60 protein-coding genes and 3 tRNA genes (1 of these 63 running past the window's edge) are annotated in these 55,199 nt (G+C 58.4%); 32 read left to right on the forward strand and 31 right to left on the reverse strand.

The features are described 5' to 3' along the window. Positions 1-222 precede the first annotated feature (222 nt). Positions 223-1,107: a hypothetical protein gene (locus ACR0B5_RS19260; protein WP_480542683.1), complete on the forward strand. Its 885-nt coding sequence runs from the start codon at positions 223-225 to the stop codon at positions 1,105-1,107. 124 nt (positions 1,108-1,231) lie between these two features. Here ACR0B5_RS19260 and ACR0B5_RS19265 read toward each other — a convergent pair whose 3' ends face one another. Both ACR0B5_RS19265 and ACR0B5_RS19270 read right to left on the reverse strand, forming a co-directional pair. Next, complete coding sequence (locus ACR0B5_RS19265; RefSeq protein WP_480542684.1) at positions 1,232-1,630, reverse strand: thermonuclease family protein; 399 nt, start codon at positions 1,628-1,630, stop codon at positions 1,232-1,234. Positions 1,631-1,636: 6 nt separating this feature from the next. Next, positions 1,637-1,822 (reverse strand): JAB domain-containing protein, encoded by a 186-nt coding sequence (locus tag ACR0B5_RS19270; protein WP_480542882.1) that lies wholly within the window; start codon positions 1,820-1,822, stop codon positions 1,637-1,639. A gap of 213 nt (positions 1,823-2,035) precedes the next feature. On the opposite strand from ACR0B5_RS19270, the gene ACR0B5_RS19275 reads away from it, so the two are divergent. Together ACR0B5_RS19275 and ACR0B5_RS19280 are read left to right on the forward strand one after the other, a co-directional pair. Further along, on the forward strand, positions 2,036-2,302 hold the full coding sequence (locus ACR0B5_RS19275) for an SH3 domain-containing protein (protein WP_480542884.1): 267 nt from the start codon (positions 2,036-2,038) through the stop codon (positions 2,300-2,302). A 439-nt stretch (positions 2,303-2,741) separates the two neighbouring features. Then, positions 2,742-3,500, forward strand: a complete 759-nt coding sequence (locus ACR0B5_RS19280; RefSeq protein WP_480542686.1) for a hypothetical protein — start codon at positions 2,742-2,744, stop codon at positions 3,498-3,500. A gap of 42 nt (positions 3,501-3,542) precedes the next feature. Here ACR0B5_RS19280 and ACR0B5_RS19285 read toward each other — a convergent pair whose 3' ends face one another. Both ACR0B5_RS19285 and ACR0B5_RS19290 read right to left on the reverse strand, forming a co-directional pair. Beyond that, positions 3,543-3,758, reverse strand: a complete 216-nt coding sequence (locus tag ACR0B5_RS19285) for an ankyrin repeat domain-containing protein (RefSeq protein WP_480542688.1) — start codon at positions 3,756-3,758, stop codon at positions 3,543-3,545. 400 nt (positions 3,759-4,158) lie between these two features. Beyond that, a tRNA-Thr gene (locus ACR0B5_RS19290) sits at positions 4,159-4,233 on the reverse strand. A gap of 83 nt (positions 4,234-4,316) precedes the next feature. On the opposite strand from ACR0B5_RS19290, the gene ACR0B5_RS19295 reads away from it, so the two are divergent. The 9 genes from ACR0B5_RS19295 (at position 4,317) to ACR0B5_RS19335 (ending at position 10,115) form a co-directional block, all read left to right on the forward strand. Continuing rightward, positions 4,317-4,472 (forward strand): hypothetical protein, encoded by a 156-nt coding sequence (locus ACR0B5_RS19295; RefSeq protein ID WP_480542690.1) that lies wholly within the window; start codon positions 4,317-4,319, stop codon positions 4,470-4,472. A 6-nt stretch (positions 4,473-4,478) separates the two neighbouring features. Next, on the forward strand, positions 4,479-5,747 hold the full coding sequence (murA, locus tag ACR0B5_RS19300; RefSeq protein WP_480542692.1) for a UDP-N-acetylglucosamine 1-carboxyvinyltransferase: 1,269 nt from the start codon (positions 4,479-4,481) through the stop codon (positions 5,745-5,747). After that, positions 5,744-6,220: a DUF2948 family protein gene (locus tag ACR0B5_RS19305; protein WP_170470878.1), complete on the forward strand. Its 477-nt coding sequence runs from the start codon at positions 5,744-5,746 to the stop codon at positions 6,218-6,220. Before murA ends, ACR0B5_RS19305 begins: the two co-directional genes overlap by 4 nt. A gap of 61 nt (positions 6,221-6,281) precedes the next feature. After that, entirely contained in the window at positions 6,282-6,737 is a 456-nt protein-coding gene (locus ACR0B5_RS19310) for a GNAT family N-acetyltransferase (protein WP_480542694.1), read from the forward strand. 53 nt (positions 6,738-6,790) lie between these two features. After that, complete coding sequence (gene hisD / locus ACR0B5_RS19315; protein ID WP_170643487.1) at positions 6,791-8,092, forward strand: histidinol dehydrogenase; 1,302 nt, start codon at positions 6,791-6,793, stop codon at positions 8,090-8,092. 99 nt (positions 8,093-8,191) lie between these two features. Beyond that, a complete protein-coding gene (locus tag ACR0B5_RS19320) occupies positions 8,192-8,671 on the forward strand; it encodes a UPF0262 family protein (RefSeq protein WP_170379879.1) in 480 nt (159 codons plus the stop codon). Between the two features lie 3 nt (positions 8,672-8,674). After that, entirely contained in the window at positions 8,675-9,127 is a 453-nt protein-coding gene (locus ACR0B5_RS19325) for an arsenate-mycothiol transferase ArsC (RefSeq protein WP_170379877.1), read from the forward strand. A gap of 3 nt (positions 9,128-9,130) precedes the next feature. Continuing rightward, positions 9,131-9,529, forward strand: coding sequence for a ketosteroid isomerase-related protein (locus ACR0B5_RS19330; RefSeq protein ID WP_170667666.1), 399 nt, complete (start codon positions 9,131-9,133; stop codon positions 9,527-9,529). Then, on the forward strand, positions 9,522-10,115 hold the full coding sequence (locus ACR0B5_RS19335) for a GNAT family N-acetyltransferase (protein WP_480542696.1): 594 nt from the start codon (positions 9,522-9,524) through the stop codon (positions 10,113-10,115). Before ACR0B5_RS19330 ends, ACR0B5_RS19335 begins: the two co-directional genes overlap by 8 nt. A gap of 25 nt (positions 10,116-10,140) precedes the next feature. On the opposite strand, the gene ACR0B5_RS19340 is transcribed toward ACR0B5_RS19335, so the two are convergent. Then, on the reverse strand, positions 10,141-10,923 hold the full coding sequence (locus tag ACR0B5_RS19340) for a hypothetical protein (RefSeq protein WP_480542698.1): 783 nt from the start codon (positions 10,921-10,923) through the stop codon (positions 10,141-10,143). A 199-nt stretch (positions 10,924-11,122) separates the two neighbouring features. Here ACR0B5_RS19340 and ACR0B5_RS19345 point away from each other — a divergent pair, with 199 nt between their 5' ends. The 7 genes from ACR0B5_RS19345 (at position 11,123) to ACR0B5_RS19375 (ending at position 14,711) form a co-directional block, all read left to right on the forward strand. Then, positions 11,123-11,998 carry a carbon-nitrogen hydrolase family protein gene (locus tag ACR0B5_RS19345; protein ID WP_480542700.1) on the forward strand — a complete coding sequence of 292 codons (876 nt, stop codon included), beginning with the start codon at positions 11,123-11,125 and terminating at the stop codon, positions 11,996-11,998. Positions 11,999-12,088: 90 nt separating this feature from the next. Next, positions 12,089-12,307, forward strand: a complete 219-nt coding sequence (infA, locus tag ACR0B5_RS19350) for a translation initiation factor IF-1 (RefSeq protein ID WP_005978431.1) — start codon at positions 12,089-12,091, stop codon at positions 12,305-12,307. 11 nt (positions 12,308-12,318) lie between these two features. Next, the gene (locus tag ACR0B5_RS19355) at positions 12,319-12,897 is read left to right on the forward strand and encodes a Maf family protein (RefSeq protein ID WP_480542701.1); all 579 of its coding nucleotides are present in this window, start codon (positions 12,319-12,321) and stop codon (positions 12,895-12,897) included. After that, positions 12,894-13,916 carry a ribonuclease E/G gene (locus ACR0B5_RS19360; protein ID WP_480542703.1) on the forward strand — a complete coding sequence of 341 codons (1,023 nt, stop codon included), beginning with the start codon at positions 12,894-12,896 and terminating at the stop codon, positions 13,914-13,916. Before ACR0B5_RS19355 ends, ACR0B5_RS19360 begins: the two co-directional genes overlap by 4 nt. Then, positions 13,913-14,095: a DNA gyrase inhibitor YacG gene (locus ACR0B5_RS19365; protein ID WP_170550489.1), complete on the forward strand. Its 183-nt coding sequence runs from the start codon at positions 13,913-13,915 to the stop codon at positions 14,093-14,095. The genes ACR0B5_RS19360 and ACR0B5_RS19365 overlap by 4 nt, the downstream gene beginning before the upstream one ends. 79 nt (positions 14,096-14,174) lie before the next feature. Next, positions 14,175-14,249, forward strand: a tRNA-Phe gene (locus ACR0B5_RS19370). A gap of 63 nt (positions 14,250-14,312) precedes the next feature. Further along, a complete protein-coding gene (locus ACR0B5_RS19375; protein ID WP_480542705.1) occupies positions 14,313-14,711 on the forward strand; it encodes a DUF6538 domain-containing protein in 399 nt (132 codons plus the stop codon). Here ACR0B5_RS19375 and nadC read toward each other — a convergent pair. From nadC to ACR0B5_RS19400, 5 genes are all read right to left on the reverse strand, one after another. Further along, positions 14,702-15,571, reverse strand: a complete 870-nt coding sequence (gene nadC / locus ACR0B5_RS19380; RefSeq protein ID WP_480542707.1) for a carboxylating nicotinate-nucleotide diphosphorylase — start codon at positions 15,569-15,571, stop codon at positions 14,702-14,704. The two genes, ACR0B5_RS19375 and nadC, sit on opposite strands and share 10 nt — an antisense overlap. Positions 15,572-15,574: 3 nt before the next feature. Continuing rightward, positions 15,575-17,113, reverse strand: a complete 1,539-nt coding sequence (locus tag ACR0B5_RS19385; RefSeq protein ID WP_480542709.1) for an L-aspartate oxidase — start codon at positions 17,111-17,113, stop codon at positions 15,575-15,577. Then, the gene (gene nadA / locus ACR0B5_RS19390) at positions 17,110-18,081 is read right to left on the reverse strand and encodes a quinolinate synthase NadA (protein WP_480542711.1); all 972 of its coding nucleotides are present in this window, start codon (positions 18,079-18,081) and stop codon (positions 17,110-17,112) included. Before nadA ends, ACR0B5_RS19385 begins: the two co-directional genes overlap by 4 nt. Before the next feature lie 77 nt (positions 18,082-18,158). Continuing rightward, a complete protein-coding gene (locus ACR0B5_RS19395; RefSeq protein WP_480542713.1) occupies positions 18,159-19,073 on the reverse strand; it encodes an NUDIX hydrolase in 915 nt (304 codons plus the stop codon). A 123-nt stretch (positions 19,074-19,196) separates the two neighbouring features. Next, a tRNA-Arg gene (locus tag ACR0B5_RS19400) sits at positions 19,197-19,273 on the reverse strand. Between the two features lie 137 nt (positions 19,274-19,410). Here ACR0B5_RS19400 and ACR0B5_RS19405 point away from each other — a divergent pair. After that, on the forward strand, positions 19,411-20,436 hold the full coding sequence (locus ACR0B5_RS19405) for a LacI family DNA-binding transcriptional regulator (protein ID WP_170380279.1): 1,026 nt from the start codon (positions 19,411-19,413) through the stop codon (positions 20,434-20,436). 4 nt (positions 20,437-20,440) lie between these two features. Further along, positions 20,441-21,655, forward strand: coding sequence for a winged helix-turn-helix domain-containing protein (locus tag ACR0B5_RS19410; protein ID WP_480542715.1), 1,215 nt, complete (start codon positions 20,441-20,443; stop codon positions 21,653-21,655). A 3-nt stretch (positions 21,656-21,658) separates the two neighbouring features. On the opposite strand, the gene ACR0B5_RS19415 is transcribed toward ACR0B5_RS19410, so the two are convergent. From ACR0B5_RS19415 to ACR0B5_RS19425, 3 genes are all read right to left on the reverse strand, one after another. Continuing rightward, the gene (locus ACR0B5_RS19415; RefSeq protein WP_480542717.1) at positions 21,659-22,354 is read right to left on the reverse strand and encodes a fumarylacetoacetate hydrolase family protein; all 696 of its coding nucleotides are present in this window, start codon (positions 22,352-22,354) and stop codon (positions 21,659-21,661) included. 532 nt (positions 22,355-22,886) lie between these two features. Beyond that, positions 22,887-23,321 (reverse strand): homoprotocatechuate degradation operon regulator HpaR, encoded by a 435-nt coding sequence (gene hpaR, locus ACR0B5_RS19420; protein ID WP_480542719.1) that lies wholly within the window; start codon positions 23,319-23,321, stop codon positions 22,887-22,889. A 99-nt stretch (positions 23,322-23,420) separates the two neighbouring features. Further along, the gene (locus ACR0B5_RS19425) at positions 23,421-24,563 is read right to left on the reverse strand and encodes a DUF3095 domain-containing protein (protein ID WP_480542721.1); all 1,143 of its coding nucleotides are present in this window, start codon (positions 24,561-24,563) and stop codon (positions 23,421-23,423) included. 141 nt (positions 24,564-24,704) lie between these two features. On the opposite strand from ACR0B5_RS19425, the gene ACR0B5_RS19430 reads away from it, so the two are divergent. The 4 genes from ACR0B5_RS19430 (at position 24,705) to ACR0B5_RS19445 (ending at position 30,050) form a co-directional block, all read left to right on the forward strand. Further along, complete coding sequence (locus ACR0B5_RS19430) at positions 24,705-25,877, forward strand: MFS transporter (RefSeq protein ID WP_480542886.1); 1,173 nt, start codon at positions 24,705-24,707, stop codon at positions 25,875-25,877. Between the two features lie 21 nt (positions 25,878-25,898). Continuing rightward, positions 25,899-26,930: a glycosyltransferase family 4 protein gene (locus ACR0B5_RS19435; protein ID WP_480542723.1), complete on the forward strand. Its 1,032-nt coding sequence runs from the start codon at positions 25,899-25,901 to the stop codon at positions 26,928-26,930. A gap of 103 nt (positions 26,931-27,033) precedes the next feature. Continuing rightward, entirely contained in the window at positions 27,034-28,056 is a 1,023-nt protein-coding gene (locus tag ACR0B5_RS19440) for an aspartate-semialdehyde dehydrogenase (RefSeq protein WP_170380274.1), read from the forward strand. A gap of 161 nt (positions 28,057-28,217) precedes the next feature. Further along, positions 28,218-30,050, forward strand: coding sequence for an amidohydrolase (locus ACR0B5_RS19445; RefSeq protein WP_480542726.1), 1,833 nt, complete (start codon positions 28,218-28,220; stop codon positions 30,048-30,050). Positions 30,051-30,071: 21 nt separating this feature from the next. Here the strand turns inward: ACR0B5_RS19445 and ACR0B5_RS19450 are convergent, their stop codons facing one another. The 3 genes from ACR0B5_RS19450 to ACR0B5_RS19460 form a co-directional block, all read right to left on the reverse strand. Continuing rightward, positions 30,072-30,365 carry an SRPBCC family protein gene (locus ACR0B5_RS19450; RefSeq protein WP_480542728.1) on the reverse strand — a complete coding sequence of 98 codons (294 nt, stop codon included), beginning with the start codon at positions 30,363-30,365 and terminating at the stop codon, positions 30,072-30,074. Next, positions 30,349-30,609, reverse strand: coding sequence for a hypothetical protein (locus tag ACR0B5_RS19455; RefSeq protein WP_480542730.1), 261 nt, complete (start codon positions 30,607-30,609; stop codon positions 30,349-30,351). The genes ACR0B5_RS19450 and ACR0B5_RS19455 overlap by 17 nt, the downstream gene beginning before the upstream one ends. An 84-nt stretch (positions 30,610-30,693) precedes the next feature. Then, positions 30,694-31,344, reverse strand: a complete 651-nt coding sequence (locus ACR0B5_RS19460; RefSeq protein WP_170380271.1) for a carbonic anhydrase — start codon at positions 31,342-31,344, stop codon at positions 30,694-30,696. A 144-nt stretch (positions 31,345-31,488) separates the two neighbouring features. Here ACR0B5_RS19460 and ACR0B5_RS19465 point away from each other — a divergent pair, with 144 nt between their 5' ends. The 3 genes from ACR0B5_RS19465 (at position 31,489) to ACR0B5_RS19475 (ending at position 34,059) form a co-directional block, all read left to right on the forward strand. Next, positions 31,489-31,878 (forward strand): hypothetical protein, encoded by a 390-nt coding sequence (locus tag ACR0B5_RS19465; protein ID WP_480542888.1) that lies wholly within the window; start codon positions 31,489-31,491, stop codon positions 31,876-31,878. A gap of 64 nt (positions 31,879-31,942) precedes the next feature. After that, positions 31,943-33,325: a leucyl aminopeptidase family protein gene (locus ACR0B5_RS19470; RefSeq protein ID WP_480542732.1), complete on the forward strand. Its 1,383-nt coding sequence runs from the start codon at positions 31,943-31,945 to the stop codon at positions 33,323-33,325. Beyond that, positions 33,322-34,059, forward strand: coding sequence for a C40 family peptidase (locus ACR0B5_RS19475; protein ID WP_480542734.1), 738 nt, complete (start codon positions 33,322-33,324; stop codon positions 34,057-34,059). Before ACR0B5_RS19470 ends, ACR0B5_RS19475 begins: the two co-directional genes overlap by 4 nt. Here the strand turns inward: ACR0B5_RS19475 and ACR0B5_RS19480 are convergent. The 10 genes from ACR0B5_RS19480 to ACR0B5_RS19525 all read right to left on the reverse strand — a co-directional run bounded on the left by ACR0B5_RS19480 (position 34,056) and on the right by ACR0B5_RS19525 (position 44,959). Next, positions 34,056-34,406, reverse strand: a complete 351-nt coding sequence (locus ACR0B5_RS19480; RefSeq protein ID WP_170380289.1) for a DUF2794 domain-containing protein — start codon at positions 34,404-34,406, stop codon at positions 34,056-34,058. The genes ACR0B5_RS19475 and ACR0B5_RS19480 overlap by 4 nt on opposite strands. 73 nt (positions 34,407-34,479) lie before the next feature. Beyond that, on the reverse strand, positions 34,480-36,144 hold the full coding sequence (locus ACR0B5_RS19485) for an ABC transporter permease (RefSeq protein ID WP_480542736.1): 1,665 nt from the start codon (positions 36,142-36,144) through the stop codon (positions 34,480-34,482). 115 nt (positions 36,145-36,259) lie between these two features. After that, positions 36,260-37,477: a phenylacetate--CoA ligase family protein gene (locus ACR0B5_RS19490; protein ID WP_480542890.1), complete on the reverse strand. Its 1,218-nt coding sequence runs from the start codon at positions 37,475-37,477 to the stop codon at positions 36,260-36,262. Positions 37,478-37,496: 19 nt separating this feature from the next. Continuing rightward, a complete protein-coding gene (locus ACR0B5_RS19495; protein ID WP_170380267.1) occupies positions 37,497-38,330 on the reverse strand; it encodes an ABC transporter ATP-binding protein in 834 nt (277 codons plus the stop codon). Positions 38,331-38,402: 72 nt separating this feature from the next. Next, the gene (locus ACR0B5_RS19500; protein ID WP_480542738.1) at positions 38,403-39,686 is read right to left on the reverse strand and encodes an ABC transporter substrate-binding protein; all 1,284 of its coding nucleotides are present in this window, start codon (positions 39,684-39,686) and stop codon (positions 38,403-38,405) included. Between the two features lie 75 nt (positions 39,687-39,761). Continuing rightward, a complete protein-coding gene (locus ACR0B5_RS19505; protein ID WP_170380265.1) occupies positions 39,762-40,838 on the reverse strand; it encodes a branched-chain amino acid ABC transporter permease in 1,077 nt (358 codons plus the stop codon). Positions 40,839-40,841: 3 nt separating this feature from the next. Beyond that, a complete protein-coding gene (locus ACR0B5_RS19510; RefSeq protein ID WP_170380264.1) occupies positions 40,842-41,099 on the reverse strand; it encodes a hypothetical protein in 258 nt (85 codons plus the stop codon). A 2-nt stretch (positions 41,100-41,101) separates the two neighbouring features. Beyond that, complete coding sequence (locus ACR0B5_RS19515; protein WP_170462900.1) at positions 41,102-42,088, reverse strand: branched-chain amino acid ABC transporter permease; 987 nt, start codon at positions 42,086-42,088, stop codon at positions 41,102-41,104. Between the two features lie 29 nt (positions 42,089-42,117). Continuing rightward, positions 42,118-42,936, reverse strand: coding sequence for an ABC transporter ATP-binding protein (locus ACR0B5_RS19520; protein WP_170380262.1), 819 nt, complete (start codon positions 42,934-42,936; stop codon positions 42,118-42,120). 79 nt (positions 42,937-43,015) lie between these two features. After that, entirely contained in the window at positions 43,016-44,959 is a 1,944-nt protein-coding gene (locus ACR0B5_RS19525; RefSeq protein ID WP_170643494.1) for an AMP-binding protein, read from the reverse strand. 388 nt (positions 44,960-45,347) lie between these two features. On the opposite strand from ACR0B5_RS19525, the gene ACR0B5_RS19530 reads away from it, so the two are divergent. Next, positions 45,348-45,758 carry a nuclear transport factor 2 family protein gene (locus ACR0B5_RS19530; RefSeq protein WP_170550672.1) on the forward strand — a complete coding sequence of 137 codons (411 nt, stop codon included), beginning with the start codon at positions 45,348-45,350 and terminating at the stop codon, positions 45,756-45,758. A gap of 91 nt (positions 45,759-45,849) precedes the next feature. On the opposite strand, the gene mutT is transcribed toward ACR0B5_RS19530, so the two are convergent. Genes mutT through ACR0B5_RS19545 form a run of 3 tightly spaced genes read right to left on the reverse strand, consistent with a single transcriptional unit; the run spans position 45,850 to position 48,326 of the window. Further along, positions 45,850-46,248, reverse strand: coding sequence for an 8-oxo-dGTP diphosphatase MutT (mutT, locus tag ACR0B5_RS19535; RefSeq protein WP_480542741.1), 399 nt, complete (start codon positions 46,246-46,248; stop codon positions 45,850-45,852). Beyond that, complete coding sequence (argJ, locus tag ACR0B5_RS19540; RefSeq protein WP_480542743.1) at positions 46,245-47,471, reverse strand: bifunctional glutamate N-acetyltransferase/amino-acid acetyltransferase ArgJ; 1,227 nt, start codon at positions 47,469-47,471, stop codon at positions 46,245-46,247. Before argJ ends, mutT begins: the two co-directional genes overlap by 4 nt. A 6-nt stretch (positions 47,472-47,477) precedes the next feature. Beyond that, positions 47,478-48,326 (reverse strand): peptidylprolyl isomerase, encoded by an 849-nt coding sequence (locus tag ACR0B5_RS19545; protein WP_170640958.1) that lies wholly within the window; start codon positions 48,324-48,326, stop codon positions 47,478-47,480. A 176-nt stretch (positions 48,327-48,502) separates the two neighbouring features. Between ACR0B5_RS19545 and secA the strand changes: the two genes are divergently transcribed. The 3 genes from secA to ACR0B5_RS19560 all read left to right on the forward strand — a co-directional run bounded on the left by secA (position 48,503) and on the right by ACR0B5_RS19560 (position 53,810). Further along, the gene (gene secA / locus ACR0B5_RS19550) at positions 48,503-51,220 is read left to right on the forward strand and encodes a preprotein translocase subunit SecA (protein WP_480542746.1); all 2,718 of its coding nucleotides are present in this window, start codon (positions 48,503-48,505) and stop codon (positions 51,218-51,220) included. 100 nt (positions 51,221-51,320) lie between these two features. Continuing rightward, positions 51,321-52,229 carry a hypothetical protein gene (locus ACR0B5_RS19555; RefSeq protein ID WP_480542748.1) on the forward strand — a complete coding sequence of 303 codons (909 nt, stop codon included), beginning with the start codon at positions 51,321-51,323 and terminating at the stop codon, positions 52,227-52,229. A 24-nt stretch (positions 52,230-52,253) separates the two neighbouring features. Further along, a complete protein-coding gene (locus ACR0B5_RS19560) occupies positions 52,254-53,810 on the forward strand; it encodes a phosphate ABC transporter substrate-binding/OmpA family protein (RefSeq protein WP_480542749.1) in 1,557 nt (518 codons plus the stop codon). A gap of 191 nt (positions 53,811-54,001) precedes the next feature. On the opposite strand, the gene radC is transcribed toward ACR0B5_RS19560, so the two are convergent. Together radC and ACR0B5_RS19570 are read right to left on the reverse strand one after the other, a co-directional pair. Continuing rightward, complete coding sequence (radC, locus tag ACR0B5_RS19565; RefSeq protein ID WP_170462892.1) at positions 54,002-54,757, reverse strand: RadC family protein; 756 nt, start codon at positions 54,755-54,757, stop codon at positions 54,002-54,004. Positions 54,758-54,793: 36 nt separating this feature from the next. Continuing rightward, positions 54,794-55,199, reverse strand: partial view of an ABC transporter permease gene (locus ACR0B5_RS19570; protein WP_480542751.1) — the 3' portion only. 329 nt of this gene lie beyond the right edge of the window; the window shows 406 of its 735 coding nt (coding positions 330-735); the start codon falls outside the window, past its right edge; its stop codon occupies positions 54,794-54,796.

A 55,199-nucleotide genomic window follows, 5' to 3' on the forward strand; every position in this document is an offset into this window, starting at 1 on the left:
AACGTAGCCGGACCACGTGAATCCGAGGCACCTAGCGTATATTCAAAGGCGTTTGCTTTCCTGAGCGATGCTTTTTCGACCACCTAGGTCAGTTTCTCACACGCCCGAAGTATTCAAAAAAAACCTCAAGATTCTCACTTGTGATGCGTTCATAGCCTTCCGCGTTTGTGCACACAGCCATTTTTTTTTGTACACTCTTAGGCAAAACCTTTCGGGATTGATATGACCTTACATCAAAGCAACGGGATCAAGACACTCGTGCTGGCAAGCTTTGCATGTATGTCGCTTGGGATTGGTGCTGCGGCCTCTGAGCGGCTGCCGGCGCTACGCGTCGTGCAATCAGGTCATAGCCTCACCGATGGCGTCATCGGTCCACTTGAGATCATGGTACGTGTAACCAGTATGCGCGGCGGTAAGCTGGACAAGGCTACAATTCCAGGCAGTCCGATGGATTGGCGATGGGAAAATGCGAGCAACCCGGATATCCGTCAGCCTGAGGTGATGGCCCGTTACGACGTTCTAGCAATCACTGAACGCGTCGCACTGACAAACACAATGGACCATCATGACAGCAAACACTGGGCATTGCATTGGGCGAGCCACGCGTGGGAGCATGGCGCGAATGGCGATGGCGCTCGGTCTGTGCTCTATGCAAGCTGGGTCGATATTGAAAGCGGTCCGGGTTTTGAAAATCGCCACAACGACCCTGAAGGTCATTTGACATTTCGCGAACGACTGCCGTTGGAGATGGTGCGGTGGCAAAGCATCCTTGATCACGTCAATGCAAACCGGCCCGATGGGATGCCTGAGATGGACATGATCCCCGGCCCCCTGATTATGGCTCGCGCTTATGACGATATTGCCTCAGGCACAGCCCCGGGGCTCAATGGTATTCACGACCTTTTTTCAGATAGCATTCACCCCAACATGATGGGTAACTATCTCATCGCACTGGCACACTTCGCGGTGATCTACGACGGAGATCCGCGTGGCCTGCCGCCAACGATGCTGACGCAGGGCGGGCCGAACAAGGTGCAGGCGGCATGGATGCAAGAAATTGTCTGGGACGTGCTTAACGAATACGCAGAAACATCAGGTGGCCCCTAGTACGCCCTGTGTAGGTCGGCTTACGCCGTTCACGCGCACCTGGTCCGGTTTCGACCATTCGCCCCTGCTGGGTCCAAATCAGCGAATGGCAGCAATGTCCCGCGTAGCCGACACTCGCTCCAGTTCATCGCCAACAATAACTGGCCCGCTTGAGCCGTGATTTCGCTGCTGCCGTCTCTAGGTGCCTGTATCGGCCACCAGAATACCGCCGACAGTCTAGCGCGTGGCCTGCGGCGATGACAGCCGCTCCTATGTCCTGCCCGTCTGCGTAATAAACCCCCACCCAGCGGTCATGGGTGCGTTCACCGTTCAACTGGCAGGAAATGGACTTGCCACGCAGATAGTTGACCATCCAGCGCTTTGCGTCCTGTCCTGACTGCGAGTCTAGCTCGGGCGCATCCACGCCATTCAGCCTAACAGGAGTGCCGTCTACAACGATTGTGTCAGCATCTCGGACGTGTAGGGAATCTGCATGGGCTTGGGCAGCCAGAAACAGCGCAGTGGTATACATCAAGTATTTCATGTGTCGCTAGAGAGACCCGTTGCTTTTGAAAGAGTATTCCTCCCTTTTCCCAACAATAACATGGTCATGTATCAAAACGCCCAATGTGTCACAGGCGTCCTGTATGCGCTCAGTCACTTCGATATCTGCCTTGCTAGGCGTAGGGTCGCCGAATAGCAGGAGTTCTAGACATGCCAGAACCGGAGCCGGGATAAGAAGCCTTGAATCGGCTGGTGTGTTCTGTCTAAGGTTCGGGGTTTAACTTGACTGAAATCAGATGAAGCGATGTAGTTTCGCAAGTTCATTTTGCAGTTGGGAAAACCTATGCGATACGTATTTCTATGCTTGTCACTGGCACTTTTTGTACCTTTGTTAGCAAACTCAGCCCTAGCCCAAACACAAGGCTTTACGACCACTTCTGTTCACATGCGAGCCGGTCCAAGCACGAACTATCCAGTCGTCGCCACGTTGCCGCAAGACGTGACAATCGAAATATACGGTTGCCAGACAGGCTATAGCTGGTGCGATACCGGGTGGAATGGCGCTCGCGGCTGGATATCGTCAAACTACATTCTCACTGATAGTGATGGCTCGAAAAAAGTCATGAACCCGGTGCTTGCTGCAGCACTAGGTATAGCGATTGTAGAATTCAGTCAGGCGTATTGGGAAAACCACTACCAAGCCTACCCTTAGTACGCTTACTGGAACCGCTATTATCACCCATACCATCCGGCTCCAGGTCCGTATTGCTATCACGCTCCTCAAGACCCTGAGTGTCAATTCGCCCCATACTACTCCCCTCCGTCTCATCAGGCTGCTCCACATCACCACCACGACGGCGGTCAAGGGTACCACCACCATCACGGCAACAGTCATGGGCACCATCATCATTGACGGTCTAGAGTAGAACGCAAAAAAAAGGGCGCGCCCAACTACAAGCGCGCCCCACCAAACGAATTACCAAAAATCAGCGTTCTCAAATACACCAACGCTTACTCGTTAACTGCACCAAATTTGGCCTATTCCACGGGGATGGTCAGTGATGCGGGTCACACAGGCCCCAACATTTGTGTGCTAAATTGTGCATGACCCCCAAAGTTTCACTATAGAGATTCCAAATCTGGAGGTTGTTATGCCCAGCGCGATTGAAGCGATTGAAATATTAGAAAAAAGCCACGACTACTACGGCAAAGCCAAATCGCTTTACGACAATGTCAACACGGTGACAAAAGCGGCAGGGATAAGTCCAGACGACATCGAACAATTCAAGAAGCTAGTGGGTATTTCGAGCAAGGAAGCCGAAAAGCTTAAAAAGTCGCTTGATAAGCGGGTCAAGGCGACCGAGGCCGCTGCTGCCGCCACATACGCAGAAATACCCACCAAGAAAGACAAGCTTTGGGAAAATTGGGCCAAAATGGTGAGTAAGCACGGTATCGATAGCAAAGAAGCGCTCAGCGCGCGCACCAAATACGTCAGCGAGCTCAAGGCGTACGGTAAAAAGCTTCAGGATCGGTGGTTCCTCTGCAAGATCCACAGTCGGGAATCAAAGAAACAGGAAAAGGTGTATCAAGGTCTGGTTAAGGCACACAAGGCGTCAGTAAGCATTTATGAGTTCATACTCAAAACACGCGTGAAGTACCCAGAAACTGCATCACATGAAGCGACAGCATTTGTCTTTTTGAAAGAGTACGGTTCTGTTGGACCTAAAGCGATGAGAATTCACGAGGCCCATACGAAAATCGTTAAGAAAGCAGACGCTGAAATTAAGAGAGTCATTAAAGAAAAATCTATCAACGATGGATGGCTGAAGGGTCTTACAAAGGACGCCAAAAAAGATAAAGCAAACCGAAACCTAACTCGTGCATTCAAGGCTCTCGGAGTAAGTGTTTAGAATCGAAGATCACGAACTTAGAATCTACGAGCCAATCTGAAGTTAAGTCCGCTTTTGGAAGAGCGCATCTGATCGTTGCGTGAACCTTCTTTTGATTTCTGCGCCCAACTCATTGGCCATATCAAGCGGAGATTGCCCAAACTCGGAAACGAGTGCGGCGTCAGACCCAGCCTCAAGTAAAGCCTCAATCGCTGCGAGGTTCTTCTTCCTGACAGCTATGTGCAGCGGTGTCTCTGACATATCACCAATGGCATTCACGTCGGCACCTGCTCCAATAGGTCGACGAACAGCGTAGTCATTTCCGCGCCATATTCGCGAATGCTCTCCAACTTGCATTTGACGTCAAAGGGAATTGCTCTAGGCCATTTGTTCATGAACAAGTGTTCTATTATTGTTCTCACTCAAGTCAACGCAAGAATAGTGAAGAATTGCCTCACATCGTTCGGCAGAATTCAGCAAACCTTGTGAAAATAGTGCTCTCATTGTTAGATGGGTGGCTTCAAAGCAGCAGACAATCGCGCAGTATCCGGAATGTAGTCTGGCCGAAGTCCCAGCTTTTTTGTCGCCTAGCGAAGGAGATGCAGGGGGATTAAAAGGGGGACTAAATTATGCTCTTACAGCTCATGACATTGAAAAGAAACGAAAATTAATCTGAAAATGGTGCTGCTGGAGAGAATTGAACTCTCGACCTCTCCCTTACCAAGGGAGTGCTCTACCTCTGAGCTACAGCAGCATCGTGGGCGGGTGATTAGACTCAAACGAAACGCGGCGCAAGGGTGTCTGGACGGTTTTTTTCGCCTCCTGTAGAGAAAGACCATGGCAGACAAAGAGACACCTAAAAAACACGGCAAATCCGATGATGCACGGGAAGAGCGACTGAAAGCGGCGCTCAAGGCCAACATGGCGCGGCGCAAGGCGCAGGCCAAGGCGCGGGCGGCCTCGGATGACAAAGCCGACAAGAACGAGGGATAAGAGCAGATGGATTCGATACTGGTGACGGGCAACGGGCCGCTGAACGGTCAGATACCGATTGCGGGGGCCAAGAATGCGTGCCTGACGCTGATGCCCGCGACGCTTCTCAGCGAAGAACCGCTGACGCTGACCAACGCGCCACGCCTCAGCGACATCAAGACCATGACAGCGCTGCTGCAATCGCTGGGGGCCGAGGTGTCCGCGCTGCAGGACGGTCAGGTGATCGCGATGTCCAGCCATGATCTGACCAGCCAAACGGCGGACTATGACATCGTGCGCAAGATGCGGGCCTCGAATCTGGTGCTGGGGCCGTTGCTGGCGCGATTCGGGCAGGCGGTCGTGTCGCTGCCGGGCGGCTGTGCCATTGGCGCGCGGCCGATGGACTTGCATGTCGAAGGGCTGGAGGCTTTGGGGGCTGAGATCGAACTGAAAGACGGGTATCTGCACGCCAAGGCCCCGGGCGGGCTGAAAGGCGCGGTGCATGAGATGCGCTTTGCCTCGGTCGGGGCGACCGAGAACATTGTCATGGCTGCAACCCTGGCCAAAGGAACCACTGTTCTGAAGAACGCAGCGCGCGAGCCCGAGATTGTCGATCTGGTGGAGTGTTTGCGCAAGATGGGCGCTCAGATCTCAGGCGAAGGGACATCGACGATCGAGATTCAGGGCGTCAACCGCCTGCACGGTGCCACCCATCAGGTGGTGACAGACCGGATCGAATTGGGCACCTACATGCTGGCCCCTGCGATCTGCGGTGGCGAGGTAGAACTGTTGGGCGGGCGCATGTCGCTGGTCAGTTCCTTCGTGGAAAAACTCGAAGCCGCAGGCGTCAGCGTTTCGGAAACCGAAAAGGGCCTGAAAGTTGCGCGCAAGAATGGCCGCGTGCGGGCCGTGGACGTGGTCACCGAGCCTTTCCCGGGCTTTCCGACCGACCTGCAGGCGCAGATGATGGCGCTGATGTGTACGGCCGAAGGGACCTCGGTTCTGGAGGAGCGTATTTTCGAAAATCGCTTCATGCACGCGCCCGAACTGATACGCATGGGCGCGAATATCGAAGTGCATGGCGGAACGGCGACTGTTACCGGTGTTGAAAACCTCAAAGGAGCGCCAGTGATGGCGACGGACTTGCGGGCTTCGGTCTCGTTGATACTGGCGGGTCTGGCGGCAGAAGGCGAAACAACTGTCAGCCGGGTCTATCATCTGGACCGCGGATATGAGCATGTGGTGCGCAAGCTGGAAGGCGTGGGTGCCAAAATCGAACGGATCAAGGGCGAATGACAGACGCAAGTTTTGAAGACGGCCGCGAGGCGCCACTGAATCTGGGCGCCGAAGACGGTGATGACCTGCAGGTGATCTCATCGCTTGCACAGGATGCGGTGTTCCCGGTGACCGAGATGAAATGGCAGCCCTCGCAGCGCCGTTTCGGGCTGTTGCTGAACCGCTTCCGGTGGGAGGACAAGGATGCCGCCACTCGCCGCGACCGACCTTTTGAACGTGTGCAGTCGGTTCTGGTGTTCGACTCGGTGCTGTCTGTTGCCAGTCAGGGGATCGACCGCCGCGACACGGATATGGTGATGTCCTTGCTCTCGGTCGATTTCGAGGCGGGCGAGGACGGCGCGGGACAGATCCTGTTGACCCTTGCGGGTGACGGCGCGATCCGCCTGACGGTCGAGGCAATTGAAGCCACCCTGAAAGACGTGACGCGCCCCTATCAGGCTCCCTCGGGCCAGGCACCGCATCATCCAGAATAAACGCGGCATATCGCAGGCCTTCTCCGGACCCGCCTCGGGTCTGGAGCTGCGCCGTGCGACCGTGTTCGATGTGTTCCAGATCAGCCAGGTGTTAATCCGCTCGATCACCCATCTCTGCGCGGCGGATCACCACAAAGACCCCGAACTTGTGGCGTTGTGGACCGCCAACAAAGACCCGCAGTCCGTTCGCGGGTGGATACAAAGCGGCTCGGATATCTGGGTGGCTGAGCTAGCCGGGCAGATCGTGGCCGTCGGCGGGCTGCGCCACGGTTCGATGATCTCACTGCTCTATGTCGATCCCGGCCATGTGCGGCGTGGTATCGGGCGGGCCCTTTTGGCCCGGCTGGAGCAGGAGCTAGCGGATCAGGGCTGTGCGCAGGCCTATCTGGATGCAACCCACACAGCACGGGCTTTCTACCTCAGATATGGCTGGGTTTGGGCGGGCGATGTGGAAGAGTGGCACGGGATGACCCAATTCCCCCTGCGCAAACCGCTGCACCTGGCCGAGAAGGGTTGAGACCAACCCTTACGGGCGATATGTCCCCGTGAAACGCTCCGGAGTGCCAGATCATGCCCGTTTTCCACGACACCACCTCGCCCGATTTTGAGGCTGCCTTTCAAACGCTGCTATCGGCCAAGCGCGAAGACAGCCCGGATGTGGATGCCGTGGTGGCCGGGATCATCGACGATGTCCGCAGCCGTGGCGATGCGGCGGTGATCGAGCTGACCGCAAAATTCGACCGGCTGGAACTGACGCCCGAGACACTGGCCTTTTCGGCTGACGAAATTGCCGAAGCCGTCGAACAGGTGACCCCCGAAGACGGCGCCGCGCTGGAACTGGCGGCAGAGCGCATCCGCGCCTATCACGAAAAGCAGATGCCCGAAGACCACCAGTGGACCGATGAGACCGGGGCGACGCTCGGCTGGCGCTGGTCGGCCGTCTCGGCGGCGGGTCTCTACGTGCCTGGCGGTTTGGCCTCCTACCCCTCATCCGTTTTGATGAACGCGATTCCGGCCAAGGTGGCAGGGGTTGAGCGGTTGGCCATCGTCGTGCCTACGCCCGACGGGCAGGCAAACCCGCTGGTCCTGCTGGCCGCGCAACTGTCCGGTGTGGATGAGATCTACCGTATCGGCGGCGCGCAAGCCGTCGCCGCGCTGGCCTATGGCACCGAAACCATCGCTCCGGTCGACAAGATCACCGGCCCGGGCAATGCCTTTGTCGCTGCCGCAAAACGCCGGGTGTTCGGCAAGGTCGGGATCGACATGATCGCGGGTCCTTCGGAGATTCTCGTGATCGCCGACAAGGACAATGAGCCCGACTGGATCGCGCTGGACCTGCTTAGCCAGGCCGAACATGATGAAAGCGCGCAGTCGATCCTGATCACGGATGATGCCGGATTTGGTCAAGCCGTGGCGCTGGCCGTCGAAAAACGACTTGATACCCTACAGCGCCGCGCCATCGCCGGCGCCAGCTGGCGGGACTTTGGCGCGATCATCACCGTGCGCGATCTGGATGAGGCCGCCGCGCTGTCGAACCGCATCGCACCGGAACACTTGGAACTATGCGTGGCCGACCCGGTCGCGCTGAGCGCCAAGACCATCCACGCAGGCGCGATTTTCCTTGGGCAGTACACTCCGGAGGCCATCGGAGACTATGTCGGCGGCCCCAACCATGTGCTTCCCACCGCACGCTCGGCGCGGTTTTCATCCGGCCTCAGCGTGATGGATTTCCTCAAACGCACCACCCTCAGCCAGATGACCCCCGAAGCGCTGCGCGCGATCGGCCCCGCGGCTGAGACACTGGCGCAATCGGAAAGCCTCGAGGCGCATGGTTTATCCGTCACCGCACGTCTGAACCGGCTGAACGGCTGATGGGACGCAACGATCGCCAGCTTGTGGCGTTTCTGTGCGTTGCCCATTGAAATCCATTGTTATAGGTCTGAGCAGACGTGAAGGATTGTGACCGTTAAAATGACCCGTATCTCGCATATCGAACTGGATGACCGGAACCTGCCCCCGCCGACCCCTGAGATCGAGCAGGAGCGCAAGGTCGCCATCTATGATCTGCTTGAGGAGAACAGCTTTGACCTGCCTCAGCGGGATGATCGCGCCATTCCCGACGGCCCCTATCACCTGCAGCTTTCGATCCGCGACAAGCGACTGGTCTTTGATATCAGCACCGAAGACAGCCAGAAAGCGGCCGAATTCCACCTGTCCCTCGGGCCGTTCCGGCAGGTGGTGAAAGACTATTTCCAGATCTGCCAAAGCTATTTCGACGCCGTCAAATCTCTGCCGCCCAGCCAGATCGAAACCATCGACATGGCCCGGCGCGGCATTCACAACGAAGGCAGCCGGGTTTTGCAGGAACGGCTGGAAGGCAAGGCCGACGTAGACACCGACACCGCCCGACGCCTGTTCACGCTGATCTGCGTGCTACATTTCGGAGGCTAACGGGTGACGCCTCTGCCGCAGTCCATTCTGTTCTGTTGCGACCATAACTCGGTTCGGTCTCCGATGGCCGAAGGCATCATGAAAAAGTTCTACGGCACCGGCACCTATGTGCAATCCGCTGGCGTCCGCAACGATCTGGATATTGACGGCTTCTGCATCGCGGTCTGTCAGGAAATGGGCGTTGAGCTGTCCCGCCACCGCACCCGATCCTTTGACGAGATGCAGGAATGGGGCGACGACCTCAGCTCGTTCGATCTGATCGTCGCTTTGTCCCCGGCCAGTCAGCGGCGGGCGCTAGAGCTCACGCGGATTTTCCACCTCGATGTCGATTATTGGCCAATAATGGACCCTACCGGGATGGGCGAGACACGGGAATCAAAGCTACATCACTACCGACAGACCCGCGATCAGATCATCAAGCATCTGAAAGACCGCTGGGGCGAACCAACGGAGTGACCCATGAACCAGACCGTCGAAACCTATTTCAACGCCTTCAACGCCGGTGATGTCGATGGCATGCTGGCCTGTCTGTCCAATGACGTGGCCCATCATGTGAACGAAGGCCAAATTCGAGTCGGCAAAGAGAAATTCGCAGCTTTCTGTGCCCATATGAACCGCTGCTACAAAGAGAACCTGACCGATATCGTGGTGTTCGATGCCCAAGGTGGCACCCGCGCCGCGGCCGAGTTCATCGTCAACGGCACCTATCTGGAAACCGACGAGGGCCTGCCCGAAGCGCATGGCCAGACCTACCGCCTGCCCGCAGGCTCGTTCTTTGACCTGCATGACGGCAAGATCACCCGCGTCACCACCTTCTACAACCTTGCGGACTGGACCAAACAGGTCTCGAATGGCTGAGGTCACATCCGTCCGGCCCCTGACCGGAGCGGCGCTTGAGGCCGCTCTGGATGACGTCGCGCGCCTGCGGATCGAGGTATTTCGCGCCTGGCCTTACCTCTATGATGGCGATCTGGAATACGAGCGCAGCTATCTGCAATCCTATCGCGAAAGCGACAAGGCCATCGTTGTCGGCGCCTTCGACAAGGACCGCCTTATCGGAGCCTCGACGGGCGCGCCTTTGACCGACCACGCTGACGATTTTGCCGCCGCGTTTCAAGACATGGGTCTGGACCTGTCACAGATCTTCTACTGTGCCGAATCGGTCCTTCTGTCCGACTACCGAGGCCAAGGCGTCGGGCACAAATTCTTCGACCAGCGCGAAGCCCACGCCCGCGCACAGGGTTTCACCAAATGTGCCTTCTGCAGCGTCCAACGCCCGGCCGATCACCCCATGCGGCCCGAAACCTATCGCCCACTTGATGCGTTCTGGAGATCCCGCGGCTACGAATCATTGCCCGGAGCCTTCGCTCAATTCTCGTGGAAAGATGTCGGGGACGCGGGCGAGACGCTCAAGCCACTGCAGTTTTGGATCAGGGATTTGTGAGGTGGTTTTGTACGAGTGCCCACAGTTAGATATTAGGAATCGTGACGCTTGAACGATAATGGCTTATGCGATCGCTGTTAGTATCAAGTTCAACGAAGCCCAATGCCCCATCGGCCCGCTTTTCTAAACGCAGCACTTGTACGCATCTTGCACCGATGTTTGATACTCTCTTGAACGAGTCCTCTGGGCAATTCTCGACACTTAGTTCTTTGCGCAGCTTCCCAAAGTAGTCGTGGCAAGACTTGAAGAAGAACAAGAAGCGTTCGCATCGAGACACGGAATAAATATCCAATTGCGCTTGAATTGAGTCAGACGTTGCGGGTTCCAGGCCTTCATCGGGGGTTTCATTGTATAGGTATTGCGTGCTTTGAAAAGTTGCGGCTTCACCGGGACTCAGTCGATAGCCTGAAAGCCCAGCCGAAATTCCATATTCGAAACTCTTGTTGCTGTCGCTTTGCACAATGAAGTCAGAACTTGAAAAGGTTGCAGTCGGGTTAAGTACCGTTTCAAAGGTCAGAAACTCGGACGTAGAAACACTATGTCCAAAAAAACTAATGATCGCAGCGGCGATTGAAATTTCACGCTCGCTCTCGTTTTTAATAGAATAGGAATAGTTTACGTACCTTAAATTCCCTATTTTTGTTTTCTGTGATCCCGTCGAATCCAATTTGATTTCAACATTCAAATGATCTGTTTTGTTTTCTTGTGTTAGATTGAAGTTAAAAAGAAACCAAGCAGCGCCAATCAATATGGAAATCGTGGTAAGCAGATCTTTCACGTCACCTATTTCTTTCCCAAGAACTTTCATGCGTGCACCAATTTTTGTGTTGAACTATTGACGAAGTATGAGAGTGAAGAACCAATTGATGGGCAACATACGATTTTTGTTTTTCCCGGTACAAGCTGTCTGACCTGCAATTTTGAATGTTATCAGACATTAAGTTGACCTGTACACTGATGATTTAGCCCTTCTAAGATCAAGCCAAAATTACAGATGAGATGCGGAAATGAAAATCGCCACCGCCGCCTACGACCTCGATTGGCTCGAAAGTTGGGCGCAGTATGAGGACAAGCTGACCGCCTGGGTGGCGCAGGCCGCTGGGAACGGAGCCGAGTTGCTGGTCTTTCCCGAATACGGCGCAATGGAACTGTCGACACTGGACGGGGCCGACGTGGCAGGCGATCTGGAGCGGTCGATTCAGGCGGTCTCGGACCGGATGGAAGATGTGCAGAACCTGCACCAGCGCTTGGCGAAGGAATACAAGACGTACATCCTAGGGGCTTCGGCCCCAGTCGCAACAGGTGCAGGGCGTCCGGTGAACCGGGCTGAACTCTATGCGCCGGACGGTCGTCAGGATCATCAGGACAAGCAGATCATGACCCGGTTCGAGCGAGAGCAATGGGATATCGCCCCCGGCGGCCCTCTCAAACTGTTCGACACGGCATTGGGCAAGATCGGCGTTTTGATCTGCTATGACAGCGAATTCCCCCTGCTGGGCCGCGCGCTCAGTGAAGCGGATCTGATCCTTGTCCCCTCCTGCACCGAGGCACTGGCCGGATATTGGCGCGTGCGCATCGGGGCGATGTCGCGTGCCTTGGAAAATCAATGTGTTACGATCATGGCATCTCTGGTGGGGAACAATGACTGGTCCGAGGCCGTGGATATGAACACCGGGACGGGCGGCATTTTTGGCCCACCTGACAAGGGCTTTCCGCAGACAGGCGTTCTGGCCGAAGGGGTGTTGAACCAAACAGGCTGGACCTATGCCGATATCGACCTGAGCGCCATCGCCGATGTCCGCGCCGACGGACATGTCCTGAATCGCACCCACTGGGATGAGCAATCCCCCCGAGTCGAATCTGTCACATTCTCCGCGCTTTAGTGATTCCGCCCTTGAAATAAGGGAAAAATAGGCTCATTTAAGCGCACATCCTCGCAGATTCTGCGAGTGCAACTTAAATGTGGAGACAACATGGCCAAGGAAGATACGCTCGAATTTCCCGGTGTCGTGAAGGAACTCCTGCCTAATGCGACGTTTCGGGTCGAGCTGGAAAACGGCCATGAGATCATCGCACATACGGCAGGCAAGATGCGCAAGAACCGCATCCGTGTTCTGGCCGGCGACAAAGTTCAGGTCGAGATGACCCCTTACGATCTGACCAAGGGTCGGATCAACTACCGCTTCAAGTAACGCCCTACCTCATGGCGTTTATCCTCGGATCGGGCAGCCCAAGGCGGCTGGACCTGCTGGCGCAGCTTGGCGTGCAGCCCGATGCCGTGCGCCCTCCTGACATTGACGAAACGCCCTTGAAGGGTGAGCTTCCGGTTCCCTATTGCAGCCGTATTGCGCGCGAAAAAGCGCATGCAGTTCAGGCGGATACTTCAGATATTGTCTTGTGCGCAGATACCACGGTGGCGCTGGGGCGTCGCATTCTGGGCAAACCCGAAAACGCAGGCGAAGCGGCCGAGTTCCTGCATGCTCTGTCCGGGCGTCGACATCGGGTCGTGACATCGGTCGCGGTGCGCCGCGGAGATCAGGTGTTGCAGCGCGACGTGGTCTCACAGGTCAAGATGAAACGCTTGTCGGATGTCGAGGTGAACGCCTATCTTGCGACAGATGACTGGCAGGGCAAGGCGGGCGGTTATGCCATCCAAGGCCCAGCCGGGGCGTTCATTCCCTGGATTTCCGGATCGTTCACCGGCATCGTGGGCCTGCCCCTTTCCGAGAGCGCCGCACTTTTGCAGGCAATCGGCTACCCATTGTACAGAGAGGCGCCATGAAAGGCCGCACAATCGTTCTGGACCATTTTGAAGGCCGCGAAGCAGCCGCGCTGATGGTCGACGGCAAGCTCGACGATTTTCTGATCGCCGGAGACGCGCCGCCGCCCGGAACGATCTACCGGGCCCGCGCAGATCGCCCGGTCAAAGGCCAAGGCGGCATGTTCCTCACCACCCCGGACGGGCCCGCCTTTCTGCGTCAGGTCAAGGGCCTCGCACCTGGAGCGCTTCTGCTGGTGCAGGTGACAGGTTTTGCCGAACCGGGCAAAGCCGTTCCGGTCACCGACCGCGTTCTGTTCAAAAGCCGCTATGCGATTGTCACGCCAGAGGCTCCGGGCCTGAATATCTCGCGCAGCATCAAGGATGAGGATGAGCGCGACCGCCTGCTGGAAATCGCCCACGAGGTCATGGGCGTCAGCGCCTACGGTCTGATTCTGCGGTCTTGCTGCGTTGGTGCGGATGCGGATGACATCGCCGAAGACATCGGCGCCATGCTGACGCAGGCCGAACAGGTCCTGAACGATCCGGGCACCGAGCCTGAAACCCTGGCCGAGGGTGACGGCCCTCATCTCCTGGCCTGGCGGGATTGGACCGACCCGGCGGATGTTGTGACCGAGGCCGGTGGTTTCGAACATCACGGCGTTCTGGACGCGCTGGACATTGCCCGCGGCATTGCCGAGCCTTTGCCGGGCGGAGGGCATCTATACATCGAACCTACCCGCGCGCTTATTGCAGTGGATGTGAATACCGGCGCCGACACGTCGCTAGCAGCCGGCACAAAGGCCAATTTCGCCTGCGCAAAGACCCTTCCACGCGCTCTGAGGGTGCGCGGTCTGGGCGGGCAAATCACTATCGACATGGCCCCGATGCCCAAGAAAGACCGTCGCGGTCTGGAGCAAGCCCTACGCGCCGCATTCAAGGCGGACGGGATCGAAACGACGCTCGCAGGCTGGACACCGCTGGGCCATTTCGAGTTGCAACGCAAACGAGGGCGTATCCCTCTAAGTGAGGTGCTCGGATGACTTGCCCGATCTGTCAGGAAAAGACGGTTTCCAAATACCGCCCGTTCTGTTCCAAACGCTGTGCGGATCTGGATCTGGCGAAGTGGCTGAACGGATCCTACGCCGTGCCCTCGCAGCGCGAAGAGGATATCGAGGACACGATTTCCGAACCCGAAGACATCCCCCGCCGTCCACACTGAAAAAATGTCAAAAAGCCTCTGGACACTGCTTGGTGCAAGTCATAGAAGGCCTCCACCCAATGGCAATTGCCATTCCCGTGCCCGGGTAGCTCAGGGGTAGAGCAGTGGATTGAAAATCCTCGTGTCGGTGGTTCGATTCCGCCCCCGGGCACCATTCCCAATAGATAAGCTACTGGTTCCCTTCGGCTTTAACTGGAGTTGACCAAGGACGTAGTACATGCTGGAGAACAAAACCGTTCCCTTCTCATTTGTGAAAGCAGGGGGCTTGTACTTCACACGGCGGGTCCCGAAGGACCTCGATCACCACTATACCACCAGAAAAATATCGTTCTCGCTGCGGACAAGATCAGCGGCGTCCGCAAAGTCCCGAGCGCAAAGAACTTCTCAGCAATTGGATGATCACTGGTATCGCCTACGTATCCAAGACGTAGACCTACCGGGTAAGCATCTTCTGAGGATGACCGCCCTCTCTGGACGAGAAGAGACCAGGTCCAATCGGATCCATGAAACCCTCGACTCTATGACTTGTTGTATTCCAAATATCGGGGAAGCTTACCCTCTGGGCCGGCGAAGGCCGCAGTGTCCAGTAATCTGCGGCCAGTGTTTTCAGGGGTGACTTGCGACGAAATCCAGACCGATATCAAGGCAGGGTGCGCTGTGGGTGATCCAGCCCATGGAAATCAGATCAACCCCGGTTTCAGCGACAGCGCGCACGCTGTCAGGTGTGATCCCGCCCGAGGCTTCGGCGATAGCTCTCCCATCAATCATACCCACTGCCTCGCGCAATGTGGTCGGGGTCATGTTGTCGAGCAGCACGGCATCGGCACCGATCTCCAAAACCTGCTCCAACTGCGCGAGTGTATCGACCTCGATCTCTATCTTGACCATATGGCCGACCGTTTGTTTCGCGCTTGTCAGGGCTGGGCCGACGCCTCCGGCGATGGCGACATGGTTGTCTTTGATGAGCACCGCATCGCTTAGGGAATAGCGGTGGTTCATGCCTCCACCCGCGCGCACGGCGTATTTTTCCAGCGCGCGCAGACCCGGGGTTGTCTTGCGGGTGCAGGCGATTGAGGCGCGCGTGCCTTCGACACGGCGCACAAGATCAGCGGTCGCGCTGGCAATGCCCGAGAGGTGACCAATGAAATTGAGCGCGGTTCGTTCAGCGATCAACAGGCTGCGGGACGGCCCTTGGAAAGTTGCGATCGGCGTACCGCTCGCAACCGAGTCTCCGTCGTTCACATGGCGGGTCACCGTGATGGCCGGATCAACCAAGGCGAAGGCAAGTTCCGCACAGTCCAGACCGGCGATGCAACCGGGTTGGCGGGCGCGCGCCACAACCTCGGATCGGTGATCTGATGGAATGACGGCGGCAGAGGTGACATCGCCCGCCAGACCGAGATCTTCATCCAAAGCGCGGCGGATCATCGGCTCAAACATCGTGCGCGGCAACGGGGAAAGGGGCATGGCGGTCATGGATCAGGCTGTCCTCAGCTTGGGTTCTTGGTCGACCGAACCCGCATGCGACAGGATTTCGGTCAGGCTCATCAGGTTTGATCGCGGATCAGTCTTTGGTTCAGGGAAGTCGCTACGATAGTGCCCGCCGCAGGAGCCCCGGCGCTTTTCGGCGAAAACCGCGATTGCTAGCGCCGCGAGGGCCGGGTCCGAGGCAGGCCCGCATGACCGAACATGAGACAACAGGTTCGAGATCGCGTGCCGTAGTCCGGCTCCGTGCCGGATCACACCCAGATGCTGCGACATCATCGGCCGGACAGCGCAAGGATCGGGCTCAGGCAACGCAGCGAGGTTGGGGACAAAGGCCCGGGCACGCATCGTGCTGGCGGCAACATTGCCGGCGGCGCGGCGCGCCATCACAACAGCCTCGAGCAGAGAATTGCTGGCAAGGCGATTGGCCCCGTGCAAACCGGTCGCCGCACATTCACCGATCGCCCAAAACCCGGGCAACGTACTCTGGCCGGTCTGGTTAACGGCAACGCCACCCATGTGATAGTGCGCAGCCGGACGAATTGGAATCGGGTCACGTGCGGGGTCGATGCCATGCGCTGCGCATAGGGCCTTAATGCCGGGAAAACGTTCAGCAAAGCTCGCGCCCAGCGCAGCGCGGGCGTCAAGAAACGTGCGCCCGCCGCCTGTGATGACCTGATGCACGGCGCGGGCCACCACGTCCCGCGGGGCCAGTTCGGCATCCGCGTTATGCGCCATGAACCGCTTGCCTTTCTGGTCGATCAGAGTTGCCCCCTCGCCCCGCACCGCCTCGCTGATCAGGGCCAAGGGTGCTTGGGAGGTGGCCAGCGCGGTCGGGTGAAATTGCACGAATTCCATATCGCGCAGAGCTGCGCCTGCACGTGCGGCCATCACCAGCCCTTGCCCGAAATTGCCGGATGGGTTGGTGCTGGCGTCGAACAGACCCCCGCAGCCACCTGTCGCCATGATGACCTGAGCGGTTCGCAATACGGCCGCTTGACCCATCGCTTGCAGATGAACTCCGGCAACGCACCCGTCGGCGGTCACAATACGCCGGGCTTCGACGCCCGTGAGGCAGGTGATTGAGGGGCAATTCTGCACGGCGCGGGTCAGAGCGGACATGATATCGGCCCCGGTTCGGTCGCCGCCGATATGCAGAATACGGCGATGGGAATGCGCGGCCTCGCGCGCCAGGGCAAATGTGCCATCTTGCGCCCTGTCAAAGCGAACGCCGTATCGCTCCAGCACCGCGATCGCGTCGGCGGCCTCTGACAGGATGCCAGAGGCGACAGTTGCATCACACAGCCCATCTCCGGCCCGCAGCGTATCAACCAGATGCCGGGCAGGATCGTCATCAGCACCCAGCGCCGCGGCAATCCCGCCTTGCGCCCAGGCACTTGAGCATTCCTGCCCCAGCCCGGCCCGGGTGATCAGCACCACAGGCTGCGGCGCCAGTTCCAGTGCGGCCACCAGCCCTGCGATACCGCCACCGATGATGGCGATCCGGTCATGGAGCCCCTCAAGCCGGATCATTTCACGGCCAGCATCCGCTCGACCGAACGGCGCGCGTCGTCGGCGATGGCGGGATCGACGGTGACTTCGTGGCGACCCAATTCCAGCGCTTTGCGAATATTGCCCAAACTGATGCGCTTCATATGCGGGCACAAATTGCACGGGCGCACGAATTCCACGTCTGGGTGATTCAACGCCACATTGTCGCTCATGGAGCATTCGGTCAGCAGACAAACCCTTGCAGGTTTCTTTTCGCCGACGAAGTCCGACATCACAGCGGTAGAGCCTGAGAAATCCGCCTCGGCCACGACCTCGGGCGGACATTCCGGGTGGGCCAGCACCGTGACACCCGGCCATGCCTCGCGCATCGCCCGAATGTCGTCCGGGGTGAACAGCTCATGCACCTCGCAATGCCCGTGCCATGCGATCAGTTCGACATCGGTTTCTTTGGCGACGTTCTTGGCAAGGTACTCATCCGGTATCATCAACACACGCGGCACCCCGAGGGACTCCACCACTTTAACCGCGTTGCCCGAGGTGCAGCAGATATCTGAGGCAGCCTTCACCGCCGCCGACGTGTTAACATAGGTGATCACCGGCACACCCGGATGGGCTTCGCGCAACAGTGTGATATCTTCGGGCGTGATGGAATCTGCCAGCGAACATCCCGCCCCCGTATCCGGAATCAGCACGGTTTTTTCAGGGTTCAGCAGCTTGGCGGTTTCAGCCATGAAATGCACGCCAGCCAGCACGATAACATCGGCGTCGACCTCAACGGCTTCGCGCGCCAGGGCAAGGCTGTCGCCTACGATATCGGCCACGCCGTGAAAGATCTCGGGCGTTTGGTAATTGTGCGCAAGGATGACGGCATTCTTCTGCCGCTTCAGGTCGAGGATGGCTTCCAGATCCTCTTCGTACTGCATCCATTCAGCTGGCGGAATGATTTGCTTAACCCGATCGTACAACTCTGGCAGGCGGAAATCTTTCATTGGCTCCTCCATTTATACTCGATTCGAGTACATTCGAGCCGTGATTATTCTCGATTCGAGATTATGTCAAGCGCAACTCAGGATTTGGACAGAGGCAGCCTTGCGCCCGACAGCATGCGGGCCTCAAGAATGGCGGGTCGGTACCGGAACAATCGCGCTGGGCGGCCGCCGGTGCCGCTCGAGATTTCGCCTGTTTCTTCAACAAGTTCCTGCTGGTCGATCTGGCGGCGGAAATTGGGTTTGTGCAAGTGCAGACCCGACAGCGCCTCGACCGTGCGCTGCAATTGAAGCAGAGTAAAGCTTTCGGGCATCAGCTCGAACACGACCGGAGAATATTTGATCTTTGCCCGCAACCGCGAAATGCCAGTGGCAAGGATGCGGCGGTTGTCGCCCGCCATGGGCAGGCCAAACTCGGGAACATCGACGAGACCGGCCTCATACATCAACTCATAGCGCTGCAGAACCAGTTCCTCGTTCCACGTCTTTCCGTTCAGACCGAACAGATAGTCGACACGCTGTGCCTTGAGCGGATCTGCCCCTGCCCATTCCGTCAGGCGAGCGGCGATACGTGGCACCTCCTCGGGGATGCTGTCGCGATGGTCTTCCCACGGGAAGTACCGGTACCAACTGCGCCAGGACGGGCGCCCTGCCCCGGCTGCATCTTGTTCGCGCACCAGCCCTAGATAGCTAATCGAAATCCGCTGCGAGGTTTCTACATCCCCGGACCGAGGGTCGCGATCCCTGTCTGCAAAGGTATAGAGTTGCTCAAGATACCCCACAGGATGGCCGGTCTGCGCCTCGATCCAGGCACGCAGGCTGCTCTGCAGGCTGCGATGAGAAGATTCGAACGGCCCCGATGGCAGTGCCTCACCGCCCCGCAAGGTCATGACACGCGGCTGGTTGTCGGTCACGGCGACAAGGATTGCGATCAGTTCGGCAGGGGCTAGTCCGCTGGGCAAGATGGTACCTGTGTTGTGCGCAATGCCAGTCATTGACATCGTGTTTGATTTCTAACCCAGATTTCAAACCTTTGCTTGAGGAAAATGCCATCGCGCTAACACCGACCTTAAGATCAGGTTTTCACCGTTGAATGAAGGCATTTCCGGAATCTGCAGTGGCGACCCCGGCAGGATTCGAACCTGCAACCTGCCCCTTAGGAGGGGGCTGCTCTATCCAGTTGAGCCACGGGGCCGTGCAAAGCCCTCTCTACCTTTGTTTTTTCGGCTTGTCATGGGGTTTACTGTGGGTTTGCTGTAGGCGTGCTGAACAGTTGTAAACTGCAGGGTGTTTACGCTAGCATCGGATAAAACAACAACGCAGGTGCCCTCAGTGAACACAGAAACAAAACGCCCGCTTACCCTTCGCGATGTCTCTGAGGCCTCTGGGGTATCCGAGATGACGGTCAGCCGGGTCCTGCGCAACCGGGGCGATGTGTCGGATGCGACGCGCACCCGCGTTTTGGCCGCCGCGAAAGAACTGGGCTATGTGCCCAACAAGATCGCGGGCGCGCTGGCCTCAAGCCGGGTCAACCTGGTGGCGGTGATTATTCCCTCCCTGTCCAACATGGTCTTTCCCGAGGTTCTGACCGGCATCAATCAGGTGTTGGAGGACACCGATCTGCAGCCTGTGGTTGGGGTGACCGACTACCTGCCTGAGAAAGAGGAAAAAGTCCTGTATGAGATGCTCTCGTGGCGGCCCTCGGGGGTGATTATTGCCGGGCTGGAGCATACCGACGCGGCACGGGCGATGCTGGATTCGGCCGGAATTCCGGTGGTCGAGATCATGGATACCGATGGCAAACCGGTTGATGCGATGGTCGGGATCTCGCATCGTCGCGCCGGGCGCGAAATGGCGCAGGCGATCCTGAAAGCGGGCTATGAACATATCGGCTTCATGGGCACCAAGATGCCGTTGGACCACCGGGCGCGGAAACGGTTCGAAGGCTTCACCGAGGTTATGGGCAAGCACGGGATCGAGATCGAGGATCGGGAGTTCTATTCCGGCGGCTCGGCTCTGGCCAAGGGGCGTGAGATGACGCAAGCTATGCTGGAACGCTCGCCCGATTTGGATTTCCTGTATTATTCCAACGATATGATCGGCGCGGGTGGTCTGTTGTATCTGCTAGAGCAAGGCATCGACATTCCCGGCCAGATCGGCTTGGCAGGTTTCAACAACGTCGAACTTCTGCAGGGCCTGCCCCGCAAACTGGCGACGATGGATGCCTGCCGACTTGAGATCGGACAGCAAGCGGCCAAGATCATCGCCACGCAGCTTGACGATCCGAATGCCGAGATCGAGACCCGCGTGACTCTGACCCCCAAGGTCAACTTTGGGGATACGCTGAAACGGCGCTGATATTGTGGCGCTGAAACAGCTGGACAACCGCACGGCGCGGGCGATCTTCATGGATCGCCACGCGCTGGCCGAACCTCCTTCGGGCGGCTCCAAGGGCACCGATCTGCTGGATTTGATCCAGAGGCTGGGCTTCGTTCAACTCGACAGCATCAATACGGTAGCGCGCGCGCATGACATGATCCTGTTCTCGCGCAGGCCCAGCTATCGCAGCGGGAACCTCAAGCGTTTGTATGAGCGGGACCGGGCGCTGTTTGAACACTGGACCCACGATGCCGCCGTCATTCCGATGGAGTATTACGCGCATTGGCATCTGCGGTTTCAGCGCGATGCGGATCTGCTGAAATCGCGGTGGAAGAACTGGCGTCGGGATGGGTTCGAGCAGCAGTTCGAAACGGTTCTGAGCCATATCCGCGATCATGGACCTGTGTCTTCGTCCGACGTGGGGAAGGATGAAAAGAAGGGCTCGGGCGGGTGGTGGGACTGGCACCCGTCCAAGACCGCGCTTGAGTATCTGTGGCGCTCGGGCGCGCTGACCGTTGTCGGGCGGGAGGGGTTTCAGAAACGCTATGATCTGACCGAACGGGTTATCGAAACGCATCTCTGCCCCGGTCAGCGACCCTATGACGCCGAGGCGACGGTTGATTGGCTTTGCAATGCGGCGCTGGACCGGCTTGGCTTTGCCACTTCGGGTGAGCTGGCCGCGTTTTGGGATACCGTTAGCGCGGCTGAGGCTAAGGCCTGGTGCGCCCAAGGGTTGCAATCAGGCGCACTAGAGGAGGTCGAGGTCGCTTGCGTCGACGGACGCCTTCGCAAACTGTTTACCCGCCCCGATCTGACCGATGGCTTGAGCGATCTGCCCGCACCAACAGGCCGCATCCGAGTTCTCAGCCCATTCGATCCGATGCTGCGTGACCGGAACCGGGCCGAGCGGCTGTTCGGTTTTCACTACCGGATCGAAGTCTTCGTGCCCGAGGCCAAGCGGACCTACGGTTACTATGTTTTCCCGCTTCTGGAAGGCGACAAGCTGATTGGCCGGATCGACATGAAAGCCCATCGCGACGAAGGCGTTCTGCGCGTCAAAGCCCTCTGGCCGGAGCGCGCGATACGCTGGTCGGATGCGCGCAAGCGACGACTGGATTCCGAATTGGACAGACTGCGCCGGTTTGCCGGTCTTGATACGGTCGAATTTGCCAATGACTGGCTGAAAGAGCCTAAATAGACTCTATTCTGCGTCCGTCAGGGTCAGGTGAATGGGCTCCAACCCATCTATCCCACCTTCAATTTCATCCCCTGCTGTAACCGGCCCTACCCCGGCGGGGGTGCCTGTCAGGATCACATCGCCGGGACGCAAGTGATAGAAACCGGACAGGTGGCAGATGATCTCATCAATTTTCCAGATCAACTCATGCAAAGTCGCGTCTTGCCTAACCTCGGCGTTGACGTTCAGGTGAATGCGCTTGTTGTCCTCTGGGGACCACTCGGCGGCTCGGGTCAAAGGCGCAAAGACAGCGCCGTTCTCCACATCCTTGCCCAGATCCCAAGGGCGCTGTTTGTTGCGCTCGCGGATCTGGAGGTCGCGGCGGGTCATATCCAGTGCGCAACCATAGCCGTAGACTGCCTCCCACGCCTCTGCAGCGGTGGCGCGGAACACGGGGCGACCGATGGCGACGGTCAGCTCCATTTCATAATGGTAATTTTCGGTGCCCGGCGGGTATGGCACGGTCGCTCCGGTCAGAACGGCGTTTGCGGGCGACTTGGTGAAGTAGAACGGTGCCTCGCGGTCTACCTCATGGCCCATTTCAGCGGCGTGCGCCGCATAGTTCCGCCCAACGCAGAAAATCCGACCGATGGGATAGGTCGCCTGTTCGCCGACCACGGGGATCGAGATTGGTCCGGGTAGTGAAAACAGATGCGGCATGGCGATCCCCTGAGTGTTGCGCCGCGCAGCTTACCGTCTGGCACGTAACTGGCAAGCCGTAGCGATGCGCCGGTTCACGCCGACATCTGCAGCGAGATCAGGCACAAAGCCGCCCAATTCCTTCCGCGGCGCATCTGGGCGTATGAATCCCTTGGAAACAGGTAAAATCGCGCTAGATCGCCTAGTAGATTTGAGAATTGATGGCACCCCCACCACCTGCCCGGCACAGAAGTTCTGCCGGAAAGATCAATACGACTGAAATGACCTGAAGATACCTCTTGCGGACGCCTCAACATGTCGGCATTGGGACGTGAACGTATCGGAGACGGCAGGCGAATACGCCCATCCCCCTGGGAGTTTCGCCCGTGTAAGACCCTGTTTTTGGGGCTGACGCGCCCTCCGACACGTGGGCCGGGCCGTCGGGTAAGACGACACGCAACGGCCTTGGGCCAGGCACAGAATCCAACCCGGGTCTGGCCACCCCGCCGGAGAATTCCCCCTACCTTCTCCGGCGGGGTTTTAGTTCAGAGGGTCACTCTTTGAAGTTTTTCAGCTCGTTTAGGATATCCAGAAGCGTTTCATGCTTTTCGGGACCAAGATGCGCGCGCATACGATCGGCCTGTTGAACAATGACCGTCAGGTTGTCCTGAATGATCTGTTCCCCCTTCGCGGTGATCTCGACGATCTGACGCCTTCGATCCTTGGGGTGACAGCGGCGCTTAATCAGGCCCTTGTCTTCCAGTTTTTGCAAGATGCGCGTCAGGCTAGGCAACAACAGGCATGCCCGTTCCGATATATCGGTCGGCTCGCTTGCACCTTCTTCTTTCAGAAGGCGCAGCACGCGCCATTGCTGCTCGGTCACCCCGGCATCAATCAGCAATTTGCGAATGGGGCCCATCACCCTTTCTCGGGCGCGCAACAAAGCGATGGGCAGGGATCGCGACACCAATGGGAGTTGATCGGACATGCTGAATCATCGCTGAAAAAGCAGGAAGTCTCAAGTCGCCCTGAGAGGAAAGGCTCGTAAGACTCTGATAGCTATAGGTTTAAATCCACTACTGGCAAGCTACACCCGCATCGCCTCGGCTGCTTTTGCATATCCACCCGAAGCCCCATCCACGAAATGCACATGATCGTCCCGCATGGCTGAGGGCACGAAGCAGGTCATCATCGCCTCATCCTGTACGTGCAGGCCGTATCGGATTTTGCCGCGACCGCAGGCTTCATCCAGCATACGCTGGAGGCGGTCCAACGTGGCAGTGTCACAGTCCAGTGTCATTTTGAGGCCATCGTCGAATTTGCGGTAGTCCGCGTTTTGGCTGACCATGCGCCGATAGTGACTGGGTTCGAACTGCCCCAACCGCTTGCCCGTCAGAAACAACAGGGCGATCAACAGGTTCTGCCCGAGCAGTTTCAGCTTTTGCGCAAACAGATTCCCCCCCGCGCGCGAGACATGGGCATCCAGCCCAACATCCGGCGGCGGCCATGTCATCGGAGGCCCGTTTTCCGGAACCGGGTGCCCCGAACGATCCAGTTCTGCGGCCATGGTGACAACAGATTGCGCCAGATCCGCAAAATCCCGCTCGGTCGCCTGAGCCGTCGGCTGCACCACGAACGAGACGATCTGGCCATGCTGCGCAGGACTGTTGGACCAGCGGCAGGACAGGCCGTCCAGGTTTGGCTGCGCGTTGGGCGCGGCGGGCTCGACCGAATAGTGCCCGGATTTCATCTGCGCCTCGGCCCAGGCCAGACCTCCGCCCGCGAACATGGCATAGTCCACCCCGGTGGACGGGGCATAGCGCGCCACCCTCAGGTCTTTTCCAGCCTTGCGCAACTCGGCCACCGGAACGAGGGCCGCGCGCAACGGCATCTCAAATTCCTCTTCGGCCCAGCGCCGCAGGGTTGCCAACGCCCCAGCCGCGATATCGGCCGCACTGGGGGGCACGGCAAAGCCTGCCCCATCGCCACCAAAGACATAAGGAAAAGGCTTGTTTTCCAATGCGTTGATCATAGCCGAGATCACCGCAGCACCGACCATGTTGACAGTTTTGTACCGTCCCTGTGCGATCTGCGCTGTCGAATCCACAATGTCGGCAACACCCACAACCCAATCGCCCGGAACCGAGGCAAACTGCGCCGGGTCCGACAGAAGGGTAAAATCGCGCCAAAGCGGCAGGGACTCGTAAAAATCTGAATGGAGGTCTTTCATCGTCCCCCCTTTGTTCCAATTGGATGTTATGCTAGCCCGAATGTGATCGCTGTCCTCCCCTTGCAACATAGTACACGTGCTTGTGCGTTTTGCCACGGCGTGCCAATCAGGGCGGTGGAAATGCGCAGGAAAGGGCCGTTCATGCAGGCAGGTTTGGTTGTACTATGTCTGGCTTATGTCCTGAGCCAGTTTTTTCGCGCGTTCCTTGCTGTTCTCAGTCTTGATCTGGCGCGTGATATCGGAGCCTCGCCCGAGGATCTGGCCTTTGCCTCGGGCCTTTGGTTTCTGGTCTTTGCCGCGATGCAGCTGCCGGTGGGTTGGGCGCTGGATCGTATTGGACCACGGCTCAGCGCATCCGTCCTGCTGATCATCGGCGGGGCCGGAGGGGCGCTTGTTTTTGCCGCCGCCACCAGCCCGCTGCATGTCAGCATTGCGATGGCCCTGATCGGTGTCGGCTGTTCCCCGGTTCTGATGGCCTCGTATTTCATCTTTGCGCGCGAGTATCCTCCGGCCCGGTTCGCCACGCTTGCAGCACTGATGCTGGGCGTCGGGTCGGTTGGCAATCTGGTTGCGTCCTACCCAACGGCGCTTGCAATCGAATTGATGGGCTGGCGCGCCACGATGGTTGGGTTGGCGGCTCTGTCCGCCGCCATCGCCTTGGGCATCTGGTTCAGCGTGCGCGATCCGAAAAAGGTCGAGACCGACCACAAAGGATCTTTGCTGGACTTGCTGAAAGAGCCTGCCTTGTGGCTCATCCTGCCCTTGATGCTGGTCGCTTACGCTCCGGCGGCTGCACTGCGCGGGCTTTGGGCGGGGCCATACCTGAACGATGTGTTCAGCCTGACCACCACGCAAATCGGAACGGCCACGTTGGTGATGGGAACCGCGATGATCGCGGGGACATTTGTTTATGGCCCGCTAGATCGTCTTCTGGGCACCCGCAAATGGGTGATTGTTGGCGGCAATGTCCTCTGTGCGGTCGCGCTTGGGCTTTTGTGCCTGTGGGTCGACAACGCCGTCTGGGTGTCGGTCGTGATGTTGTCGCTGATCGGGTTTCTGGGCGCGAGCTTTCCTGTCATCATGGCCCATGGCCGAGCCTTCATCCCGCCGCATCTGACCGGGCGCGGCGTGACCTTGCTGAACCTATTTGGCATCGGCGGGGTGGGGCTTGCGCAATTTGCCACAGGGCAGATTCACGCCGCCTTTTCCGACGTCAGCCCTACGGCCCCCTACACGGCGATATTCGGCTTTTTCGCCGTGACCCTTGCCATTGGATGCGTGATCTATCTATTCAGCCGGGATAGCGTCGACTGACGCAACGATCAGGAGAGCCCGGTGAAAGACCCCGTCGTCATTGCCCCCAATCTCAAACGCAGGCTTTCGGGCGTGACGGCAACGATTGCGCGGTTGGTCCCTTTGCAGGTGCAACAGATCGACATCGCCGCTACCGGGCCGGGCCTACCCGCTGACATCCCGCATATCCCACTGGGCCACCTGCCTTTCCTGTCCCGTCGCACGCTGCGGGTCTGGCACGCGCGCCGCAATACCGAGATGCTTCTGGGCCTGATCCTGCGCAATGTGTTCCGGTTGAAGTTGAAGCTGCTCTTTACTAGCGCTTCGCAACGGGCGCACACAGGCTACACCAAATGGCTGATCGACAAGATGGACGCGATTGTCGCGACCTCGCGCAAGACCGCAGGCTATCTGGAACGGGACGCGCAGGTGATCATGCATGGCATCAACCTAGACGACTTTACTCCGCCTGAGGACAAAGCCGCCCTTCGCGCGCGGCTGGGCCTGCCGGAGGGCCTGCTGCTTGGCTGCTACGGCCGTATCCGCCATCAAAAAGGCACGGACGCGTTCGTCGACGCCATGATTGATCTGTGCGCGCGATTCAAGGACGTCTCGGGCATCGTCATGGGCCGCGCGACGGAAAAACACACGGTTTTTCTAGCAGAGCAGAAAGACAAGGTCGCCAAGGCGGGCCTGTCGGACCGTATCCTCTTTATGCCCGAGGTGACGGTCGACCAGATTGCCGAATGGTATCAGGTTCTGGACCTATTCATTGCCCCCCAACGGTGGGAGGGTTTCGGCCTCACCCCGCTTGAGGCGATGGCCTGCGGTGTTCCGGTCGTGGCAACAGATGTCGGCGCGTTTTCCGAGATTGTGACCGACCCGTCTCTGGGCCGCGTGGTGACCCCGGGTGATATCCCGGCACTGGCCAATGCGGCGGCAGAAATGCTGGAAAACCGTGATTCCCTGTCTCAGGCCGGACAGGCCGCCCGCGCCCATGTGGAGCAGAATTTCGATATCCAAGGCGAAGCACAGACCCTTGTGACCCTCTACAAGCGCCTGCTGAGCGAGTGAAGCGCCTCAAATCGGCGTCATTCGTCGAAATACGGCGCAAAAGCCCTTTTGTCCCGAAGGCAACGCGGCTATGAACGCGCGTCCTTAACTTTGGAGACATGAAATGGGCTATCGCGTCGTCGTCGTCGGCGCCACAGGTAATGTGGGCCGCGAAATGCTGAACATCCTGGCGGAACGCCAGTTCCCCGTGGACGAAATTGCCGTGCTGGCAAGCCGTCGTTCGCTGGGTACTGAGGTGACATTTGGCGACAAGACACTCACGACCAAAGACCTGGATACCTTTGATTTCACCGGCTGGGATATGGCCCTGTTCGCTGTAGGCTCTGCCGCGACCAAGGACTATGCACCCAAGGCCGCTGCGGCGGGCTGCGTGGTGATCGACAACTCGTCGCTTTATCGCTACGACCCCGAGATCCCGCTGATCGTGCCCGAGTGCAACCCGCAGGCGATCCACGACTACAAGAACAAGAACATCATCGCCAACCCCAACTGCTCGACCGCACAAATGGTCGTCGCGCTGAAGCCGCTGCATGACCGCGCCAAGATCAAACGCGTTGTCGTGTCGACCTATCAGTCGGTGTCCGGTGCAGGCAAAGAGGGCATGGACGAGCTGTGGGAACAGACCAAGGCCGTCTACAACCCGATCAACGAGGTTGAGCCGAAGAAGTTCCAGAAGCAGATCGCCTTCAACGTCATCCCTCAGATCGACGTCTTCATGGAAGACGGCTCGACCAAGGAAGAGTGGAAGATGGTTGTCGAGACCAAGAAGATCGTCGATCCGTCGATCAAAGTCACGGCCACCTGCGTCCGCGTGCCTGTGTTCGTTGGTCACTCCGAAGCCGTGAACATCGAGTTCGAGGAATTCCTGGACGAGGATGAGGCCCGCGATATCCTGCGCGAAGCGCCGGGCATCATGGTGATCGACAAGCGTGAGGCCGGCGGCTACGTCTCGCCCACCGAATGCGTTGGCGATTTCGCAACCTTCATCAGTCGCATCCGTCAGGACTCGACCGTGGAAAACGGCATCAACCTGTGGTGCGTCTCGGACAACCTGCGCAAGGGTGCCGCGCTGAACGCGGTACAGATCGCCGAGCTTTTGGGCCGTGAGGTTCTGAAAAAGGGCTGACGTCTGAATTGATATTCTTCGCAAGGGGTCGTTTCGTCAGAAGCGACCCCTTTTTCTTTGCGTGTGCTCAGCCATGATCCCGTTCAAGACAAAGGACAGACACAGCAATCCGTGCTAAGTTGCGCCGATAGCCTTAAGAAAACCATCCAAAGGGTTTCACGATGCGCATTTTCTCTGTTCCTTTCATAATACTCGCCATTCTTTCTCCGCTGTCTGCGACATCACAAGAGATCGCCGATACGATCTATTCCGGCGGTCCCATTCTGACGATCAATGATGAGCAGCCATCGGCCGAGGCGGTCGCGGTCCGAGATGGTCGCATTCTGGCGGTTGGATCGCTTGCCGATATGGCCGCGCATCAAGGCGATGGGACCACAGTATTCGATCTTGCAGGCCGAGCAATGTTGCCTGGATTTGTCGACAGCCACGGGCACGTTGTGATGGGCGGGCTGCAAGCCTTGTCGGCCAACATGCTGGCACCTCCGGACGGAGAGGTGACAGATATCGCCAGCCTGCAGGCCACTCTGACAGCTTGGGCCGAGGCAAATGCCGAAGCCGTGGAAAACGCGAACATGATCATTGGCTTTGGGTATGACAATGCGCAACTGGCCGAGCTGCGGCATCCCACGCGCCAGGATCTGGATGCTGTTTCCACCACCATACCCGTCGTGATCATCCACCAATCCGGACATTTGGGTGTGGGCAACTCAAAGGCACTGGAACTGGCGGGCATCACGGCCGAATCCGAAGCGCCGCCAGGCGGCGTAATCCAGCGAGATGAAAACGGAGAACCCAACGGCGTACTAGAAGAATACGCGTTTTTCGCCTTGCTAGTGCCTCTTCTTGGCGATCTTGGCGAAGACGGTCTGGCTGAATTTGCCCGCGCCGGCAGCGCGCTTTGGGCGAGGTTCGGATACACCACGGGGCAAGAGGGCCGATCGTCCGGTGAGATCGTCGAGGTGCTGAAAAAGGTTGGAGCCAATGGAGAACTGCCCATTGACGTGGTTGCCTTTCCCGACGTTCTAGAGGCGCAGGACTACATTGGCGGCAATGTCTCAGAGGATTACACGGATAGGGTCCGCGTGGGCGGCTGCAAGCTGACCATTGATGGCTCACCCCAGGGGTTCACGGCGCTGCGCGACCGTCCCTATTACGACCCGGTCGGCTCTTACCCTGCAGGCTATGCGGGCTATTCTGCGATCACGATGGAGCAACTTCAGGGCGCGGTAAACTGGTGCTATGAGAACGGCATTCAGATCCTGGTGCATTCGAATGGCGAAGGCGCATCGGATATGCTGATCGCCGCTCTGGAAGAAGCCCAAATGAAATACGGCGACCCCGGAAACCGCCCGGTTCTGATCCATGGCCAGTTTCTGCGCGAGGATCAGGTCGCCAGTTTCAAGCGCTTGGGTGTATTCCCGTCGGTCTTTCCAATGCACACGTTTTATTGGGGGGACTGGCATCGCGACCATACCGTCGGCCCGATCAATGGTGAGAATATCTCGCCGACCGGATGGATACGAGAGCGTGAAATGATGTTCGGAACGCATCACGATGCGCCGGTCGCCTTGCCCGACAGCATGCGCGTTCTGGCGGCGACAGTGACGCGACGTACCCGGTCAGGCGACATCCTTGGCCCTCATCAACGTGTCGATGTCATGACCGCCCTCAAGGCCATGACGATTTGGCCCGCATGGCAGCATTTCGAAGAGGATCACAAGGGTTCAATCGAAGTTGGGAAGGTCGCCGACTTCGTCATCCTTTCGGACGATCCGACGGCGGTGGACCCGGAGACCCTGGCCGAGCTACAGGTTCTGGTGACCGTGAAGAATGATACAGTTGTCTACGAAGCTGAAAAAGGCATCCGAGAAGGAAAGCTAGACGTCTCACCCTTTTCTAACGATCCGGTTGTTGCACATACCTTCCTGCACGCGATCTATCAGGGGATGAAAGTCGAACAGCCTTGGCTGGCGACGGAGCCAAAACACAATTAAAGGGCGTTTCCGAGGGCAGGGCTATCCCTGCCCTTCCACCAAAACCTTGAGGTTCATCAGACCACGCTCATAGTCAGGGCCTAGCCACCGGTCCATCATAACCCCCATCCAACGAGACATCGGATTCATACCCAACTCGGATTCGAACCCCCATGTCACCTGCGTCTGATCCCCATCTGGTTGCAAGAGAAACGCGGCCGAGGCTGTTCCCATCGGACCAAAATCAAGCGCGGTCTGGACGCTTTGGTTTTCGACGCTCGCCACGATCTCCTGCGATCCGGTACCGACCTGCCGGTCGTCAGAGCTCCAGTTCAAAATATTCCCAACCCCCCAACTCTGGCCCGGAATAGGTCAGCTTGGTCTCGGGGTCCCGGTGCAACCAGGGTGACCAATGCTCGGTCTGCTGCATCGAGTTCGGATAGGGAAAGATCGCTTCGGACGGCGCGTTGATGTTGATACTGCGGGATACATTAGCTTTTGAGGGCAGCAGGTACGCGATGCCGACCAGTGCCAGTACAAGAACGATCAGGCCAAGAAAAACGCGTTTAATCAATTTCATAATATGCTCCAAAGGGTAATTCCTTTGTCCGGAGCATATCATAGAAAATTGGACGGAACCGCCGCTTACCGCGATGCTAGGGTGTTAGACCGGAACGAACTTTTTCTGATAGGGATCGAAACACTCCAACCCGCCCGCGCCGATATCTGTCCAAAGCCCGTGCAGGCTGAGCGTATCGTTCTTGACCGCGTCGGATACAAACGGGAAGGTCATCAGGTTTTCCAGCGACGCAACAACGGCCTGACGTTCGAACTGGCGGGCCTGCTCGACGCCATCCTCGATATCCGCGACCTGTTCGTACTTGGGCTTGAGGATATCCATCCAACGGCCAACAAAGCTTTCTTTTGCTTCCAGCTGCGGGGCTTCACCCTTGCACATGTCGATGCAGCCCTGCACCCCACCGCATTGCGAATGACCAAGCACGATCAGATGCGCCACTTTCAACGCGGTCACAGCATATTCGATGGCTGCACTGGTCCCGTGGTGATCCCCATCCGGGGCGTAAGGCGGCACAAGGTTGGCAATGTTGCGGTGAATGAAGAACTCACCCTGATCGGCACCGAAGATCGCGGTTACATGAACCCGGCTGTCGCAACAGCAAATCACCATCGCACGGGGGCGCTGCCCCTCATCCGCCAAACGCCGATACCAGACCTGATTTTCGGAATAGGTCGTCGCTTTCCAGCCGTGATACCGTTTCACCAGATAGGTCGGCAAAGGTTTGGCTAAATCCATTTCGGCATTCCCGTCTTTCGTTGCGTAGGCTGCTGTAAACCGAATTCAAGAAAAATTCGAGCCATTATCCAAATTCATCGCAAGGTTTTGCAAAGGAATTGACAGCAAGGATCAATGCCACGCCGTGGGGGCGATCAAACTAGGGTGAATGTGGTGGAAAACATACTCAGGCTTGAACACAAGGAAACCGTGCGACTGGATCCGGATCGCCTCAGCGGGCTGTACCGGCAATTGGGCGACAAGAACGCGTTGGACGTGCTGTGCCGCACGGTCGAGGAACTGGCCGTGCGTCTTTCGAATTGCGAACGGCATTGGCGGCAGCGCGATTGGGAGGCATTGCGCAAATGCTCCAAATCGCTGGTGGCGATCGCCGATCAGATCGGAATGACGGCGCTGGCGCGGGTTGCGGGTGATGTCACTGGTACTGTGGATGCGGGTGATGCTGTTGCAGCAGGTGCAACGCTGGGGCGGTTGATCCGGGTTGGAGAGCGCTCTCTGACCGCGATCTGGGATCAGCAGGACCTTTCGGTGTGACGGGGGTTGCGGGCAGGCCGCAGGCGGATAGTCTGGTCGCAAATTCACTCAGCCCGAGACGACTATGACCCTCAGCTATGCTCAACCCTCTGACACCTCTGTACCGCTGCATGTGGTGGCGCAACCTGATCTGGACGATTGGCTGGCCGGTCAGTCCGATCACATCCGAAATTGGGTTGCGGCAAACGGGTTCAAGGGCGCGCTGGGTCAGGTCCTAACGGTGCCAAGCACGGACGGCGGCGCGGGGTTTGCGCTGGCCGGGTACGGGACCGAGGGCAAGCGCGCCCGCAAGCGGTTCCCTCTGGCCGCTGCGGCGGATGCGCTGCCCGAAGGCAGCTATCACATCGCGGCGAGCGTCCCGACGGAGCATCTGGAGATGGAATGTCTGGGCTGGTTGCTGACCGGCTACGCCTTTGATCGCTATGCCCCTCAATCCGCCACCAAGGCGCGACTGGTTGCCCCAGAAGGCGTTGATGCCCCGCGGTTGGAGGTACTGGCAAATGCCGAGGCACTGATCCGCGATCTGGTCAACACGCCAGCCTCCGATATGGGGCCGGATCAACTGCAAGCGGCAGCCGAAGCGCTGGCGGACGAATTCGGAGCCACCTGCAAAACGATCACCGGCGACGCGTTGCTGGAGCAGAACTTCCCGATGATTCACACGGTCGGGCGGGCCGCAGATCAGGCCCCGCGTCTGATCGAGATGAATTGGGGCGCGACCGGACCGACGCTGACGCTTGTCGGCAAGGGTGTGTGTTTCGATACCGGCGGGCTGAACCTGAAACCGGGCGCGTCGATGGGTCTGATGAAAAAGGATATGGGGGGTGCCGCCAATGTGCTTGGCCTTGCCCGGATGATCATGGCGCTAAACCTGCAGCTACAGCTGCGGGTGCTGATCCCGGCGGTTGAGAATGCGGTGGCTGGAAACGCCTTCCGTCCCGGAGATATCCTGACCTCTCGTAAGGGTTTAACGGTCGAGATCAACAACACCGATGCCGAGGGACGGCTGGTTTTGGCCGATGCGCTGGCGCTGGCGGATGAGGGGAAACCGGACCTCGTGATCTCGATGGCAACCCTGACAGGCGCGGCGCGCGTGGCCGTGGGGCCCGATCTGGCGCCGTTCTACACCGATGACGACCGCGCCGCCGGGGCGCTGAGCAAAGCTGCCGCCCAAGCCGCTGATCCGGTCTGGCGCATGCCGTTTCACACACCCTATGAGACGATGATCGAACCCGGTATCGCCGATCTGGACAACGCGCCCTCGGGCGGTTTCGCAGGCTCCATCACCGCAGCCCTGTTCCTGCGCCGTTTTGTCGAGGACAGCAGCTACATGCATTTCGACATCTATTCCTGGCAGCCCAGCAAACAACCGGGTCGCAGTAAGGGAGGGCTGGGGCAAGGCCCACGCGCCCTACTGACCGCACTGCCCGAGATTTTGGGCCTATGACCCGCCTGCGCGTCGCGGACCCCGTCATTGACCTGCTGCGCAGCCCCGATGGCTCGCGCGATCGCCAGTTGCTGTTCGGAGACACGGTACAGCTTACAGAACAGCAAAACGGGTGGAGTCATATCAAGGCGGACAAGGACGACTATGTCGGATGGGTTCGCTCGGCCCAATTGGGGCCGAAGGGGACCGCGACCCATAGGATTATTGCACCTGCCACGCATGCCTATGAGCAGGCGGATATGAAAACCCGCGATCTGGCCTCGCTGAGTTTTGGCAGCTCCGTACACGCGCTCTCCCAAGCGGATAGGTTTGTTGAAACTGAACTGGGCTTCATCCCAAAAACCCACACGGCCCCGATTGCCGAATTGAACCGTGATCCTGTCGCTGTGGCCGAGTTGTTTCTGGGCACCCCATATCTGTGGGGCGGCAACAGTCGGTTCGGGATCGACTGTTCTGGACTGGTTCAGGTGGGGTTGCTGGCCTGCGGTATGGCGTGTCCCGGCGACAGCGGCGATCAGGAAAAGGCCCTTGGTATCAATCTGCCCGAAGGATCAGAGGCCAAACGCGGCGATCTATTGTTTTGGAAAGGCCATGTCGCATGGGTTTCAGGACCGAATATGCTGTTGCATGCCAATGCGCATCACATGGCGGTCGCTTACGAGGCCTTGGATCAGGCCATCACGCGCATAGAGACGCAAGGCGACGGGCCTGTGACGGCCCATAAAAGGCTCTAATCCGGGGAAACTGAGCGGATCAGCTTGCGCTCCAATACCCGCAAGACCGTGCGCAGGTCATGGCCGCGTTTCAGAATCCGTCCGTCCATCCCCACAACGGAATACATCCCCTGCTTTTGGCGCAGACGGGGGTGCTTCTCGATCCGGTAGATCGGATGCTCGGCGGTCCGTCGGAAGATCGAAAAAATCGCCATGTCGCGCAGGTTGGAAATTCCATAGTCGCGCCATTCTCCGGCGGCGACCATCTTACCATAGACGGACAGGATATGGGACATCTCGCGCCGGTCGAACGCGACGGGCATCTGGGCCGAGTTTGTTGGGAACCGGCTGGGAGGCTGCATGTTCATACCCTAAGCCTTGCCGGAAAACGCGGCTGAATCAAGCCCGATGCGCAAGCGGGCCACAATTCGTCAACGGGTGTTACCGCCGTCCGACTCGTCGACATATCAGGATCACAGGCAGTAACCCAACGGCCAGAATGACCAAGGATGGTACCGCCGCCCCCTCGAGCCGCTCGTCCGAGGCCAGCCGGTAGGCCTGCACTGCCAACGTGTCAAAGTTGAAAGGGCGCATGATCAGCGTTGCGGGCAATTCCTTCATCACGTCGACAAAGACGATCAACAGGGCCGTCAACAATGAGGGCGTCAGGATCGGCAAATGCACCCGCCTTAGCGTGCCCAGAGGCGTTTGCCCCAAGGACCGGGCTGCGGCGTCCATATTGGCGTGAACCGTACTCTGCCCGCCTTCATAGGCACTTAGGGCTGCCGCAAGGAACCGCACCATATATGCCGCCACCAGCAGCCAGATGGACCCGGTCACCAGCAGGCCCGTCGATACATCAAACGTCGCGCGCATCCACGCGTCCAACGAATTGTCAAAGCTGGCAAAAGGCACCAGCAGACCAACGGCGATCACCCCGCCCGGCACCGCATAGCCTAGCCGCGCGATATAGCCCGCGATGGTCGAGGGCCGCCCCGGTCTCAAGCGCTGAAAGAACCCAACGCTGACGGCCGCAATAACGGTAATGACAGCAGCCGTCCCGGCGAGGATAAGCGAATTCTGAATGAAGCCGAGGTAGCGAGGCGACAGTAGGTTCTGCTCAGACTTCAACCCCATCTCGAACAGAACAACCACCGGCAGCAGGAAACCAAAAAACACGGGAATGGCGCAGAGGGCAAAAGCCCCAATCGCGCGCCATCCAGTCAGTTGCGCTGCGGGCAGAGCCGCATGTTGCTTGCCCGCCTGATAATACTTGGCCTTGCCGCGCCGCGTGCGTTCAGCCACAGCCAATACAAGCGCGAAGGTCAGCAAGCAAAAGGCCAGTTGCGCAGCCCCGGCGCGATCACCCAGCGAAAACCAACTGGTATAAATGCCCGTGGCGAAGGTCTGGACACCGAAATACGAGACGGTTCCGAAATCGGCGATGGTCTCCATGATCGCCAGAAGAACGCCTCCGGCAATGGCAGGACGCGCCATCGGCAGCGAGACCCGCCGAAACGCCAGCCAGGGGCTGTTTCCCAACGCCCGTGCCGCCAGAAACGCGGTGGCGCTTTGCTGCAGGAACGCCGCCCGCGCCAACAGGTAGACGTAGGGGTAAAGCACCAGCGTCAGCATCACCGCCGCGCCCTCGGTCGAGCGGATTTCGGGGAACCAGTAGTCGCGCGGCCCCCAGCCCGTCACATCGCGCAGCGTGGCCTGCACGATACCGGGATGGTCCAATATGAACGTGTAGGCATAGGCCAAAACGTAGGCCGGGAAGGCCAATGGCAGGACCAGCGCGATCTCCAACAGGCGCACCCCGGGGAACCGCGTCATCGTCACCAGCCAAGCGGCTCCGGTCCCGATGCTGAACGTGCCCACGGCCACCAGAACCACCAATATGGCGGTGGTCATCGTGTAGCGGGGCAGCACGGTTTCTGCGAGATGCGAGATGGTTTCCGTGCCACCGGTCAGCGCCGCCAGAACCACCGCGACCATTGGCAACAGACAGGCCGCCGCCACGACATAGGCAATACCCGCCAAAAGCCGCGTGCCACGCACACCGCGGTTTCGTGATCCATTTTCAGAATATTCGATCTGGGCCATTTTCCGGGCTTGTAAGGGACGAGGGCGTCCTCTTTCTCGACTAAAACGCTAGGAAACGCCAGTGCCCAGAACAACAAATCTTGCAACAAATCTGCGGCATCAAACGCCGCAGATCTCAGTCATAGACGCGCTGATCCTCAATCACCAGACCATCCTTAGGCAGGGACCCGGGGGCCACAACCTCGATTACGCCTTTCAGCTTCAGCACCTCAGCCACGGATTTCGCATAAGCCGTGTCATCGCCACCCGCGCTTTCGATCTGGACGGTCATCGTGTCCATCTCACCCTGACGGGCTGCGATCACGCGGGCTTTGACGATCTCGGCATGTTTGTCGACCAGCGCGGCCACCTGCTCGGGCCGGACGAACATGCCCTTGATTTTGGTGGTCTGATCGGCGCGCCCCATCCAACCCATGATCCGAGCGTTCGTACGACCGCACGGCGACTGACCCGGCATGATGGCCGACAGGTCGCCGGTCGCAAACCGGATCAGCGGGTAGTCAGGGTTGAGAGAGGTCACCACGACCTCGCCAACCTCACCGGGCGCAACCGGAGTTCCGGTGCCAGGGGTGACGATTTCGACGATGACGTGTTCGTCCAGAATCATCCCCTCCATCGCCGCGCTTTCATAGGCGATATTGCCAAGATCAGCCGTGGCATAACATTGCAAACAGGCGATGCCGCGATCCGCGTATTCCTGCCGCAACGAGGGGAACAGCGCGCCCCCACCCACAGCGGCCTTTGAGAAACTCAGCGCAACGCCCATGGCATCGGCCTTGTCCAGAATGACCTTCAGATAGTCCGGCGTGCCCGCGTAGGCCGTGCATCCAACGTCGCGAGCCGCGGTCACCTGCAGCTCGGTCTGGCCGGTTCCGGCAGGCAGAACAGCCGCACCAACCGCACGTGCGCCGTTTTCAAAGATCATGCCCGCAGGCGTCAGGTGATAGCCAAAGCAATTCTGAACGATGTCGCCCGCGCCAACACCGGCGGCGTTCAGGAAGCGACCCATGCGCCACCAATCGTGGTCGGTGCTGCCCGGCTCATAGATCGGGCCGGGGGATTGGAACACATGGTGAAAGTGCCGCGCCGGTTTGACTGTAAAGCCGCCAAAGGGCGGGCGCTCTCCTTGCGCGCGGGTCAGGTCCGACTTGCGCAGCACCGGTAGCATGGGCAGGTCTTCGGCCGTTTTCACCGTATTAGTGTCTGTTTCAGCGAAATGCGCCATGAACCCCGGCGCAGACCGCGCCCGCTCCAGTTGCGCCTGCAGCGCCACCGCCTGATCCGAGGCGCGCTGATCCGCCGAGCGCGTTTCGAGTGCGTCGAAATAGGTCATCGCCATATCCTCCATCAGATCACAACCACCGTTTGCGGCGGCGATATGAGCGCACATCGCGAAAGCTTTTGCGGCCTTCATCCGACATGCCGAGATAGAATTCCTTCACATCCGGGTTCTCACGCAGTTCAGCAGCAGGGCCGTCCATCACCACGCGACCGGATTCCAGAATGTACCCGTAGTGCGCAAATCTGAGCGCCACGTTGGTGTTCTGCTCGGCCAACAGGAACGAGACACCCTCTTTCTCGTTCAGATCTCTTACAATGCCGAAAATCTCTTCGACCAGCTGCGGGGCAAGCCCCATTGAGGGTTCATCCAGCAGGATCGTCTCCGGCCTTGACATCAGCGCGCGGCCCATCGCGACCATCTGCTGTTCCCCGCCCGAGGTATAGCCAGCCTGACTTTTGCGGCGTTCTTTCAAGCGCGGGAAGTAGTTGTAGACCAGCTCCAGATCGCTCTGGATCGCGGCATTACCGTCCTTGCGGGTATAGGCCCCGGTCAGCAGGTTTTCCTCGACCGTGAGGTGCTCGAAACAGTGGCGCCCCTCCATCACCTGAATGACGCCTTTTTCCACCAGATCCGCCGGGTCGCTTTCATGCACGCTTTGACCGCGATATTTGATCGAGCCCTTGGTGACCTCGCCCCGTTCGGAATGCAGCAGGTTCGACACTGCCTTGAGCGTCGTGGTTTTGCCCGCGCCATTCCCCCCCAGCAGCGCGGTGATGCCGCCTTTGGGAACCGTCAGGCTGACGCCCTTCAGCACGAGGATCACGTGATTGTAGATCACCTCGATATTGTTGACCTCAAGCAGGGTTTCCGCCTGCACATCCGTGGTTTGGGCCGCATCCAGCATCAGCGCCTATCCTCGTTCGCGTGTTCGGGTCAGGGCGGCAGCAAACCGCCGCCCCGCTTGGTTCAGAGCGCTTTAGTTGCAGCGCGTTTCGATATTGTTTTCAGCCGCATAAGCCGCTGAGTCTTCTGCGATCAGAGCGTTGATGACTTCGGCATCTGTCGGTTTGAAGTCCTGAACCGGGTTCCAGGTTCCGGCTGCTGCATCCCACTGGACCACGCCTACAAGACCGGGGCCGCCATGGTTTTCACAGGAAACAGAGAATTCCGGTCCGAAACCAACCATGCCCAGACCTTCCATCTTGGCATTGGTGATTTCCAACGCTTCCATGCCATCACGCATCATCGACGCGTCGATCTCGGCCGTGCCGTGCATCTCCTGCGCAGTCTTTACCGCCTCAGCCGCCAACATCGCAGCATAGAGACCGCGGTTGTACTGAACCGTACCCAGCTGATCACCTGCGCCTGCGGCTTTACCGGCATCGACGACATATTTCTGCAGATCGTCATAAACCGGATAGTCCATACCAAGGCCCGTGAAGGTCAGGGCCTTGTAGCCGGTGGCCTTTTCACCCGCGGGCTCGACATCGAATTCAGCACCTGACCACCAGACGCCAATGAAGTTCTCCATCGGGAAGCGAATGTTGGCCGCTTCCTGAACCGCAACTTGGTTCATGACGCCCCAGCCCCACATGATCACAAAATCGGGCTTTTCGCGGCGGATTTGCAGCCACTGTGACTTCTGCTCCTGACCTGGGTGGTCGACGGGCAGCAGAGACAGCTCATAGCCGTGCTTTTCGGCCAGCGTTTCCAGGGTGCGGATCGGCTCTTTGCCGTAGGCAGAGTTGTGGTACACCAGCGCGATTTTCTTGCCGCTCAGGTCTCCGTCGTTTTCATCCAGCAGATAGTTGATCGCGCCCGAAGCTCCGTTCCAGTAGTTGGCCGGATAATTGAACACGTGGCTGAACACCTCGCCATTCGCAGCCGAGGTCCGGCCATATCCCATCGTGTGCAGCGGGATGCCATCTGCCGTCACTTTCGGAATCAGCTGATAGGTAATCCCAGTGGAGAGCGGTTGATAGACCAGCGCACCTTCGCCTTTGGTCGATTCATAGCATTCCACACCTTTTTCAGTGTTATAGCCGGTTTCGCATTCGATAACCTTGGCCGGAACACCCCCGATGCCGCCATCGCGTTCATTCAGCAGGGTGAAATAGTCGGCGTAACCGTCAGCAAACGGAATACCGCCTGCCGCGTAGGGACCCGTCCGGTAGCTGAGCGACGGGAACACAAGGTCGGCCATGACCGGGCCTGCGGCCATCACGGCGCCCAGCGCCAGGGTTGCCAGTTTCTTGTTCATCGGGTGTCTCCTCCCTTGATTGATCCGATGGTGGGTTCGGGCGTTTGCACCCGTCTTTTTTGATTGGGCCTGTCCCTAGTGCGGGAATGGCCAGAGTCTGAGTTTCTCCTTGGCGACACGCCACAGCTGCGCCAGACCGTGGGGTTCGAGGATCAGGAACATGATGATCAGCCCGCCTACGATCACGAGGTTTAGGTGCGCCACGATGTCCGTGGGCCAACCCAGCAGGTCTACGCCGATCAGCTTAAGGACGACTGGCAACAACACAAGGAACGCAGCCCCTGCGAAGGATCCAAAAATAGACCCTAATCCGCCGATAATGACCATGAACAGCACCAGAAATGATTTCTGGATGCCAAAGACCTCACCGACTTCGACTGCGCCCAGATAGACCGCAAAGAACAGCGCCCCTGCGATGCCGACGAAGAATGAACTGACGGCAAAGGCGGTCAGTTTGGCCTTGAGGGGGTTCACGCCGATGATCTCGGCAGCGATGTCCATGTCGCGGATCGCCATCCAGGTCCGGCCCGTGGTGCCCCGCGTCAGGTTGCGTGCAAGGATGGCGCAGACGGTCAGAAAGATCAGGCAGAACAGATATGTCGCCCATGCCGGAGCATTCGGGCCGGTGATGATGATACCAAACACATCCCGTTCCGGCGCGTTGATCTGCCCCGAAGCCGAATAGTTGTAGAACCATGGAACTCGGTTGAAGAGCCACACAAGGAAGAACTGCGCCGCCAGCGTCGCCACGGCCAGATAGAAACCCTTGATCCTGAGGCTCGGCAAGCCGAACAACACGCCCACAAAGGCCGTGATACCTCCAGCAAGGATCACGTGGATGAACATGCTGACATCCGGGAAAGCAGTCATCAGCTTGTAGCAGGCATAGGCACCCACAGCCATGAACCCTCCGGTCCCCAGCGAGACCTGCCCGCAATAGCCCACAAGGATGTTCAGCCCGATCGCCGCGATGGCATAGATCAGAAAGGGCAGCAGTAGCGCGTTGGCCCAATAGTCGTTGATGATGAAGGGAATGATCCCGAACGCAACCGCCAGCACGACATAGTAGCGATACCGGTCAAACTTGATCGGGAAAGTCTGGCTGTCAGCAATGTACGAGGTTTTGAAATCCCCGGCCTCACGATAGAACATGTCTTACTTTCCCCATTCTTCCTGCGCCCGGTTCCGGGCCGCGGCGTCCAATTGGTTTGAGCCCTTGGCATATCCGCTCGCCTCAGACGCGCGGACCAGTTTCAAATAGGCCAGAACGCCCATGATCAGACCTGCAAAAGCCAGGATTGCCGCGATAGTCAGCTGGCCTTCGGAAAGATCGTCGGAGGTGAGGGCGATATAACCAAACGCCCAGAACCCGGCCCATGCGATGACATTGATGATGGCGATCAGCTTGGTCATTGCTAAACTCTCTCGATGATCTTCTCGCCGAACAGGCCCTGAGGTCTGAACACGAGGAAAATCAGCGCCAGCACGTAGGCAAACCAGTTCTCCGTTGCGCCGCCCAGCGCTGGTCCCAAGGCGAATTCGAATAGCTTCTCGCCCACACCGATGATCAGCCCGCCGACGATGGCTCCGGGGATCGAGGTGAAGCCGCCCAGCATCAATACCGGCAAAGCCTTGAGCGCGATCAGCGAAAGCGAGAACTGAACGCCCGATTTGGTGCCCCACATGATCCCTGCGACCAGAGCGACGAACCCGGCGACGGACCAGACCATGACCCAAATGAAGTTCAGCGAAATCCCAACCGACAGCGCCGCCTGATGGTCATCTGCAACAGCGCGCATTGCCCTGCCCTGTTTGGTGTACTGGCTGAATGCGACCAGAGCTGCCACCAGAAGCGCGGCAATGATCGTAGCCACGATGTCCAGATTATCGATGAAGAAGCCGTAGTCGAAGATGTTATAGGTCGTTTCATCAATCCACAGGTTGATGCCCTGGGGCAGACCCACATCCAGCGTCTTGATCTCAGACCCCCACATCAGGTCGGCAACGCCTTCAAGGAAGTAAGCCAGACCAATGGTAGCCATGAACAGAATGATTGGCTCCTGTCCGACCAGATGGCGCATGACGAAGCGCTGCACTGCCCAGGCCAGCAACACCATCACCGCCATGGTCAAAAGGATCGCCAAAAGCGCAGGCACGTTCCAGCCGAAATAGTGGATATGCGTCCCGAAAATCGCATTGATCAGATGGGCAAACGGCACTTGCCCCTTCATGATCCCAACCAGCGTCATCGCCGCAAAAAGCGCCATAACCCCCTGGGCATAATTGAAAATCCCCGAGGCCTTGTAGATCAGCACAAAGCCCAGCGCGACCAGCGCATAAAGCACCCCGGCCATCAGACCGTTGAGGATGACCTCCATCGCAAATACGAGTTGTTCAGGCATAGATGCCTCCCCAATTTACTACCCCGATGTCAGTCATGGCTGACCCCCAGATAAGCGTCGATGACCTCTTGGTTGTTGCGCACCTCATCGGGTGTGCCGTCGCCAATTTTCTTGCCGTAATCCATCACGACGACCCGGTCGCTCAGGTCCATCACCACGCCCATGTCGTGCTCAATCAGAGCAATGGTCGTCCCAAATTCGTCATTCACATCGAGGATAAAGCGGCTCATGTCCTCTTTCTCTTCGACGTTCATGCCCGCCATGGGTTCATCCAGCAGCAGCAGCTTCGGCTCCGCCGCCAGAGCACGCGCAAGCTCCACCCGTTTTTTCAACCCGTAAGGCAGGCGCGACACCGGCGTCTTACGGATGTGCTGGATCTCGAGGAAGTCGATAATCCGCTCAACCGCCTCACGATTCTCGGTCTCCTCGGCCTCGGCTTTACCCTTCCACCACGCCTGTTGAAGGATATTGGTCTTCATAAAGCTCAGGCGTCCGGTCATGACGTTGTCCAGAACGCTCATGCCTTCAAACAAGGCGATGTTCTGGAAGGTCCGCGCAATCCCCTGCTGCGCGACCTCAAACGGCCGCATCGGAGGACGCTTGGAGCCGTGGAACCAAACCTCACCCTCCTGCGGGACATAAAACCCCGAGATCACATTCAACATCGAGGACTTACCCGCGCCGTTCGGCCCGATAATGGCACGGATTTCACCCTCTCGAATATCGAACGAGATATCCTTGATCGCCACCACGCCGCCAAAACGCAGGGTGATGTTCTTCATCTCCATCACCACACCGCCGATCTTGCGGCCGTCTTCGGTGACATATCCTTCGGAATTATCCAGCATCAGCCTCTCCCAGACTTACGCAAAAACGGGACGGCGGGCGGGGCGATGACCGCAGGTCGAGCGGCGCTCGAACGGCCCATCATTCCGCCGCGACCTTGTGCTGCGCGACCGACACAACCGGCGCATCAACGATCTCAAGCGTTGCAGAAATCGACCCTTTGCGCCCATCCTCATAGGTCACTTCGGTTGTCGTTGAAACGCTCGAGGACCCGTCATAAAGCGCGGCGATAATGTCGTGGAACTTGTCCTCGACAAAGCCACGCCGCACCTTGCGGGTCCGGGTCATCTCGCCATCATCGGCGTCCAGTTCCTTGTGCAGAACCACAAAGCGATGCACCTGACAACCCGACAGCATCTCATCCGCTGCGACCGACTTGTTCACCTCTTCCACGTGGGATTTGATCGTCTCTAACACACGCGGATGGCCCGCCAGTTCCTGGTATGACGCATAAGCCACGTTGTTACGCTCAGCCCAGTTTCCGACCGCCGTCAGGTCGATATTGATGAAGGCCACGCAGCGATCCTTGCCGTTCCCAAACAGCACAACCTCTAGAATATCGGGATAGAATTTCAGTTTGTTCTCGACATATTTCGGCGCGAACATCGACCCGTCAGCCATTTTACCCACATCCTTAGCGCGGTCGATGATCCTCAAATGGCCCGAGCTTTCCTCGATGAAACCGGCATCCCCAGTCGCAACCCAACCCTCAGCATCCTTGGTCGAGGCCGTCGAGTCCGGGTTGTTGTAATATTCGACAAACACACCGGGTGAGCGGTAGTGGATCTCGCCCGTATCGTCGATTTTCAACTCGACCGCAGGGGCCGGAACGCCGACCGTATCCGCGCGCACCTCGCCATCCGGCTGTTGCGTGATAAAGACGGTCGCTTCGGTCTGACCATAAAGCTGTTTGAGGTTGATGCCCAAAGAGCGATAGAAATCAAAGATTTCCGGCCCGATAGCTTCACCCGCGGTATAGCCTACGCGGAACCGTCCGTATCCAAGCGTATCCTTCAGCGGGCCATAAACCAGCATATTGCCCAGCGCATATCTCAGCTTGTCGCCAAAGCCCACCGGCTTGCCGTCCAGCAGCAGCCCCCCGACCTTCTTGGCATGGGCCATGAAGTGGTGGAACATATTGCGCTTCAGCTTACCCGCATCCTCCATCCTGATCATCACATTGGTCAGCTGCGTTTCAAAAACACGCGGAGGGGCAAAGAAATAGGTCGGTCCGATCTCGCGCAGGTCCGTCATCATCGTGTCGGCGCTTTCGGGGCAGTTCACGCAGAAGCCGCACCAATAGGCCTGACCGATCGAGAAGATGAAATCACCCACCCAGGCCATCGGCAGGTAAGACAGAATGTCTTCGTTCCGCGTCAGATGATCGAACTCGGCCGAGTTCTTGGCGCTTTCAATGACATTCCGGTTTGACAGCACAACACCCTTGGGCTTGCCCGTCGTGCCGGAGGTGTAGAGCATCACGCAAGTATCGTCATAAGTAATCGCCGCGATGCGCTTGTCCAGCTCGGTATCGAACCGCGCGTGCCCAGCGCTGCCTTCGGCCGTGATGTCTTCAAGCGCGTTCATCTGAGAGTGGTCATATTTCCGCATCCCGCGCTTGTCGGTATAAAGTATGTGTTTGACCTGATGCAGGTTTTCCTGAATCTCGATGACCTTGTCGACCTGTTCCTGATCACCGCAGACGACAAATTTCGCGCCGCAATGCTCAAGTACATAGGCCATCTCTTCGGCGACCGAGTCCTGATACAGAGGCACCGGAACCGCGCCCACCATCTGTGCGGCCACCATCGACCAGTAATGCGCCGGACGGTTGCGGCCGATGACGGCGATGTGGTCGCCCTTCTCAACGCCCAACTCCAGGAACCCAAGCGCGATGGCGCGGATTTCCTTAGCGGCTTCCGCCCAGGTCCAGCATTGCCAGATCCCAAATTCCTTTTCCCGATAAGCCGGGGCATCCCCGAACTCTGTCGCATTGCGATGTAGCAGCGCCGGAAGAGACGTCATCCCTTCGGCGCCCAACTGCGTCTGAGCCAATCTCTTTCTCCTCCCCACCCGACCCCTCCCCGGGTCGGAAACGGCGGGTCCGGGATGGTGCCCGAACGCCAATGCCCCGATTAGGAGCACAGTCACGATCAGCGTCAAGTTTTGCCTGATGTTTTCTCAATTCTTACGAATTGTAACAGGGTCAGACGGACTCGTTTCGCACGATCGAACATGCGCTCTAAAGTTCAGCGCAATCGAATATCTGCACACATTTGAGCATACGTCACTCCAGCGCGGCCTTGCAGGTTTATCCTGGGCCATTTTGAGATACACACGTTTCAGCGTACTCTGATTGGTGTTGGGTGACTGAGTGGCCAATTTAGTTGGCCGTTGTTTAAGGGGGAAACCAATGTCCATTCAAAAAACTGCACGAGAGTTCTTTGAGGCATGCGAAACCGGCAAAGGCTGGGACGGCTGTAAGGACTTCTGTCACGACGGGGCCACATTTTCAGCGCAAGCCGATGCTCTGGTCGATGTGACGACACTAGAAGGCTACGCCGACTGGATGAAGGGGCTGCTAAGTCCGATTCCAGATGGGCACTATGAGCTAAAATCTTTCTCGACTGACGATGAACGTGGAATCGTGAATGCATTTGCTGTTTTCCACGGAACCCATTCAGTAGATGGTCCGGTTCCGGCCACCGGCAAAACAATCGCGGCCGACTACGTTTACGCGATTGAATTCGATGGCGACAAAATTCGGCATATGACGAAAATCTGGAACGATGCGCATTCCTTGAAACAGCTTGGCTGGGCTTAACATTCGAAGATAGGAAACCCTGCGGAAAATCCCGCTGGGTTTCTTTTCTATTCTTTCATTTGGAGACCTTAACTCTGGTTTTGCCAGATGTTCACAACCAATCCCGCAGTATCGGAATCAGCGGTACATCCGCCGCTGGCATCGGATAATTGCGCAGATCACTAGCCCGCACCCATTTCAGCGCCTGACCTTCTTTGGACTGCGGTATCCCCTCCCATTTGCGGCAGGCAAACAGCGGCATCAGCAGGTGGAAATTGTCATAGCTGTGGCTCGCGAAGGTCAGCGGCGCGAGGCACGAGGCCCAGGTGTCGATACCAAGTTCCTCGTGCATTTCGCGGATCAGGGCGGCCTCGGGGGTTTCGCCGGGTTCGATCTTGCCGCCGGGGAATTCCCAGAGGCCAGCCATGGATTTGCCCTCGGGACGTTGGGCCAGCAAGACGCGGCCCTCGATGTCGATCAGAGCGACTGCAGATACCAGAACTGTTTTCACGAGCGATAGTCCGCGTTGATCTCGATGTAACCATGGGTCAGGTCGCAGGTCCAAACGGTGGATTGCCCCTCGCCCAGCCCCAGATCGACTGCGATCACAAGATCTTGGCCATTCATGTAGGCGGCCGCGTCTTCTTCACGATAGTCAGGGCTGACCCAGCCTTTTTCTGCGACCAGAATATCGCCGAAGGAAATGCTCAGCAGGTCGCGATCGGCCGCGGCTCCGGATTTGCCGATGGCCATGACGACACGGCCCCAGTTCGGGTCCTCACCCGCGATGGCGGTTTTAACCAGAGGGGAGTTCGCAATCGCCAACCCATGCACCTTGGCATCTGCGTCCGAGGCGGCTCCGTTCACGCGGATTTCCACGAATTTGGTCGCCCCTTCACCGTCGCGCACAACCTGCTGCGCGAGATCCAGCATCACGGTTTCCAGCGCTTCGGCGAAGGCCGCATTGCCCGTAGCATCAACACCTGAGGCTCCGGTTGCGCACAGCAAAAGGCTGTCCGATGTCGAGGTATCGCTATCGACGGTGATGCAATTAAAAGTCCGGTCTGTCTGCGCGCCCAGCATGGATTGCAGCGCTGATTGGTCAACCACAGCGTCGGTGAAGATGTAGACCAGCATCGTCGCCATATCGGGCGCGATCATGCCGGACCCCTTGGCAATCCCGGCAATAGAGACTGTTTTGCCGTCAATATCGACCTGAGCCGACGCCCCTTTCGGGAAGGTATCAGTGGTCATGATCGCCCGCGCTGCGTCCTCGATCGCGTGACGGCTGAGACCGGATTTCAGCGCCTCAAGTTGAGAGACGATGCGATCATGCGGCAGAGGCTCTCCGATCACGCCGGTGGATGAGGTGAAGACCCTCTCAACCGGAACGTCGGTTGCCTTGGCAACCGCTTGCGTCACCTCAGCGACCGAGTCTTGGCCGTAGTGGCCGGTGAAGGCGTTTGCATTTCCCGAATTCACCAAAATCGCCGCTGGTCCATCGCTGGCGCCGCCGATCTTGTCCTGACAGTCCAGCACCGGAGCGGCGCGCGTGGCCGAGCGCGTAAACACCCCTGCCACGGACGTTCCGGGATCGAGAACCGCCAACATGACGTCGGTCCGGCCTTTGTAGCGCACGCCCGCCTCAACGGTTGCAAAACGCACTCCGTCAATTGCGGGCAGGTCAGGGAAACCGGCAGGGGCCAGTGGCGAGGTTTTGGTGATCGTGGCCACGGGCGTTTACTCCTGAATCAGGTCCAACTGGCGGATGACTTCAGGACCAACCCCTTCAAGGGCGGTGCGCTCGATCTGAGCCTGTTGGGTCAACTCATCAATACGGGCCTGAATAGCCTCTTGCTGAATAGTCTGGGCCAGTTCATCGCGCACGGCCTCAAGCGCGGGGGCTTCAGATTTGCGCTTGTCGTTCAGGATCACCAGATGCCAGCCGAACTGCGTTTGTACCGGGTCTGAGATCTGACCTTTTTCAAGGCCCAGCACAGCGTTTTCAAACTCGGGCACCATCTGGCCCTTGCCGAACCAGCCCAGCGCACCGCCATTGGGGCCGGACGGCCCGGTCGAATGCTCGCGCGCCATCTCGGCAAAATCCGCGCCGTCATCCAATTGCGCCTTGAGGGCTTTGGCCTCGTCCTCGGATTCAACAAGAATATGGCTGGCGTCGAACTCGTCTTCGCCTTCAAATTCGGCGAATTGCGCGTCATAGGCCGCTTGTACTGCCTCATCCGTCACAACATCGTTGGTCAAGGCGTTTACAGTCTGCACCGCCAGCAAAGAACGTGTCTCATTGTCCAGCGTCAGCGCGTTTTGCTGGGTCAGCTCTTCCTGCTGTTGGCCCAGCAATTGCTGTTGGATCAGCTGTTCAAGCACGAAATCATACAGCACATCATCCTCAATCTGCTGATATTGCTGCGGCAACGCCGCAACGGTGGCGACAACGTGACCCAATGTGATCTCGTCCCCGTTGACCGTGGCCAGAACGGTGCCTGCATCGGGCTTGGTTTCGGCGGCCAGCGGCAGCGCCATCACGGCGGTCAAAGCCAGCGATGGCAGAAAAGTGAGGCCTTTGGGCATGGAATCATCCTATTTCTTTGCCGCGACAGGGCGCAGCGTTGACACTTCAGAACCTGCCGCTTACATCGCTTTGAAGCCTTGGACAGGGCCGCCTTTCACCCCCCGTATCTATGGGTTGCGCGCAAGGTGGGCAAGCCTGTCGCAACCAAGACAAGAACAGATCCGCTGGAGTGAACATGCTGGGACTCGGAACGCTCGCCAAAAAGGTGTTCGGAACACCGAACGACCGCAAGATCAAGGCGACCCGCCCCCTGATCGAAAAGATCAACGCGCTGGAACCCGAGTTCGACAAACTCTCTGACGAGGGTCTGATCGAAAAGACCGCCGAACTGCGCAAACGTGCGCTGGATGGCGAGAGCCTCGATGACCTGCTGCCCGAAGCTTTTGCGAACGTGCGCGAAGGTGCCAAACGCGCGCTGGGTCTGCGGGCCTTTGATGTGCAGCTGATGGGCGGCACCTTCCTGCATCAGGGCAATATTTCCGAGATGAAGACGGGTGAGGGCAAGACACTGGTCGCAACCTTCCCCGCTTACCTGAACGCGCTGACCGGCAAAGGCGTACATGTCGTCACGGTCAACGAATACCTGGCCAAACGGGATGCCGAATGGATGGGCAAAGTCTTTGCCGCGTTGGGTATGACCACTGGTGTGATCTGGTCGGGCCAGCAAGATGCCGAGAAGAAAGCCGCTTATGCCTGTGACGTGACCTACGCCACCAACAATGAGCTTGGCTTCGACTATCTGCGCGACAACATGAAGGCCGATATGGCCGATATCTATCAGAAATACCACAATTTCGCGATTGTGGATGAGGTCGACTCGATCCTGATTGATGAGGCGCGGACGCCGCTGATCATCTCGGGTCCGGCGCAGGACCGTTCGGACCTGTACACAGCGATTGATGCGCTGATCCCCAGCCTGAGTGATGATCACTACTCGCTGGACGAAAAATCCCGCAACGTGACCTTCACCGATGAGGGCAACGAGTTTCTGGAACAGCAACTGATCGCCGCGGGCCTGATCCCCGAGGATCATTCTCTGTACGATCCCGAAAGCACCACCGTGGTGCATCACGTCAATCAGGGCCTGCGTGCGCACAAGCTGTTCCAGCGCGACAAGGACTATATCGTGCGTGACGGCAACGTGGTGCTGATCGACGAATTCACTGGCCGTATGATGCCGGGCCGTCGCCTGTCGGAAGGTCTGCACCAAGCGATCGAGGCGAAAGAAAACGTCCAGATTCAGCCTGAGAACGTGACTCTGGCCAGCGTGACCTTCCAGAACTATTTCCGCCTCTATGACAAGCTGGGCGGCATGACTGGGACCGCGCTGACCGAAGCCGAAGAATTCCAGGAAATCTACGGTCTGGGCGTGGTCGAAGTCCCCACCAACCGTCCGATTGCACGTCTGGACGAAGACGATCAGGTCTATCGCACTGCGATGGAGAAATACGGTGCGATTATCTCTGAGGCGAAGAAGGCCCAGGAAAAGGGCCAGCCGGTTCTGATCGGCACAACCTCGATCGAGAAATCCGAAGTTCTCAGCCAGATGCTGACCAAGGAAAAGATCGAGCACAACGTTCTGAACGCCCGCCAGCACGAACAAGAAGCCCAAATTGTGGCCGATGCGGGCCGCTACGGTGCGGTTACCATCGCCACCAACATGGCCGGTCGTGGTACCGACATTCAGCTGGGCGGCAACGTCGAGATGAAGGTTCTGCAGGCCCTGGCCGAAAACCCCGAGGCCGACCCAGCCGAGCTACGCGCCGCGGAAGAGGCCAAGCACGCCGAGGAAAAACAAAAGGTTCTGGATGCGGGTGGTCTGTATGTTATGGCCTCGGAACGCCATGAAAGCCGCCGCATCGACAACCAGCTACGGGGCCGGTCAGGCCGTCAGGGCGATCCGGGACGCACGGTATTCTACCTGAGCCTCGAAGACGATCTGATGCGCATCTTCGGCTCGGAACGTCTGGACAAGGTGTTGACCACACTGGGCATGAAAGAGGGCGAAGCGATCGTTCATCCTTGGGTCAACAAATCGCTGGAACGCGCGCAATCCAAGGTCGAAGGCCGCAACTTTGACATGCGCAAGAACGTTCTGAAATTCGACGACGTGATGAACGATCAGCGTAAGGTGATCTTCAGCCAGCGGCGCGAGATCATGTCAGCCGACGACCTGTCCGAGATCGTCTCGGACATGCGCGAGCAGGTGATCGACGATCTGATCGACGAATATATGCCGCCAAAATCCTATGCAGATCAGTGGGATACCGATGGGCTGCATGAGGCAATCAAAGAAAAGCTGACCATCGATGCCCCGGTTCAGGACTGGGCCGCCGAAGAAGGCGTAGATGACGAACAGGTGCGTGAGCGTCTGGTTAAGGCCGCCGATGAGATGATGGCGCAAAAGGCGGTCGCTTTCGGCCCCGAGAACATGCGCAACATCGAAAAACAGGTTCTGCTGCAGACCATCGACGGCAAGTGGCGCGAGCACCTGCTGACGCTTGAACATCTTCGCTCGGTCGTTGGATTCCGGGGCTACGCCCAGCGCGATCCGCTGAACGAGTATAAGAACGAAAGCTTCCAGCTGTTCGAAGGCATGCTGGACAGCCTGCGCGAAACCGTAACTCAGCAATTGTCGCGCGTGCGCCCGCTGACCGAAGAAGAACAGCGCGAGATGCTGGCGCAGATGGCGGCCCAGCAAGCGCAAGCGCAGCAAGCAGTTGATCAGGCCGCAGGTGCCGCAGAAGCCAAGGCCGAGGCCGTCGCGTCGGGCGATGCACTGCCCGGCTTTGACGAGAATGATCCGTCGACCTGGGGCAATCCATCGCGCAACGATCAATGCCCCTGTGGCTCAGGCAAGAAATTCAAACACTGCCATGGCAGATTGACCTAACGTCAACAAATACCAGTCACAATCGCTCCGCTTCGCGGCCACAAATTGGCCGCGATTTTTAACGAGAGTGCGACTCGCTCCTTCAACTGGGGAGGGTGTTTTGTTCGTAGTCAGAAATTACGTGACCATGTGCGGCACGGTCGCCTGTGCCCTAGGTATTGGTTACCTGATGCAATATGGTGCGCCTGCGCAGCCGAATGGTGCGCAAGAACCCGTCGCTGTGGCCTCGGTCGCGGATCAGGCCTCGGTCATTGCCGGGCTTGAGCGTATCGTGCAAACCTCTTCCTCTGACGAGACCCCCTCTCAACCGATTGAGCGCCCTGCGCCGAAGGCCGCCCAAAAGCACACCAATTGCAGCATTAGCGCGCGTGCCACCGCCCAAATGGGTGCCAATGCACGTCTGCGGATCAAGGCCCCCTGCCGCAGCGACGAACGTGTTGAGATTCACCACAGCGGTCTGACGCTGACACAGCAAACCGACGAAAACGGTGCCTTGGACCTGACCATCCCGGCCCTGTCCGAATACGCCATTTTCCTGATCTCATTCGAGGATCAGACCGGCACGGTCGCCACCACTCACATCATGGACATTGACCAGTTCGACCGGGTCGCGTTGCAATGGCAGGGTCAGACCGATCTGCAAATCCACGCCTTGGAGTTCGGTGCCAGCTATGGTGAGCACGGGCATATCTCGGCCAATAGCGCATCGCAGGGCGCGGGTTCCGTGGTCCATCTGGGAAGTGCGGGCTTCCATGATTCACAGAATATCCAGATTTACTCTTTCCCGGCTGCGCGTTCGGAACAATCCGGCTCGGTCGCTTTGACGGTTGAAACCGAAGTGACTGAGGCCAATTGTGGCCGCGATTTGAACGTCCAGTCTTTGGAACTGCGCAGTGATCGCCGGCTGCGGTCGCGCGATCTGATCCTGACGATGCCGATGTGTACCGAAGTCGGTGAGTTTCTAGTGTTGAATAATCTGTTTCAAGACCTGACAATCGCGGCAAATTAAACCGCAGGCAGGCTCGACCTTCTCATGACACTTTTTCGTGCGGCGCTGGCCGTACTGTTTTCTGTTTCGCTGGCTGTTTCAGCCGCAGCGCAGGATATTGTTCTGACATCGCATGATGGCAAGATCGAAGTCTCCGGCACCCTGCTGGGCTTTGACGGTGAATTCTACCGGGTCGACACCCAGTTCGGAGAACTGACAGTCGATGGCTCTGGCGTCACATGCGACGGCCCGGCCTGCCCCAGCCTGACCGATTTCGTGGCCGAGGTCCGGTTCTCGGGATCATCCGTCATGGCCGAGACGGTCCTGCCTGCCCTGATCATCGGCTTCGCCCGACAAGAAGGTCTGACAGCAACCCCATCGCGCGTGGATGAACGCAGCTTTGCCTATGAGCTGCGCCAGCCAGACCGCACGGCCCCTCTCGCCCACCTGTTCTTTCGCGTTGGAACGACGGATCAGGGGTTTGCCGACCTGATGGACAACGACGCTGATATCGTGATGGCGCAACGCGAAATCCGAGATGAGGAACGCGACGCGGCTGAGGCCGCGGGTCTGGGCGATCTGACCCATCCCCGCCGCGCGCGGATTGTAGCACTGGATGCGATCGTCCCGGTGGTTGCGCCAGAGAACACCGTTCAACAGATCTCACCTACGGATCTGGTCCGTGTTCTGTCGGGCGAGATCACCAACTGGACAAATCTGGAAGGGCCGGACGCTCCAATTGCCCTTCACATGCCGGACGCCGGGTCAGGCTTGTCTCAGGATGTCGAGGATCAGCTACTCTTCCCCGCTCAGGCAGTGCTGTCCGAAGGCGTTCTCCGCCACCAGCGCAATCGCGATCTTGTTCAAGCAGTGGCCAACGACCCGTTCGCGATCGGCATCACGACGCAGGCGGCCTCGGGCCCGACCCGCGCGCTGCCCTTGGCCGGAGGCTGCGGACATGCGCTTGCGGCGACCCGCCAGTCGATCAAGACCGAGGACTACCCGCTGACCTCTCCGATGTTTCTCTACCTGCCGCAACGCCGCCTGCCACGGATCGCACGAAAGTTTCTGGCCTATACCCGCTCAGCCGACGCGCAGATGGCCATACGGAAGGCCGGGTATGTGGATCAGGCGACCGAGAACCTGCCCATGTGGCTGCAGGGGGATCGGCTCGCCAATGCCATCGTTTCTGGTGGAGCCGAGGTCGGACTGGAAGAGCTTCAACACATGGTCGAAACTCTGCGGCCATTGTCTAGACTGTCAATCTCCTTCCGGTTCGAGCCGGGAAGCTCTCGCCCGGATGCGCAATCGCGGTCCAACATTCTGCAATTGGCGCAGGCGCTTGAATCCGGCAGTTTGACCCCTCGCAAGCTTGTCTTTGCCGGGTTCAGCGACGGCGATGGAGGCGCCAGCGCCAATGCACGGATCGCCCATCGCAGGGCACAAACCGTGCGTAATGCGGTTCTGGCCGCCATTGAAACCGAAATCCCAGACAGTATCGAGATCACAACCCAAGGCTTCGGAGAAGCGATGCCCATGGCCTGCGATGACACGGAATGGGGCCGAAAAACAAACCGCCGGGTTGAGGTTTGGGTGAACTAGGGAGTTGCGATGTCGGACATAAACTCGGACGAAACCGCCTCCGCAGTGAATGAAGGTGCAGCGCATCCTATTTGAGACAACGTGGTCGAAAGCGGGAAACCATCCTCAAAGATTTGGGTCGGCCAAAGTGGAACCCTTAGCTCGGACGACCAATTCAGCTCCTAGGGCAGACCCCTGTAAAACATCTCCCGTCACAAATACCCCTCGGACCGAAAGCTCAGCTCGGTTGATTTTCCGATAATTAGATGGTCATGCAGCGTCAGCCCCAAGGCCGTGCAGGCATCCTGAATGCGGTTGGTCATGTCGATATCCGATTGCGACGGCGTCGGGTCGCCGGAAGGATGGTTGTGCACCAAAATCAGGGCCGAGGCGTTCAGCTCCAGCGCTCGTTTCGCCACCTCGCGCGGGTAGACCGGTACGTGATCGACAGTGCCCTTCGCCTGCTCTTCATCCGCGATCATCACGTTCTTGCGGTCAAGATAGAACACACGAAACTGCTCGATCTCTCGATGCGCCATCGTTGTGTGGCAATAGTCCAGCAAAGCGTCCCAGCCGGAAATCACGTGGCGCTGCATCACCCGTGCGCGGGCCATGCGATGGGCGCAGGCCTCGAGGATTTTCAGATCGGTGATGACCGTTTCCCCGACGCCTTTGATTTGACGCAACCGTTCTTCAGGCGCAGTCAATACGCGGTTGAAGTCCCCGAATGTATCCATCAGCAGCCGGGCCAGAGGTTTCACATCCTGACGCGGGATGGATCGGAACAACACCAGCTCCAGCAACTCATAATCCGGCATAGCGCCCGAGCCGCCGGACATGAACCGTTCGCGCAGCCGCTTGCGATGGTCTTTGATGTAGGAGGGTAACCGACCCGTCGGCAGCGGCTGCGCTGGCGCTTCGTCCGTATCGAAAAGCATTGGGGCTTCGGCAAAGGCGTCCTGTGTCATGGGCCTCACCTTGGCGCAGAATCGGTTTCTGAAAGGTTAACGCGCCTCACCGGCCATGCGGGCTGTGGCGCGGCGTACAAGGATGTGCAGAAGGATCGAGAACACGCCCAGAGTCAGCATGGCCGCGAACATCAGATCGGTCTTGGCCCGGCCATTGGCCAGTAGCATCAGGTAGCCCAACCCTTGAGACGAGCCGACCCATTCGCCAATCACCGCGCCAATCGGCGCATAGACCGCAGCCAACCGCATCCCCGAGGCCAGCGAAGGCAGCGCCGCCGGGATACGGATGTGCCACAGGACCGAACGCGGGCTAGCCTGCATCGTACGCGCCAGATCGAGGTACCCGGGCGGGGTCCGCATCAGACCGTCAAAGAAGGATGAGGTAATCGGAAAGTAGATGATCAGCACCGCCATCGCGACCTTCGACCAAAGGCCATAGCCC

The organism is Ruegeria sp. AG1 (assembly GCF_056541705.1).

Coding starts and splice junctions, on each gene's coding strand:
- ACR0B5_RS19260 (WP_480542683.1), top strand. CDS start 223: ATGACCTTACATCAAAGCAACGGGATCAAGACACTCGTGCTGGCAAGC.
- ACR0B5_RS19265 (WP_480542684.1), bottom strand. CDS start 1,630: ATGAAATACTTGATGTATACCACTGCGCTGTTTCTGGCTGCCCAAGCC.
- ACR0B5_RS19275 (WP_480542884.1), top strand. CDS start 2,036: ATGCGAGCCGGTCCAAGCACGAACTATCCAGTCGTCGCCACGTTGCCG.
- ACR0B5_RS19280 (WP_480542686.1), top strand. CDS start 2,742: ATGCCCAGCGCGATTGAAGCGATTGAAATATTAGAAAAAAGCCACGAC.
- ACR0B5_RS19295 (WP_480542690.1), top strand. CDS start 4,317: ATGGCAGACAAAGAGACACCTAAAAAACACGGCAAATCCGATGATGCA.
- murA (WP_480542692.1), top strand. CDS start 4,479: ATGGATTCGATACTGGTGACGGGCAACGGGCCGCTGAACGGTCAGATA.
- ACR0B5_RS19305 (WP_170470878.1), top strand. CDS start 5,744: ATGACAGACGCAAGTTTTGAAGACGGCCGCGAGGCGCCACTGAATCTG.
- hisD (WP_170643487.1), top strand. CDS start 6,791: ATGCCCGTTTTCCACGACACCACCTCGCCCGATTTTGAGGCTGCCTTT.
- ACR0B5_RS19320 (WP_170379879.1), top strand. CDS start 8,192: ATGACCCGTATCTCGCATATCGAACTGGATGACCGGAACCTGCCCCCG.
- ACR0B5_RS19330 (WP_170667666.1), top strand. CDS start 9,131: ATGAACCAGACCGTCGAAACCTATTTCAACGCCTTCAACGCCGGTGAT.
- ACR0B5_RS19335 (WP_480542696.1), top strand. CDS start 9,522: ATGGCTGAGGTCACATCCGTCCGGCCCCTGACCGGAGCGGCGCTTGAG.
- ACR0B5_RS19340 (WP_480542698.1), bottom strand. CDS start 10,923: ATGAAAGTTCTTGGGAAAGAAATAGGTGACGTGAAAGATCTGCTTACC.
- ACR0B5_RS19345 (WP_480542700.1), top strand. CDS start 11,123: ATGAAAATCGCCACCGCCGCCTACGACCTCGATTGGCTCGAAAGTTGG.
- infA (WP_005978431.1), top strand. CDS start 12,089: ATGGCCAAGGAAGATACGCTCGAATTTCCCGGTGTCGTGAAGGAACTC.
- ACR0B5_RS19355 (WP_480542701.1), top strand. CDS start 12,319: ATGGCGTTTATCCTCGGATCGGGCAGCCCAAGGCGGCTGGACCTGCTG.
- ACR0B5_RS19360 (WP_480542703.1), top strand. CDS start 12,894: ATGAAAGGCCGCACAATCGTTCTGGACCATTTTGAAGGCCGCGAAGCA.
- ACR0B5_RS19365 (WP_170550489.1), top strand. CDS start 13,913: ATGACTTGCCCGATCTGTCAGGAAAAGACGGTTTCCAAATACCGCCCG.
- ACR0B5_RS19375 (WP_480542705.1), top strand. CDS start 14,313: ATGCTGGAGAACAAAACCGTTCCCTTCTCATTTGTGAAAGCAGGGGGC.
- nadC (WP_480542707.1), bottom strand. CDS start 15,571: ATGACCGCCATGCCCCTTTCCCCGTTGCCGCGCACGATGTTTGAGCCG.
- ACR0B5_RS19385 (WP_480542709.1), bottom strand. CDS start 17,113: ATGATCCGGCTTGAGGGGCTCCATGACCGGATCGCCATCATCGGTGGC.
- nadA (WP_480542711.1), bottom strand. CDS start 18,081: ATGAAAGATTTCCGCCTGCCAGAGTTGTACGATCGGGTTAAGCAAATC.
- ACR0B5_RS19395 (WP_480542713.1), bottom strand. CDS start 19,073: ATGACTGGCATTGCGCACAACACAGGTACCATCTTGCCCAGCGGACTA.
- ACR0B5_RS19415 (WP_480542717.1), bottom strand. CDS start 22,354: ATGCCGCATCTGTTTTCACTACCCGGACCAATCTCGATCCCCGTGGTC.
- hpaR (WP_480542719.1), bottom strand. CDS start 23,321: ATGTCCGATCAACTCCCATTGGTGTCGCGATCCCTGCCCATCGCTTTG.
- ACR0B5_RS19425 (WP_480542721.1), bottom strand. CDS start 24,563: ATGAAAGACCTCCATTCAGATTTTTACGAGTCCCTGCCGCTTTGGCGC.
- ACR0B5_RS19430 (WP_480542886.1), top strand. CDS start 24,705: ATGCAGGCAGGTTTGGTTGTACTATGTCTGGCTTATGTCCTGAGCCAG.
- ACR0B5_RS19440 (WP_170380274.1), top strand. CDS start 27,034: ATGGGCTATCGCGTCGTCGTCGTCGGCGCCACAGGTAATGTGGGCCGC.
- ACR0B5_RS19445 (WP_480542726.1), top strand. CDS start 28,218: ATGCGCATTTTCTCTGTTCCTTTCATAATACTCGCCATTCTTTCTCCG.
- ACR0B5_RS19455 (WP_480542730.1), bottom strand. CDS start 30,609: ATGAAATTGATTAAACGCGTTTTTCTTGGCCTGATCGTTCTTGTACTG.
- ACR0B5_RS19460 (WP_170380271.1), bottom strand. CDS start 31,344: ATGGATTTAGCCAAACCTTTGCCGACCTATCTGGTGAAACGGTATCAC.
- ACR0B5_RS19470 (WP_480542732.1), top strand. CDS start 31,943: ATGACCCTCAGCTATGCTCAACCCTCTGACACCTCTGTACCGCTGCAT.
- ACR0B5_RS19475 (WP_480542734.1), top strand. CDS start 33,322: ATGACCCGCCTGCGCGTCGCGGACCCCGTCATTGACCTGCTGCGCAGC.
- ACR0B5_RS19480 (WP_170380289.1), bottom strand. CDS start 34,406: ATGAACATGCAGCCTCCCAGCCGGTTCCCAACAAACTCGGCCCAGATG.
- ACR0B5_RS19485 (WP_480542736.1), bottom strand. CDS start 36,144: ATGGCCCAGATCGAATATTCTGAAAATGGATCACGAAACCGCGGTGTG.
- ACR0B5_RS19490 (WP_480542890.1), bottom strand. CDS start 37,477: ATGACCTATTTCGACGCACTCGAAACGCGCTCGGCGGATCAGCGCGCC.
- ACR0B5_RS19495 (WP_170380267.1), bottom strand. CDS start 38,330: ATGCTGGATGCGGCCCAAACCACGGATGTGCAGGCGGAAACCCTGCTT.
- ACR0B5_RS19500 (WP_480542738.1), bottom strand. CDS start 39,686: ATGAACAAGAAACTGGCAACCCTGGCGCTGGGCGCCGTGATGGCCGCA.
- ACR0B5_RS19505 (WP_170380265.1), bottom strand. CDS start 40,838: ATGTTCTATCGTGAGGCCGGGGATTTCAAAACCTCGTACATTGCTGAC.
- ACR0B5_RS19510 (WP_170380264.1), bottom strand. CDS start 41,099: ATGACCAAGCTGATCGCCATCATCAATGTCATCGCATGGGCCGGGTTC.
- ACR0B5_RS19515 (WP_170462900.1), bottom strand. CDS start 42,088: ATGCCTGAACAACTCGTATTTGCGATGGAGGTCATCCTCAACGGTCTG.
- ACR0B5_RS19520 (WP_170380262.1), bottom strand. CDS start 42,936: ATGCTGGATAATTCCGAAGGATATGTCACCGAAGACGGCCGCAAGATC.
- ACR0B5_RS19525 (WP_170643494.1), bottom strand. CDS start 44,959: ATGACGTCTCTTCCGGCGCTGCTACATCGCAATGCGACAGAGTTCGGG.
- ACR0B5_RS19530 (WP_170550672.1), top strand. CDS start 45,348: ATGTCCATTCAAAAAACTGCACGAGAGTTCTTTGAGGCATGCGAAACC.
- ACR0B5_RS19545 (WP_170640958.1), bottom strand. CDS start 48,326: ATGCCCAAAGGCCTCACTTTTCTGCCATCGCTGGCTTTGACCGCCGTG.
- secA (WP_480542746.1), top strand. CDS start 48,503: ATGCTGGGACTCGGAACGCTCGCCAAAAAGGTGTTCGGAACACCGAAC.
- ACR0B5_RS19560 (WP_480542749.1), top strand. CDS start 52,254: ATGACACTTTTTCGTGCGGCGCTGGCCGTACTGTTTTCTGTTTCGCTG.
- radC (WP_170462892.1), bottom strand. CDS start 54,757: ATGACACAGGACGCCTTTGCCGAAGCCCCAATGCTTTTCGATACGGAC.